This window comes from Saccharopolyspora hattusasensis (genome assembly GCF_050972075.1).
GTDB lineage: Bacteria > Actinomycetota > Actinomycetes > Mycobacteriales > Pseudonocardiaceae > Saccharopolyspora > Saccharopolyspora hattusasensis.
This window is the reverse complement of record NZ_JBPCDC010000002.1, coordinates 1-54265: the sequence shown is the minus strand read 5'-3', so window position 1 is coordinate 54265 and position 54265 is coordinate 1. Positions and strand designations below refer to the sequence as shown.

The window sequence follows — 54265 nt, the reverse complement described above, 5'->3', positions numbered from 1 at the left end:
GCCGAAGTGTTCGCCGAATCCGCGCACCGGCCCCGGTTGATCCGCCACGGCGTGCCGGACTGCTACGCCCCGGTCGGCCCGCCCACCCACCTGTACCGGCACTTCGACCTCGACGCCGTGGGCATCACCCGCCGGGCTCGGGCCGCCCTGGACGGAGGAGAGGCATGAACACCACCATTTCCCGGATCGAGGCCTGGGCCTGCCGGGTTCCGCTGGACAGCCCGATCACCTTCCGGTGGAAGACGATCACGCACCGGGACTACACCGTCGTCCGGGTGCACACGGTGGACGGCGCCCACGGCACCGCGATCGGTTTGAGCCGATCGCTGCCGGTCGACGTGGTGATCGCGGACCTGCTCGCGCCCAACCTGTTCGGCCTGGACGCGCTCGACGTCACCGATGTCGCAGACCAGTTGCAGCGGACCACGTCGACCGGCGACCAGTACGGCATCGTCGCCCCGGCCCGATCGCTGGTGGACATCTGCCTCTGGGACATCCGCGGCAAGGCGCTCGGGGTGCCGGTGTGGCGCCTGCTCGGGGGGAATGCGGCACCGGCCCCGGTCATGCTCGTCGAGGGCTACGAACTGCCGGGCGAGACCGACGAGGCCTTCGCGCGGCGGCTCGCGGACCGGGTCGAGCAGGGTTACCGCACGCTCAAACTGGAAGCCGCAGGTTACGAGGACGTCCGGGTGCTGGCGCGGCGGCTGGAGCTGACCAGGGAACTGGTCGGCGACGACATCGAGCTCGTCGTCGACGTCAACGGCGCTTGGCAGAACGTGCGCGAGGCGGCGGCCGCGATCAACACCTTCGCCCACACCGGACCGGCCTGGGTCGAGGACGCCTTTCCCAAGCATCTCATCGGGCTCACCGAAAGGCTGCGGGAAGCGGTGGACGTGCCGATCGGGGCCGGCGACGAGATCAGCAACCCGAGCACCCTGATCGGGTTGCTGGAGGCCGACGCGGTCGACTACCTGCGGGTGGACCTGACCACCTTAGGCGGGTTCGTTCCCACCAATGACGTGGTCGGGGCGGCACGGCAGCGCGGCGTCCCGATCTCCACGCATGCGCACCCGGTGTTCCACCAGCACCTCTCGGCGGCGTGGTCCACGGTCGCGCACGTCGAGGCGTTCCCGGACGACCGGCCTTTCGAACCATCGCACCGGCTCGCCCGGGAAAGCGTGTATTCCCGCATCGACAGCGGTTTCCTGCCGCCGTCGTCGGAACCCGGAATCGGCCTGGAACTCGACTTGGACTTGGTGACCGCCTGCGCCTACCGTAGCCACGACCTAAAGGGCGAGGTCTGATGAGCATCCCAGTCGTCGCGCGATACCGGGCCGCACCCGGACGCCTGCCGGAAGTGCTCGAACTGCTCGCGGCAGTGGCCCCGCTCAACCGAGCCGAAGACGGTTGCCAACGGTTCGACGTCTTCCACGACGAAACCGACCCGGACGTCATCGTCATCCTGGAGCAGTGGGCCACCGACGACCACATCGCCGCCCACCACGCCTCGCGGCACTTCCAGGACCTCGTGCTCGGCCGGCTCGTCCCGATCCTCGACAGCCGGGAGATCACCCGGCTCAAGGTGGTGTCGGAGTGAAAGCGGTCGTGCTGCACGGAAAACAGGACTTGCGTTGGGAAGAAGTCGAGGAGCCGAGGCCCGGTCCGGCAGAAGTCGTGGTGGCCGTCGACTACGGCGGCATCTGCGGATCGGACCTGCACTACTGGCGGGACGGTTCGGCCGGGACATCGATCCTGCGTGCGCCGCTCGTCCTGGGACATGAGGTGGCGGGCACGGTGGTCGAGCACGGCAGCGAGGCGATCGACGTCGCGATCGGCACGCCGGTCACGATCCACCCGGCGGCCACCTGCCAAGGGTGCGCCGAATGCGCGGCCGGACAGCCCAATTTGTGCTCGGACGCCACGTATTTCGGCAGCGCCGCCCGGCTTCCGCACACCGCGGGAGCGTTCGCGCGGTATCGGGCGGTGCCCCGCGACCAGCTCCGCCTCCTGCCGCCGGGACTGCCGATGCGGCACGGCGCCGTTGCGGAACCACTCGGGGTGGCAGTGCATGCGCTGCACCGAGCCGGTTCAATCCGAGGCCGGTCTGTGCTGGTCAACGGTGCCGGGCCGATCGGTTGCCTGCTCGTGGCGGCGGCTCGTGCGGCGGGCGCGGAGCAGGTCCACGCTGCCGACCTAGCAGCGGAATCGCTGGCCATCGCCCGCGCGATGGGTGCCGACCGCACTGTCCACATTGGTGCGGACGAGTTGCCCCGAGAGGTGGATGTCGTGTTCGAGGCCTCCGGTGCGCCGGCGGCGCTTGGCGGTTGTTTCGACGCGGTGCGTCGCGGCGGGACCGTCGTGCAGGTCGGCAATCTGCCACCCGGCGTGATCAGTGCCGAGCTCGCCTCGCTGGTCACCAAGGAGGTCACCTATGCCGGCAGCTACCGCTTCGTCGACGAGATCACCGACGCCGTTGCCTTGCTGGCCGGCACGATCGATGTGGAGCCGTTGCTGACCCACACCTTCACCCCCGACCGGCTCTCCGAGGCGTTCCACACCGCGCTGGACCGGCGGACCTCCAGCAAGGTGCTGCTCGACTTCACCGACCGAGCCGAGTGAAACGCCCAGCGTTCGTGCGTTGGTGTTCGGCCTCGAACATTCAAGCTCGTCTACCGGGGCGCGTTCGGATTCACCTGCGTCGCCAACCCAGTCACTCGCCCGGTGAGGGATCGAGCACATATGAGTGAACAACCAGCGCGCCGGTTCACGACTGACGAGGTCGAGGCGACCTTCAACCAGGACCCGGCCGAGGTCCGCCGGTGGCTGGAGGAGACTGCCGCGGCGAACCGCCGGCGGTCGAGCACGCCATCCAGAACCTGTACAGCCAAGCGCCCGGCGTCACCCCGCCGGGCGCCTGATCCCCGGCGGCTCAATCCCGACTTTCGTCACCGTGACAATTGAGCAGGGGTAAGCCCTGGCAGCGCACACTGGGCCCATGACCGGCCGATCCCGCCGCCGGCGGCACTGCGCGCAGTGCCGGGCCCCGCTGCCGCGCGGCAGCGGCCCGCAGCGCCGGTTCTGCTCGGCCCGCTGCACCGCCCGCGCCTACCGGGCCCGCCGGCGGCGCGAGCGGATGCTCGACGTCCTGGTGCCGGCTGGCCGCGCGCTGGTCCAGCGCCGCGGTCTGCCCGAGGAACTGCTGTGCCGCGGGTGCGGCGAGCCGATCTACCCCGGGGCTTCCGGGGCTGCGCGCCGATGCACGGCACTGCTCACCCGCCTGCCGGATCCGGGACTGGCGTGCGCGCACCGGCCGCGGGCGTGCGCACGATCATGACGTGCATGCGTTACGCCGCAACGGGTGTGCGTCATGATCACCTCGGGAAAGGGAAGTTCGACCGCTGGCACCGCAGCGACGCTGGGCGCAGGGTGGAACGGCGTCCGAGCGTGAAGTGTTGACGGCGTCGCGCAACAGCTCGTCGATGTAGGTCAGATGCCTGGCGCGCCGAGGTGGTCCAGGTACGGTCGGCGCCTATCTCGTCGAGGATGTCGCTGGTCACAGCGTGAGTGTCATGCCGCGCCGCGCGCTATGTGGTGGCGTGCACGCGCGCGGCGAGGTCGTGCAGGCCCGGCATCCCCGCCTGCCGTGGCGAGCCCAGGAGATCGCCGACGAGGCGGCGGGCGGCACCACGGGTGTGCACCTCCGAGGGAACGACTCGTTCAGCGGCCAGCAGGGCCTTGTACGCCTTGACCGGCTGGCCGTACATGCTCCAGGACTGCGCGATGTCCACCAGAACCCGTGCCTTGCGCTCCCTCGTCGGCAGCGCATCGACCCGGACCCCGCGCGCGTACTCCAGCGCGGTCGCCGCGTCGCCCAGCCTGTGAGCCGCAGAGATCTGGTGGGAGATCACGTGCGCCAGAACCCGCTCCCGGTCCTGGTCAACCGCGATCCGCCGGGCGATCCCGACGGCCTCACGGTAGGCGTCGACCGATCGTTGCCGGTCGCCGCGCACGGCCGCGGCATAGCCTGCGCCGCAGTACAGCATCCCCGCCTCACGCAGAGCCGCCGATGGCGCACTGGCGTGGTTGTCCAAGAGTGTCTGCGCCGCATCCAGGCTCACCCGCAGTGCGTGACCGGCACCGTGGTAGCCGGTCCGCCGGGCCGCAGTCGCTACTGCGCCGCGCGCCGCGGCAAGGATCACCGGGTCATCGCTGGTGGCCGCAGCATGGCTGGCGCGGTCGGCAGCGATCGGCTGCAACCCGCCCACCTCGAGTTTGCCCAGGACCCGTGCGGCCAGCTGATAGGTCTGCGACACCAGCGCGGCCACCGCCGGGGCAGGGTGCTCGCTGTGGGTGTTTTCCGCACTCGCGATCAGCGCGGGCAGCCGGTCGGCCAACGCCTCGTACTGGCAGCACTCGAAATCGGATGTCGCGGCCGTGAGCCCGGCCTGGAGCACGGAGCGTGTGACCGCGGGGCCGGTCGGGGTGCCGTCGATCAGGACGGTCGAGAGCCGTCGCTCCAGTACAGCAGCAGGATCAAGAGCAGAGTCGGCTGCCTGCGCGGAGTGGGGGAAGGCCAGGCCGGTGCCGACCGCGCCGGCCGCGGCGAGGAACGCACGTCGGTCCACCGGATCCTCCTCGGCGTCGGGGGCGACCCGCCACAGCCTAGTGCTGCTGCCGTTGGCAGAACCGGTTTTGCCACCCGCCGTGTCAGCGAGTCCGAACGCCGTCGGTGACATTCCCAGATGCCCGGCGAGGGCGCGCATCACGTCTACATCGCGCAGCGGCACATCGCCGGTTTCCCATCGGGAGATCTTGCTGGCTGAGTAGCCGCACAGCCGCCCGAGCCGGGCCTGCGTCCATCCGCGCGCGACGCGGGCGCGCCGCAGTACCTCGCCTGGATCACGCTGTGATCGCTGCACGACAGCGCCACCTCCACCAGGTGCACGCAAGGAGCCAGCCCACCCACGATCCCGCGATCAGCCGGAAGCACAAGGGATTTGCACGATCTGCACACGATTTTCCGTGTCTGCACGAGAACTTCCGGGCTCCCTGTGGCCTGCGGTTTCGTGGATCACGTACCGCACGCAACCCGTCTGAGGGAGGCTGGTCATGGCAACCGCAGTACTGCACTCGACCCAACAGCAGGTGCGCGATCCGCGGAGCTTCGTCGCTCCGGAAGTCTGGGATCGCGAGATCGCGCTGCTGGTGCGTGACAACCCGTTCGACGTGGTGATGGCCGAGCGCCTGTTCGGGCAGGCGATCGCTTATTTGGTCACGGCAATGGAGAAGTGGGGCCAGGGGCTGGAGATCGGCTGCGGCCAGCTCGTCGACACCGCCGTGCATGCCTTCATCCTCGACACCGTCAACTACCGGCAGTTCTGCTACCGCTACTTCGACGGCAAGTTCCTGGAGCACGTCCCGGAGATCGAGCGTAAGTGCGATGGCTCGGTGCAGCGCACTGCCGGGATCATCCAGGCCAACGGCTTCGCCGTGGACTGGCCGCTGTGGGAGGCCGACTTCACCAAGTGCACACCGTGCCACCCCGGAAGCAACTGCCACTGACTCCCATTTTCCTTCGAGGGGCCCGGAACCAACTGTTATCTGGTTCCGGGCCTCTTCGGCGCGCGGTGAGGATGTCCTCGGCGGGTCGCCCGTTGGTGGTGTGGGCCAAGCGGTAGCGTGACCCAGCCCCGCATCCGGATCCCCGTGAGGCCGCCCATGATGATCATCTCCGACCGCGTTGGCTACTGGGACCACTACGCCGCTGGAGTCGCCGGCCAGGACCAGCAGAAGGCGCTCAAGGAGGCATTCGGCTGGACCCAGTACGAAGGGCACGGACCCGGCGACGAGCTGCTGGGTGACCCGCTCACCGCGCTGGAGCTGGGCAGTGGCCGGGGCAATGCCGTCGCTGCCCTGGCGCTCAAAGGCATCGACACCACCGGCATCGACCTCTCGCCCGGGCAATGCGACGCGGCCGAGCGCTCCTGGGGCACGATCCCCGGAGTCCACTTCGTCCAGGCCGACGTCGTCGAGTTCCTGTCAGCCACCGGTCAGCAGTGGGACGCGATCTACTCGATCTGGGGCGGCGTCTGGTTCACCGACCCCGTAGTGCTGTTGCCGCTGATCCGCGCCCGCCTCACGCAGGGCGGCACGCTCGCGTTCTCGCACGCCCCGGCGGTGCCGGGCAGCTACGGCCTCCAGGGCATGTACGGTAACGGATTCACCGGCCGCCAGGTCTGGATCTACCGCTGGGCCTACGAACCAACCGGATGGGCTGACCTGCTGCGTGAGTACGGCTTCACCGACGTGCATGCCCGCGTCGAGCCCGCGCCCGAACCGGACAACGTCGGCACTCTCATCGTCGAAGCCCGGGCCTAGACCCGGCTCAGTTCCCGCCTGGTCATCAACCCGGCCGCCCAGCACACGAGGACTGCCCATCCCATCGGTGGAGCGCGTCCTGGATCCGTTGCGCTACCTCGGAATCGAGGCCGGGCCGCCGCACCGTGTAGCGCAGGTATTCCTCGGTCCCTTGCAGCAACCCGGACCACGGGTACGTGCACACCATCGCGACGTGCGTTCCCTGAGCCTCGATCGAAGTGCCGTCGGGCGACAGGACCGGACGTCTGGGAGATCGACTGGGAACGCATCGACGGCGGTCCGACCAAGGCCGACGTCGAGGCCGCGATCAACGCCCGCCCCGCGGTGCGCCGCTACCGCTCGGTCCTGCAGCTGCACTCCGCCGCCGGCTCCGCAATCCGGTTCGCCCGCGCCATGCAGGCCGACGTCGGCGCCGACGGCGAGCACGACCTGGGTGATGCCGGAGATGGTCAATCGGCCGCGCTGCCCGAGCCACAGCGGGCCGGGCTGATTGCCGTGGATCCTCCTGATCAGCGGCCGAGGTGGCGGCGCAGGAGCTCGTACACGTCGTCACGGGTGCTGACGGTGACGACGAGGACCACCAGCTGGCCGTCGTCGATCTGGTAGCAGACCCGGTAGTTGCCCACTCGGTACCGGAAGGTCCCGGGGTAGCCGATCAGCGGCCTGAAGCCAGGGCGACGTGGATTGGTGCTGAGCGACTCGATCGCATCCTCGATCGCTTCGGCATCCTTGGGTTGCTTTCGCGCGAGCTTGTCCAGAAACTTGTCGGCATCCCGGAGGATCTCGACTGCGTAGGCCACGCGGGCCTACCGGCGGGTGCGGCGAACGAACGGCACGCGCTCATTGGCGCCAGTGCGCATCCGGGCCAGCGCTTCGCGCACGGCCTCGCCGTCCACCAGTTCCTCGAGATCTTCAAGCAGCTCAGCTGCCGCGGCGGGCACCACGGCCGCGGCCCGGTGACCGTGTTTGGTCAAGTAAGTGGTCTCTCCGGCGAACTCGGCGCGCGAAGTGACAGGGCCCAGCTCGGCGCGGGCTTCGCTCACGGTCATCTCAGCAGCCATGCACAAAATGTACATCTAGTACTTCGGCTAGGGCCAGCGGCAGTATCGAAACGTGACCTGGTGCCCAGCCTTCCGTGGTGCCTCAGCCGGGTAGCGCCCGGCTACGAGCAGGCCCCAGCCCGACCAACACCCACCACCTACGCCCATCGCCCCATCGGATCGCAAGTCACCGAGGCACATCGGCGGCGCAGCTGATTCCCACGGCCTACACCTGATCAAGCGACGAACGCGACCTCGAAACGGCACGGCACTCACTTGGGGCCGTCGCGATGGCAGCCTCAGCGATCGGGGTCAAGATCTGCGTACCGACACCCCCACCTGCCTGTTTCCGCTGGTGGCGGCGGCGATGTGCCTGTCGGTGCACGACGGGTTGCCCGGCATGCTTGTGCTCGCCTACCGTGATTTGCGGCCACGGCCGACGTTGTTGAACGTCATCCACACCGATTTCCCGGCCCGCTTCTTCGGCTTCTTTGCCTGATCAGTCTTCGGTTTGGGCTTCGGCGGGTTCTTCCGGCGTTCCTCTTCCTCGGCTGCCTTCTTGGCTTTCTGGGCGCGGATGTACGCCTCGTCCTCTAACGGTCGTCGGCCCATCACGCCTCCTCTCGGCGCTCGCTGCCCCACGCAGCGACTCGGTAAGGCACAGTTTTACCGGAATCCGCTCACCGCCGAGCAGGCGAACATATCGACATCCTCCCCGGCGACGCCAGCGGCACCGACTACCTCACCACGCACCGCTGACCCCTGCTGAGCTGCGACGACTCATCTCATGGCGGCTTTTGGGCTTACCTTGGCTGCACCCCACCTCTGCCCGGAGTTCAGGCGAACTGAGGGATTCTCAGCGGGAACCCAAGGGTGTTCGGGCTGTGTGGGGCGGTTGGACCCTTGGGTTCGTGCTCAACCCACGGTGTCGTGGTGGGCGCTGTGCAGGAGATTACGGGCGGCGGCGCTGTATCGGATGGCGGTGGTCTCGTCGAGCCCGAACACGGCGGCCAGGTGGAGAGGGTCCGGCCCGTGGGTGAGGGCTTCGTCGAGTTGGCGATCGACGCGCAGGGCCTCCAGTGTGGCGGCTCGGCGACGGAACGGACCGGTGAGCGCGTTGTCGCTGACCGGCCGGGTCGTGTTCGCGGTCTGCTTGTTGATGATCAGGTGGGGGTTGGCGGTGTGGGGCCAACGGTCACGCCGGTAGGTGAGCCAGTCGAGCAAGAGACGGTAGGTCAGCTGGTCCATCGGTCGGGTCACCGTGGCGATGGTGAGCTGCCGGTTGCCGAGGTCGACGTCGTCGAGCCGGAGCTTGCGGATGGCGTCGGGGCGGGCGGCGTGCACTGCGGCCAGCGCCAGGGTGAGCCGGGCGGCGGGGGTGGTCGCGGCCTGCGTAGCGTCGTCGATTTCGTTGGGAGACAAGGGAAGGATCACTGGGTCGTCGCGGTTGCTGCGGTCCCGGAGTCGAGCGGCAGGGTTGGCGAAGATGGTGCCGGTCTTCTTGCAGTGCCGCATCAACGACCGCAGCCCGGTGACGGCTTGCCGACGGCGATGTCCTTGCAGGGCTTCGATCACGGCGGCGACGTCGGCGACGGTGACCTCGCGCAGGTGGGCATAGCGGGCGGACCAGTCCACGAGCACGGGGTGGACGGCGCGCACGTAGCGGCGGGTCGTGCCCATCTTGCGGGGCAGGCTGCGCGGCCCGCCGTGGTGCAGAGTGCGCACCCAGTCGTGGACGTCGGCGGCGATGCCGGGCGCGAGTTCGGCGAGCTTGCCGTCCAGCCAGTGCTGGAACGCCGGGACGCGGTCGTCAACGAACAGGTCCGCCCGATCCAGGACCTCGGCGACACGGTCGATGCTGACGCCGTAGCGATGCAGGATGTCAACCAGCTGCGAGTAGCGGAACGCTTCGCCCTCGGCATGTCCGGACAGCAGGATGACCAGTGCCCGGCCCAGCTCGGCGACCAGCTTGGGGTTCCAGCCGTGCGCCTGCCCCAGCTGGTCGGCGATCCGCCGCACCCGGACCAGGACCGGGTTGGCCAATTCGGCGTGCAACTCCCAGCCGAAGGCTCGCTGCGGGCCGGGCAGGTGCAGTTGCAGTTGCCCGCCATCGGCGGGCCGGGGCGCAGCCAGCACGAGGTCGGTGACTCGTGCACTGGTCTGGGCTCGCTGGCCAGCGCGCTGGCGCACTCCGGAGCGTGGGCCGCGCATCTTGGTCATGCCGGCGAAGGCCAGCTGGTGGCAGGTGACCGTGGCCAGGTCGGCGTCGGTGACGACGTGAGGATCGTCGGCCAGTACCCCGGCCTGCAACCAGCACAGCCTGCAATAGCCGTGCTTCAGCGGCACGTGCCGGCCGCAGACCGCGCAGCGGCCGGGGGCATGGCGGCGGCGGAAGTCGTAGCAGGCGCGGCAATATCCGCCATACAGCACGCCCCAGGCCAGGCAGGTGGGGCAGCTTTCCGCCGTCTTGTCGATCGCGTGTCGGCGTTGGGGCATGGTGACCACGCGGCTCACATGGGCGGCAGCGAGCGGCCGTCCCGGCGTTTCGGCGTGACCGTCACACCGGCGGCGCCGCTGGTACCGGTCGCAGCGGTCGACTCGCCTTGCGGGGCGGGCCGGTCGACCTTGTCGGGCTCTGGGATGAGCAACACCTCGACACCGCAACCAAGGACTGCGCAGATGATGTTCAGCTCGTCGAGTTTGACGCTGGCCGGGCTGCCCGACCACAGCCCGGACATCTTCCCAGCGCTGATCATCAGGCCGTGCTCGGCGAGCATCCGTTGCAGCTCGCTGGCCTTCCAGATACCACGGTTGGCGGCAGCCAGCCGCAGGTTCCACCTCATATGCTCAGTCCCTTCAGCCGTTGCGCGGCCCGCTGCTGCCCGGCCAGCCATGCGTCCTCGACATGCGTCCGATGAACATGAACATAATTCATAGTTGTGGCGATCCAGGCGTGCCCGAGCGTCGCTTGGATGGCGATCAAGTCCATGCCGCCCAGGTAGAGCTCGCTGGCGCAGAAGTGCCGCAGGACATGCGGTGTCAACCGGTCCGACCAGTCCGGCAGGTGCTCGGCGGCGGCCGTAGCCAACCCGGCCCTCAGCACCTCGTTGCCCACCCTGGCACCGGTCCCGTCGGCGTTCTTGCGTTCGGAGCAGAACAACGGAGCGCCCAGCCGGGCAGGGTCGTCACCGAGCTGGCACCACACGTCCTCGACGAACCACCGCAGGGTCCGGCCCGCGTCATTGATCAGCGGCACCATGCGTTCCCGGGGCCCGGAGCCGCGGGCGCCTTTGCCGTGTCGGACATGGAGTTTGCCGAACGGGCCCAGGTCCCACTTGATGTCGGCCAAATCCAAGTGACGCACCTCGTTGATCCGCAACCCCACCTCCGACATCAGCCGGGCGGCGGCGTAGTTACGCGCGGTGGGAGCGAACTTGCGGCAGGTCGCCAGCTCGCCGCGCCACCCGGCGAACAGCGTCCTGATCTGCTCAGCGGACGGCGGGATCCGCAGTTTCGCCTCGCGTCGGCCGCGGGGTCGGTTCACCTCGTCGATCGGGCATTCCACGACCCGGCCGGTCAGGTTGTGGATCTCCACCTTGTGCCGCAGCTCGACGAACTCGAAATACGTCCTGATCGCCTGCGCCCGCGCCATCCGCGTGTTGGGCGGCACCGCCCGCAGCACCGTGCCGAAATAGGAGTCCACGTTGGACGGTTGCAGGTCCCACAACGGTCGGCCGAACCACGCACGCACCTGCTCCAGATGGCAGACATCCGAACGGATCGTGTTATCGGCCAAGCCTGCCGCCGAGCGGGCCAACACGAACCCGGCGAACACATCGGTCTCGAACCGCGCGATCTCCTCCGGGCCCAACGGCTCGCGCATCTCGCGCAGATCCCGCACGACCGCAAGCCCCACCACGCCTCCCCGACTTCAGCTCGACCGCAAGAACATCAACAGACGTGACATCGGCTCACGGAACCTGAAGTTGAGTCAGAACACGAACCAACCACCCGAACGAGCAAGAACAGCCTGGTCCAGGCCGCCCGACGACGGAACATCCCTCCGGGAACTCAAGGGTTATCTATTACAGGGGATTCACTCGCGGTCGCCGACGCGCCGCGGCGGCCGGCGCGGGAGTTCGTCGGTGTCGCCGACCAGCCAGCGCAGGAAGCCGAGTACGTGGCCGTTCATCGTGCCGCCGACCTCGGTGACCGCGGCCTTGGCGCGCTCGTGCAGCTCGGGGTCGGGGCGGTAGACGGCCGCGGGGTGGCGGTGCTTGCTCGGCATGGAGCCATCCTCCCATCATGGTGGCTAGCCACCTGTCGATTGATCCGCTACAGTGGTGGCTAGCCACCGTGAAGTGGGCTAACGACTCTCGAGCTGGTCAGAGACAATGGAGGATGGTGAGCAAGATGGACAGGCGGTGCCATAACTGCGGGGGCGAAGGATGCGCGACGTGCGAGAACACGGGCGTGATCACTTACTGAACACGACGGAACTGGGCCGGACCTTCGGGTCCGGCCCAGTTTTTTGTACACAACCAGACTCGCAGGCTCTTGCCTTTGGCCGATCTCGCCGACCAGTTCGCGCGGCACGCGGAGGACTTGCAGTCCACCACGACAAGCAGGCCGACGTCGAGGCCGCGATCAACGCCCGCCCCGCGGTGCGCCGCTACCGCTCGGTCCTGCAGCTGCACTCCGCCGCCGGCGCCGCAATCCGGTTCGCCCGCGCGATGCTCGAACCCGGCCTCGCGGTCGCACCCCGACCGACTGGGGCGGCAACGCGAGCCGGAGATCCACCAGGACCGGCACAGGCGGATCACGCTCGTCCCTCGTCCCCCACCAGCCATCACCGCCGCTATCGCTCACCCGTTCGATTCTCGTCGATGCCGGAGTCGGGCACCAGGCGAAGGACGGGGCGATCATCGATGGGGTCGCCCCGCTCCAACCTGGCGATCATGGCCAGCACTGCAGCGGCCATCGTGCGGGCGCCGGCGACCTGGCCACCCTCGCGCGGCGTCAGCCCGGGATGTTCGCGCAGGTGGTCATGGGCCCACTGCACCTTGCGACGCAGCACTGCGAGCTCATCGTCCAAAGGGGGATACGCCTTCCAGCTCCGGTTGGTCGCGAGCGTAGGGGCCTCGGCCGGGATTACCCAGCCGAGGCCCCTACCGAGATATGTTCGTGTCGCCTACGCCAAGTGCTTGTGATCCCAGAAGATCTGCTTGGTGCGCTCGGCGACGTCCTTGTCGTGCGCAGCAGCCTCTTCTGCCAGCTGATCGACCCCCTCCCAATCACCCTTGATGATCTTGTTGATCAGATCGACCTCGTGGCGGTCGATACTCCAGCCCACTTAGGACACGCCCTCGGGCGCTGTCAGGTCGAATGCGATCCAGATGGCGTGATCCTCGGCCCACCCAGTGACGGTGTCCACCGACCATGCCAGGCCGTCGGCCCGCGGGTGCCCCGCCGCGATCGCCGCCCGGTAACGCGCCGCGATGCTCAGCAGCAGGGCGCGGGCGGCCTGCCTGGCGCCGGTCGTCCAGTCTGCGCCGACGCGCTCTTGCAACGCCTTGTACCGCTCGAAGAGCGCCTGGCCAACCTCGAAGTGCTCCTGCGCTGTCGTCATCGCCGGCCCGCCTTCGTCACGTCGCCGTCACGCAGCTCGGCGAGTGGGCCGTGTTCGCCTTCGACTTCCCACGCGGCGAAGTCCTCCTCGGTGATGCCCTGAGCGTCAAGAACGGCCACGCGCTCCGCCCAGTAGATCCGGTCTTCACGCTGGACATAGACCGGCCATTCAAGGTCGGCCGGGATCTCGGCAGCGACGCGTGAGTCTGTCCGGCGGTTGATCTCCTCGGTAACGGCCGCGAAGAACGCCTCGACGATGTCGCTGGGGTAGCCGGACAACACTGTGGTACGCATGTATTGCTCCTGTTCGAGGGAGTGGCGCCCGGCCAGGCAGGGGCTCCAATCCAGGCCTGGCCGGGCTCGTAGGTTCAGCGGATCAGGACTCGTCGGGCGGCGTGCGGGAGAACACGCCTTCCCAGCTCCGGTACCGGCACATCCCGGCAGGATCCACAGCGGCAGTTCTGAATGCGGTCCGCAGCGGCCCTGATCTCCGCCTGAGCCGGCAGCGGCAGCGGATTCTCACGCCACTCGGCACACTGAGCGCAGGTGCAGCCCATGACGTTCTCCTCAGATCAGCGGGAGCTGTCGCCGGGCTCCTCATCGACGATCGTGTCCGTCTGCTTCCGCTGCACCCACCACGGCGCGTTCTGGTCGACCTCCGCCTCGATCCGCTTGTCGACGCGCCGCTGAATTTCCTCGTTTCGCTCAGGCATTTCCCGTCCTTCCAAGGTTCGTTCTTGCCGGACACCTTTCATGTTACACAAAACGTCATGCATGACGATTAGGCATTCCGGGTGAATCGACATGCATGACAAGTTGGGTAGCCTGACCGCGTGAGTCGTCAACGCCCCGACACCGTCGACCAGCTGGAGAACCAAGGCCTCTCGTACGCGGAGGCTGGCCTGCTGGACGTTTTGTGCCGTACGCGCAAGGAATCCTGGCCGCACTTCAGGACCGAAGATCTGACCACGTCCGAAGCGGGAATCCGGCACGTCCGGCGTCTAGTCGACGGACTGGAGGAAAAGGGCTTCCTGCGCCGTTGGCAGATCGGCCTCGGCCCCGCCGGCGGTGTCGTCTGGGACTGGCAGCTCTACCCCAACGGCGACGCACCCGAAGCTGCCAGTTGAAATCCAGCGCTACGGCGCTGAGGTGAGTACCGGGTACTCACCTCACAGACAACTGCGGCCCCAGGCAACTTCGTTCTGTTGCCTGGGGCCGCAGCTCATGTTTCAGCTGATCAAGGCTTCGACAAGCTCTTCAACTTCCGAATAGGCGACCCACGTTCGGCAGCACTGGCCAACACCCTTGGAATCACAGGTTTTAGAAAGCTTGACCCCGCGTTCCCGATGCCATCGCCTGTTGGCAACCGCTGTGGTCAACTCGGAGCCCCAGGCGGAGAGTTGTCCACAGTGGGCGGCAGTCAGCGCCCCAACCCCGTACTCAAGTCCGGCAGGGCACGCGCTGAGTGGAACGGCAGCCAATGACTGCATCGCGCGCGTCCATGCGGTTCTTGACAATCTGGAGCATCACGGCGGCCGGGTCTGAAGTCATCGTGAAGAAGGTATGAACCCACGTTGGGCATGCTTCGTTCAGAAGGTATGGGAAGCCGAAGCCGATGCTTGGGAGTGCGGACATGATGGCAAACGATCACGGCACGGTGCTCGCCACCATGGTCTTCAACCTGGTAGCCCCGGCGGGAGTGATCGCGCCGGTTGGCGTGGAACTGCGGTACGACAGCCGCAACCCGTACGAGATCTGCATGAAGCTCAACGTGGGCAAGGCCGGTCAGGTGGATTGGGTGATCGCCCGCGACCTGCTGGCCGACGGGCTGGTCGCCGAGGCAGGCGAAGGCGACGTGCGAATCCGCCCTCGACTGGACGATCCGACGTTGGTCATGATCGAGTTGAGCTCGCCGTCAGGGCAGGCCACCTTCGAAGTGAATGCCGATCAGCTTGTGGACTTCTTGAACGACACCTACGACGTGGTCGCACCCGGTGACGAACACCGGTGGATGAACCTCGACGAGGCGCTGAGCCGGCTGCTCTCGCACAACCTGTAAGGGCCCGGTTCTCCCGAAGCGCCACACGCCAGGCGGCCAGCCGCGGCACCTGACGGCACCTCGTCCGGCAGCTAGCCGGTACAGCGTGATCGACTCCAACGGCGGCGAGTTCGAGCGTCGTAAGCCAGCTGACCAGCAGTGAACGCAACGAGGCCCCCGGTATTCACCGGAGGCCTCGTTCGTTTCTGCTGGTCAGCTCTCGCGGAGCTTGGCGCTTACCTCGACCCGGTGGATGTCCTGCGGCCACTGGAAGTGCTGCCAATCCTCGTGTCGAGGATCCTGTGCTGCTTCAACCCCCTGCTCGGGTTCCGGCTGCTCCGCCTGCGGCGTCGTCTGGGACTGGTAGCTCTACCCCGACGGGGACGCACCGGAGAAGGACTGACCGCCGTGATCACACGTCGAACTGCAGACGCGAAAGAGCCGCGGCCCCGGTCATCGCTTTGACCGGGGCCGCGGCTTCTTCAGGCAGTGCGTCGACGACGCCGCGTCAACGCTGCAGCAGCGCGAGGAGTTGTTTCTGCTGTTCGTCGGTGTACTCGCTGTGGATCTGCTCCACCAGGACTGCTGGATCCTGCGGCAGCCCCGCGCGGCCTTGTGGTGCCGCAGGGTTGGAAACCGCGTTTCCAAGCCCCGCGGTGGTTTCTGAGGCGACCGCGGGCTGATGGCCGTTGGAAACCGCGTTTCCAACGGTGTCGTCGGTGCCTGCCTTGGCCTTGAGTGCAGGCTCGCTGGAAACCGCGTTTCCACCCGCCAGGTCCGCACCGTCAGATCCGACCGGCGTCGGCGTGTTGGAAACCCCGTTTCCAGGTTCCACCTCCCGGCTCGCCGCGACAGGCTCCGCGCGGGATGTCTCCGCGATCTGGTGCGGCTTGGCCGGTTTGGCCGCGTATGGGGGCCCCGCCTCATAGGCAACGAGTTGGTGTTCTTGCTCCAGCCGAGCCAGCTCCCGCGCGTCAGCGATCTTGAGCCTGCCGCTGTCAACGACGGCCTGCAGCTCGGGAACAAGTTTGAGCAGGCTCACCCGCTGCGAGACGTAGACGTGAGACTTCCCGATCTTGGCGCCAACCGCACGGGTGGTGCCGTAGCGGTCCAGCAGCTGCTGCAGTTCCTGCGCTTCCCGCATGGGAGTGAGCGGCTCGCGCTGGATGTTCTCGATGATGCCGATCTCGACGACCTCGGCGACCTTATCGTCGATGACGTGCACCAGAAACGTCTCGACGTCGGCCTTCTGGCAGGCGGCGTGACGCCGGTTTCCGGCCAGCACGACCCATTCAGCGTCGCCGATCGCCTCGGCATGGTCGGGTCGGTGCCGCAGGTACGCCTCGCGGCTGGCGACCGCCGCGGGCTGCATCTGCCCGAATTCGGCGATCGTGCTTGCGAGTTCGTCGATCTTGAGGTCGGCGGGACGAGGGTTGTCTGGCCGGCGCACACACTTGGCGACCGGGACACGGGTCGGCGGCAGCGTGGCGACGTCGGCGACCTCCATCGGGCCTTCGTCGGCCAGGTCGACGAAGGAGACACGGCGGCCCATCAGATCCCCTTCCCCGTGGCCAACTCCAGCGCCAGCTCGTTGAAGTCTTGGCGGGCTTCCTTGCCGACTCGGTTCTTCGGGTACTGGGTCACCACCAGGCCTTCCAAGCTCGCGCGGGTGTGCAGCTTGTAGCGGCGGATCACTGTGCCGGCCACCGGCCAGCCCTTGGCCTGGATGTAGCGCAGGGTGTCGTCGAGATCAGCACGCCCGTCCCGGGGATCCCAGTTGTTGACCACCAAGCGGAACGGGATACCGCGGGGTTTGAGGATCGTCTCGATCAGGCGGTTGGTCGCGTCGAACGACAACGGCTCGGGCGGGATCGGCACCAGAACCTCACCGTCACCTTCGGAGAGGTTGTCCAGCACCGCCGCCAAGATGTGCCCTTGCTCGAGACTGCCTGGAGTGTCGACGAAAACGTCGCTGTATTGCTCCAGCGAACGCAGCTTGGCCAGCTGCTCGGGGTTGGTGTGCGCCTGAACGTAGTCGAACGGCAGGTTGTTCTCACCGATCCGCTCGGCCCACCAGGTACTAGAGCCCTGCGGGTCGGTGGAGACGACCAGCACCGGTGAATTCTCGATCGCCTCACCGGCTTCGACCGCCTGCCGTTGTGCGGCGGAAAGTTTGACGTGGACGCTCACGGCGGCGAGGTTGACGGTGATCGTCGTTTTGCCGACGCCGCCTTTTTGATTGGCGATGACACGCACTTTGGCCATGTTGAATGCTCCGCGATTCCCTCTCGGTACTTCGGATCACCGCGAAGCCTCTCACGACGATCAGTCGCCCCAGTGCATCGCCACAGCCAAAGTGGTGGAAACCGCGTTTCCAAACCACCTGCACGTCGTCCCGGAGCCCGGTGCCCAAGGCGGTCTGGTTGGAAACGCGGTTTTCAACCAGACCCGGGCCCCGACTCACCACAGCCCGCCGCGAGCGCGGCGGCGACCTCGGCCACTACGACGGCGGCATCACGTCCGTGATGGCAGGCATAGTCGGCGCTCACGCCGTGGACCTCGGTGTCCTCGGCGGGTCTCCACCCCCGGATCGGCCAACCACGTCCGGACATCCAGTCGGAATTGGTGTCGGAGCCAAGTCTCTGTCTTTTAGCGGCGGTGCCGGGCCTGGGCGAGGCTGGCGCGCAGCGCCTCGGCCAGCTCGAGTGGCTCTTCGGCACGCGGCGGCGGCACCGTGATCTGCTCACCGGCGGCCTTGGCTTCGATGAGCGCCCGAGGGTCTGGCGGTAGGTGTCCTGGTAGCCGTCGAGATCGAACGTGTCGGCAGACATCGAGGTCACCAGCTGGGTGGCCATGTCCCGTTCCTGCTCACGTACCGCGGGCGGCGGCTCGCCGAGCAGGTCGGCATCGAGTGGCCGCACCTCGTCCGGCCACAGCAGCGTGACCAAACACCCCTGCAGGTACAGCGCGAGCGCCCGACACCGGCGAGCTCGTGTTGTCCAGGCAGCGGCGGCCCGAGCCGATCCACCCTAGCCTGCGGGCCGATGCTCGCCGGCGTGCCGGGTGCGGGACTGGCGTGCGCGCACGGCCGCGCCGCATGCGCACGACCATGACGAGCAGTTTCGGTTGTCGGCAGATCCAGGCACGGACTGACCCCTGGTCAGGCGGGACCGCGCACGATGTCGGACTGGCGTTGGCCTTGCTGGTGCGCCGCAGTCTCCCCACCGATTGCTGTTGGTTTGCGTCAGAGGGTTGCCGGGGTTTGACGATCAACGCGGAGGGCGTCGAGGTGATCGTTCAGGCCGCCGCCGCGGCGGAATCCTGCGCCTGCACACGGGCTCGGCGGCTTTCGTGCGCAGCGGCCAGGCTGGCTCGGCAGGTCCGGATGATCTGCCGGGTCGCCGCGGTCTCGAGGGCCTGGCGGCACCGCGTGCAAACCACGGTCACCGATCCGGTCACCTCGTCGACCGCGACGGACGCCTCGGCCTCGCAGCGGCGGCACCAGCGGTGCCCGGTGACGGGGATGACGTGCATCGGCGAAGCGATGCATTCGTGTGCCCAGCGACGGTGAACGTGGCAGGTGATGCGCTCGTGAGCCGAAATCTCCTCGCGTTCCTCCACCGCATCCTCGAGGATCAAGGTGCGTGCGAGGCGCTGGTCCCGGACGTCCGCGTAGCGCTCGCCGTACCGCAGGACCTCTGTGGCGCTAGGCCGGGAGGGATGCGACGAACGTCGGGGGCGCGGCGAATCCGGTTCGATTCGGTCGGTATGGGACTGGGGGAGCATGGTTTGGCCTTGGACGGGTTTGCTTGTCGGGTTGACTGACTTCAGTGTCTTTAGTCCCCGATACGCAGACATCGGTGGCACTACGTAGCCAGCTGCGTACCCATCTGAAGGTACGAGGGCGCACCTCTGCGCCGAACGCCGACACTGCCGGCACCAACCTCCGATGGTGTCGGCTTTGCACTCCCGGCATGGCCGGGAGTGCAAAGCCCAGAAACGAGAAACCCCAGTCCGGCGAGGCGTGTTCCGTCCGGGGCCGGCTGGGGGAGTGGAGCGGCAATGCCAGGGAGGACTAGCGATGACCCGCCGCCACTACACCCCGCGACGAGATCAACGCTTCCTGAAGCACGTCTACGACCGTGGCGGTGCGACGGAGCTCCAGGTGGCAGCCGACGCGGTATCGCCCGCTCGGCACGCAAAGACCTGCCCGGGGACGGGTCATCGTCGGGTTCGTCGACTGCCGGGCCGTCGCAGGCTGCTTGAACAGCCAGCCAGCCCTTCCGCCCGGCCGGGCAGGCCCGGACAGTCGTTAGGTAGTCAGCCGTGGCGGAGGTGCATCCATGCCAGGTGAGCGTCCTCGGCGAACTCCTCTAGCGGCGCCCAGGCGTGGTGGGCGGGGTCGTCCAGCACTGCCAGGTCCGCGTGTCGGGGTGGCGGTTTCTGGGTGCCGCGGTGGGCCAGGAATTCGTCGGGGTCGTCGATGAGGCTCACGAGGAAAGCGATGTCGGAGAGGTGCCGGGACTGCAGGTGTTCGGACAACTTGCTGCCAGGGTGTTCGTTGAACAGTGCATGGATCTTGCCTCCAAGCGCGCGAGGAAGATCCGGGATGTAGATCGTGGCGGTGCGGCCGCCGTAGCTGGCGTGTAGCGCGTGACGGTATTGCAAAGCAGCGCCTCCTCCACGGACTTCGATCGTGCGACCGGGAGGGTCGGTGAGAAGCCTGTCTTCGGCCCGGGGGCCGAGGTTGTCCGGGGCGAGGATGTCGACTTCCATGCCGTCGGTGGGGCGGATGAAGCGGTGGCCCAAGCCTTCCGGGCTGATGCCGCCCATTGCGTAACCGAGCTGCTTGAGCACCTCCACGGCCTGGGGCATGGCTTGCACCTGGGCGCGCACGTCGAAGATGACGTCGACGTCGCGGGTTGTGCGTGGTGGTCGGCGACCCGCGACTAGGCCGTGCAGAAAGACCATCTGCCCGCCGACAAGGACCCAGGGTTCCGGGATCCGCTCGGAGAGCTCTAGCAGCGCCGGCCATAGCCAGGTGTCCACGTCGTCGTGCAGCATGGCGGGCAGCTCGACGCTGCCGAGCAGGGGAGGCTCTTTTGTCACCGGCGCCCTGCGCCCGATTGGTCCAGCAGTCGCTTGCCAGCTCGCGCTGAGCGTTCGTCGCCTGCTTCGAGCAGGTCAACGGCCACCGCCGCAGGGGGCGCGAGTCCATCCCGTGCGATGGAGATAGGTAGCTGGTCGGGCAAAACGCGCACCACGACGTTGGGCTCCGATGCCCCGAGCTTGATCCGGCCAGCCTCGCGCAGCTCTCGGAAGGACTCGGCGGGAACGTACAGTTCATGCTCGGCGCCGGAGGGCATCAGGTCCAGCCCGTACCGGGCTGCCGCGGAGATGCCTCCACTGGCCACGCCTGGCAGTTCACGGAGCTTGCGCAGTGGCCCCGCCAGTATCCGAATTCGGTGCAATTCGGCACGACTCTGCAGCAGTCGGGGCCACTGCTCGATGTTGCGGCTCAGGTACCGGCGCAATCGGCTGCGTTCGGCAGGGCTGACCCAGTCTGGTTCTTCGCCACTGGCCAGTACCAGCAGTGCCCAGGCCATCCGGGGCGACAAAGGTCTCCCAGGTTGGGGATGCATCACCTGCTGGCGGTGACGTATGGAACCCACATCGACCAGGTACTCCCGGCCAAGCTTGATCGTGCGCAGCTGTCCACCACGTGCCAGGTCCCGGGCTCGTTTCTGGGAGATCTGCAGCCGCGCGGCGGCTTCGGGTAGCGAGACCAGCTGTTGCAAACCCGCCATCTCCCTCACCTTCCTCGTTCCACAAGCCTTGGTAGTTGACGCGCCGAGCTAGTTCGGTGCACAAACCTTACCAACACTTACCCATTTGTGTATATTTATGCTGGTCAAAGGCTCGTATACGGCCAGTACCTGCGGCGCGCACGACGCCTGCGGCGGCCCGTGCGGGCCGCGCATGACCATCACGAGAGTGTCGTCGGCGCGAGCCACTCGCCGGATGCCAGCTCCTCCCGTGGTTGCGTCCTGACGCAACTGAACACGAGCGCGGATCAACCAGTCGCGCTCGGCGGCACCGTCCTCGGGCGGGTCGGTCCAGTCCGCGCTGCCGTACGTGGTGGGGGCGGCTTTGCGCGGGCCGGGGCGTCCCGCGACGGCGTCCGGGTACTTCTTGCGCACCGCGGATCGGGTCACGTTCAGGGCCTCGCCGATCGCCTGGCCGCCCGCACCGGTCGTGGCCGCCACGGTGACCGTTACGTCGATGAGCTGGTCAGCGAGTTCGCGTATCTCGCGCAGTGCAGCCAGTTGCGCGAGCACCGCGGCCTGCTGGCCGTCCGCGTCGAGAGCCTCGTCGAACGGGCTCCGTGGTGGGGCGCCGTCCTGCAAGTCGGACAGCTCGCGTGCGCCTGAAAGCGGATTGCCACCGGGGGCCTGAAGACATCGTGAAGAAGGCATGAACCCACCTTGGGCATGCTTCGTTACGAAGGTATGGGAAGCCGATGCTTGGGAGTGCGGACATGATGGCAAACGATCACGGCACGGTGCTCGCCACCATGGTCTTCAACCTGGTAGCCCCGGCGGGTGTGATCGCGCCGGTTGGCGTGGAACTGCGGTACGACAGCCGCAACCCGTACGAGATCTGCATGAAGCTCAACGTGGGCAAGGCCGGTCAGGTGGATTGGGTGATCGCCCGCGACCTGCTGGCCGACGGGCTGGTCGCCGAGGCAGGCGAAGGCGACGTGCGAATCCGCCCTCGACTGGACGATCCGACGTTGGTCATGATCGAGTTGAGCTCGCCGTCAGGGCAGGCCACCTTCGAAGTGAATGCCGATCAGCTTGTGGACTTCTTGAACGACACCTACGACGTGGTCGCACCCGGTGACGAACACCGGTGGATGAACCTCGACGAGGCGCTGAGCCGGCTGCTCTCGCACAACCTGTAGTGGCCTGGTTCTCCCGAAGTGCCGCATGCCAGGCGGTCGGCTGCGGGACTGGCGGCGCTGAACACCTGAAAACTCCGCCACGCTGCGTCTCCGGGCTGGGAATCCACCCAGCGGAGGCGCAGCGCTGCATGCGGGGGATTCGTCGCCGTCGAATACGTCGCTGTACCGCTACGCGAGTTCCCCGTGGTTGTAGCGATGAGTGATTGCCGGGGGTGTATCGGCTCCAGGTGGTGCCGCCTGGGCGGCGAACTTGGTTGTGGTGACGGGGTGGTAGCCGAGAGCGTCGGCAACGATCGGAGCTGGCATTTCCTGCAACGTGCTGCCGGATCGCGGCGCACCTGGGAATCCCGAGTAGATGGACGAGCTTTGCGAGGTATTCCGGTCCGGACTCATCTGCATGGATGACCGAAGTTGTCTGCACTTGCCCTGTCCCAGGTTGTGCCCGGCGTCGGTAACGTGTCGATCATGGCGTCCAACGTGTGAGGGTTCCAGTAGTAATGGCCGAGGAAAAGGCGAACATGCAGGTCACCGGCTACGCCAGGCAGTCTTGGACAGTAAGTCTGGTGAAGCGCTGACCAGGAAATCCGGTGGTTCTGCCGCCGTAACTACCGGCCCCCTGTGATTCGGAATGTCCGTCGAGATTAAGGCTCGCACGATCGGAGGCTCCGCAGCTGCACGGCAACACCGACGAAACGTGCCCGTGCCCGTCGATGACGGGCACGGGCACGCCGGTGCTTCAGTACTCAGATGACGCGCACGCCCTGGGCCTGCGGTCCCTTCTGTCCCTGGCCGATCTCGAACTCGACTCGCTGGCCCTCGTCGAGGGATTTGAAGCCGCTGCCCTGGATCTCCGAAAAGTGAACGAAGACGTCAGGTCCGCCGCCATCCTGGGCGATGAACCCGAAGCCCTTCTCGCCGTTGAACCACTTCACGCTGCCTTGCGCCATGCCGAACTCTCCTAGCGGCGCCGTTCCGCCTCACGGTGAGGTCAGCCGACAACCGACTGGACAGATTACATGGAGCACGACCGGTCTGACATCGTGTTGGGGCTTGAGGACAACCGCGCCGGATCGTGCGGCAGTGGGATACCGCAGATAACGGGGCCTGTTCACGTGCTCGCTGGTCCGTGTTTTGGCAGGTGGCGCTTGGCCTTTCCACAACATAACAGCGCATTATCTGAGGCAGATTGATCGCGGAGCTTACGAGGGCCTGAAGCGTGGCCTGGCGCCAGCGGAGTTCGTCCATCCAGATCTGCATCTGATCGAGTTCGCCTGTCACCATGATCTGAAAGGCAGGAGGAGAACTATGCGTAAGACTTGGATCGCCCGCCTCATCGTCGCTGGCACCTCAGCGCTGGCCCTGGTGGGTCTGACGGCGGCCCCCGCCGCCGCGGTCGAGAACAAGACCCTCGTCGACTCCCACGGGCAGTTCACGTTCATCGATGACGGTGACGTCTTCAAGATCTGCGACACCAATGCCGACGGCCACGGCGTCACCGGGCAGCTCCAGCTCCGCTCCGGGGTCGACGGCAGCATCTCGACGGTCATGACCATCAACGACGGTGGCGACGACGACTGCGACAAGCAGGGCTTCAACATCGGCAACTGGCACACCTACCGGATGATCTACTGGTGGAACGGCAACAAGAGCGGCACCATCCAGGCCACCGCCTGGTTCAACGAGTAGTCCCGACCGCGACGCGGTCGGGGCCATGCGGCATTCTCCGCGTCACCGATCTTTCGGCCAGCCGAAACTCGCCAGTAGATGATGCTGACGCCGAGGGTCGCCGCACCCTGGTGGACAAGGTGTGGACGGCGTGGTCGAAGCAGGTGCGGCAGATCAGGCCTTCCCAGTTCGCGGCCTTGGCCGCCCGGCGCCCGCAGCGGCCGCGCCCGCCGGCACCCTGCCGGCCACCCGCAGCGTCAGCGCCTTCTCCGCCTGGCTCAGCGCCGAGGAGATGATCCGCCCGACCCGCCCGGACGTGGGCGGCTCGATCCCCTCCGCGCGGCAATGCGCCAGCAACTCCTCGCGGACCCGCTCGACCTTCCGCTCCCGCTGGCAGACCTCGCCGGCCAGCCAGAACGCCAGCTTGTCCGCGTCGGCCACCGTGCACTCGCGGAACCCCAGGAACTTGCGGACCTGGGCGCGGTGGTACTCGAACGTCCGGCCGTCCCAGTCGTAGAAGCCCAGATCAGTGGCCGGCACCCCCACCTGCCGCGCGACGTAGCCGATGGCCTCGCCGGGTAGCTCGCCACGGCCACGGGGGAACCGGCCCCAGTGCGTGTAGAACTTCAGCAACAACGCGAACCCCAGGCGCGTCGCCCCCCGTTTCCCAGCGACCTGGCCTAACTCGTCACCAACGAGCGTCCAACGCTCGATCAGCTCGTCCTCGTCGACCTTCCGTCCCACCCGCTGTTCATCGGCTCACCCAGCCCCGTTCTGAACACTGAGGACGCGCCTCGCTTGCGGCTGGTGACAGCTTCCTTACCGGCACCCCGACCGGTGCAGCAGCAGCGGCGGCGGTGTTGCCGTGGTGTTCACGCTGTGCATCGCTGGATACCGCGACCGCGTTGCCGTGCACCGGACCCCCTACGCGGGGCGGTGATCACCGGGTCGCTCGATGGCGTCGGGGGGTTTGGGCATGTCCGTCGCGGCGGGCCCGCTGGAGTGCTCGGGCTCGCCGCTCTTCGGGGGTTTCGGCGGGCATGTGCGTGATCTCGTCGTCGACGGCCTGGTGCTCGGCGGCCTTCTTCTGGAGCGCGGCGAGCTGCTGGGCGCGGCTGAGCAGCTCGTGCCGGAGCTCGGCGGCGCGGGCGCGTTCGGCGGTGCGCTGCTGCAGGTTGGTGGCCAAAGTGGCGCGGGCTCGGTCGCGCGTGGCTTCGTGAGCGGCCTGGTCGCGCGGGGTCGGCGCGGTTTCGGCATCGCGCTGGCGGCACCGCTCCTGGTGGTCGAGCTCGGCTCGCAGCTTCTGGTGGTCGCGGCGGCCGCGCTGCTGGATCGCCTCGGGAGTGAGCCGGTCGAGCACGGTGGCCAGGGAGAGGCCGGGCACGATCACGAAACTGTCGGTGGCGAGGCGGCCGAGTGCGTGGAGCAGGCCGTCGTTCCCGACGATCTGAGTTAGCTGGTCGATGGTCGTGCGGTGCTGGCTGCGGCCGGGCAGGATCCGGCCGTGCTCGTCACGCCACGCGGCCAGCCGGGCGGCGATCCAGCGGGCGGGCACGACGACGCGTTCGGCGGGCATCGCGGGCAGCGCCGACCAGGACGTCGGCCGGTATTCCAGAGCGTGCTCGATGTCGCGGTTGGTCCACCCGGCCTGCCAGTACGGCCGGCACAGGTTGCGTACCCACTTCGCCGACAGCCGGGCCAGCACCAGGTGAGCCTGGCGCAGTTCGGTGGCCGCGGCGAGCATCTCGCCCCTGGTCACCGGCACCCGATCAGCAAAAACCGGGCCCGTCCCTTCGTCAAAGCGGGCGCGAAGCGCCTCTATAATTTCAGTACTAACTGAATCTTCAGTGATCGAGTTGTGGAAGACTTTCTCGCGCGCGTAGGAACCACCCTGATTCGTAACGGTCTCCCCAAAAGGGGAGACCGTTGGGGTCCAGGTTTTGTCCACAATGTTCACCGGCGCGACCGGGAGGATGGGGCCGAGGGTTTCAGTGAGCTGCTGCTTCGCGCGGCGTTGGGTGGTGGCTTGGAGCTCGGCCAGGCGTTGCAGAAGGTCGGGGCCACGTTCAGCGGCAAGGTCGCCGGGGCGCAGCGGAACTCTGAGGGCGTAGACGGCGGCACGGTTGCCTTCATCGGCGAGCAGGCCCATCGGCCGGAACTGTGGTGTGGAGCCGTGCTCGATCACCGAAATCCAGCCGGTGACGCGGAGCTGACGCAGCCAGCCAGCCATCGTAGACCGGGCCCACCCGGTGGCCTGGATCAGCCGATCCCAGGTCGGCCACGTCTCCCACGTCTCCCAGTCGGCGTGAGCGGCCAGGCAATGGACCATCTCGTAGAGGCGACGGCGGGTGCGCAGCTGCAGCAACTGCACCCATTCCTCGGCGCCGAGCTGCTCAACCCACTCGGCCTGAGACTGCGGGTCACGACTGCCAAGGGCCTGCGCCGGCACCGGGCCGATATCGGCAGCGGCAGGTGAACCGCCGTGCGCGGCCCAGCACGGTCCGCAATGGACCGTGCGAAGCGGCAACGGCCGCGGCACACCCGGCCGTTCACCGCAGGTGATGCAGATGTCGCGGTCGTTCTGCGCACGGTCTGTAGAAGCTTCGCGCACAGCGTGGGGCTCGGCGTCCTTCGGCGCACCCGCGCCGAGCACAGCAACGGCGGCACCGACGGCACCAGCCGACGGCGTGTCGTTGTCAGGATGGAGTGGATCTGAAACAGGGCGTGCGCTACCCTGAGAACGCCTGTCCAAGGCAGCGTCCTCCTGGCAGAGGGCACCAGGCGTGAGTGGATGGCAGTCCGCTCGGCCCACATACAACAGGTCGTGATCCTGGCAGGGATCTCCCGGCCTTGAAGACCGATCCGACGACACCGGCCCTGGCAGGGGCCGGTTTTTGCTGTCCTAGGTGGATTGCCCGGCGCGTTTTCAGTTGGCCTATTCGTTGCTACTGATCACGCTGTCTCGGACAGCACCTCCTGATCGTGGGCGTAACGAGCTTGAACCGATTCAGGCGCGTTCAGTCCATGCACCTCGGCAAGCTTGGCTGCGAGGTAGTCGGAATACCGCATCCCAAGACGCTTGGCCTCGCGCTTGTAAACCGCTGCGTGCTGGTCGGGCACACGGACGGTGAACGGTGTCCGATCTCCGTAGGACGGCTGAGGCATGATCAGAAACCTATCTGATGCTGCATCAGAAAATCTCGGCGACACGCCGTACGTCTGGATCACGCAGCAGTAACAAGGCGCTGCAGACGTCGGCGCGAAAAGCGCCACTGCCCGCCGAGGCAGACGCCCGGGATGTCGCCGCGGTATGCGTCGGCGAGCAGTTGCTCCACCGGGATGTGCAGCAGGTCGGCCGCCTCCTCGGGCAGCAGCGGCATGTCCTGCAACCGTGCATGCGGGTCGCTCATGGTCGTCTCCTTCGGCACGTGGCCGCCGAACGAGCTTCGCCTCTACCCCCAAACAGAGGCGTCGTCATTCGTTGGCACCGACTTTGCCAAAGTAAGCTACAGCTGACTCACCGTCAACTACGGACTACACAAGTCCCGGTCGTGTCAGCTAGAGTGGACGCGTTAGGAGGTGGGGGACGTGGCCGACGAGATAGCCGAAGGTGGCGAGAGCACGTTCGCCGCCAAGCTGGAGCGCCTGTTCGAGGTCGTGCGCCGGCCCGATGGCGGGCGCTATTCCGTGCCCGAGGTGGCCGCCGCGATCGACGTCAGCAAGCAGCACCTGTATGACCTGCTGAGTGGGAAACGGCAACGGCCGGCATGGGAGCTGGTGACCAAGCTCGCCGAGCACTTCGGTGTCAGCGTCGTTTACTTCGGCGACGGCGTCGACGCCGAGAGGTACTCACAGCAGCTCGACCTGCTGTCGTCGCTCAGCGACGCAGGAGTGCGCGACATCGCGCTGCGCTCGGGGCAGCTCTCTCCGGCTCACCGTGGCGTGTTGAAAGGTCTGCTGGATCACCTGCAGTCGCTGGAACGCGACCAGCCCGACGAGAAGCGCTGATCACTACCACGCGGCCAGCTCGCGCGCGAGCGCCAACAGGACATTGACGTCGGCGTCCATTCCCGACTCTGTTGGTGGTGCGATCACCGATGCCGCAGATACCGGCGCTGCATTGTTTTCCCTCCGCTTGATGGCTTCCCAGATCTGGGTGGCTTGGTGTGCAGGCGAGGCAGGGTCGTCGAGCGATTCCATGTACGGGCTCAGAAGTACCAGCCCGTCCCGGCACTCCACGATCCGCCGGTAGTAGCGGAGGCGCATCTGGCGCGGGTCCCATGCGTCGTGGAGCGGCGATCGGGGCGGAAAGAGGACGACGTGCGGGAACTGCGCCGCGAGCGTCGACCACAGCGGCCGCAGCTGTCGGTAGTGGCGCCGTTGCTCGAACCACAGCCGAGTTTTTGCCAAACCGGTGCGGATGCCGGGGTAGGCGAGTCCCGCGAAGAACACGCTAATTCCGGCCGCGAGCAACGGCGTGGTCCACACCTCCGTCCTGGGCAGCACGGGGTGGCCGGTGGTGAGCAGTCCAGCGGTCGCGATCACGCGAGGTAGGTGCGTGCCGCCGCAGCACACGACCAGCCCGCCGGCGGCGACCCGCAGGCTGAGGCGAGCGCGAGAGACGGTGTGGTCTGCGACTTTCCAGGCCGATCGAGCTCCTCGGGCTGTCGCGTACGCCATGTAGAGGTTGCCGATGAAGTAGAAGGCCAGCACGCCGGCCTCGCCGTTGGCCTCCTCGTAGGAGATTCCTCGGTCTGCAGGGTCCGTGAGCACAAACGCCGCGATCAGCCCGGCGCTGGCCAGCAACGCGAGCGAGATCTCGCGATACCCCACCGCAGATCGCGTCGCAGGTTGTCCTGCGGATTGCAGCAGGACCAGCAGCAGCGCGAAGAAAACGGCCAGGACGACGTTCTGAATCAGCTTCGGCGACTGCGGAGGGAAGATAGCGCCGAGAGCGGGGATGTTGGCGCCCAGCTGCGCGGTGAGTGCGGCGAAGACCAGGACAGTGCAGGTCGTGACGACGCGCAGGCCTCGGTCGTCGGGCACGCGCCACAACTGGGAGACCTTCCAGGCCGCGCCGATCGCCGCAGCCGTCCACATCAGAAGGTTCGGAATCAGCATCACAACCACCCCTGGTGGTCGTCGAACGCACCTTGGAGCGTGCGCGATGACGCGCTCGACCGGTCCGGCCTCGCTTGCAGGCGGTCGAGCAGTTCCGCCCACTCCTTGATCACGGTGGCGACCATCTCGGCCTCGTGCTCGTGCGCAGGCCCGTAGCCTTCGCGGCGCAGGGCCCGACGGACAAGATTGGGCGGCAGATCCGGGAACAGCTGATTCCACACGTCGCCGCCGGCCTCGTCCTGGCCGTGGTCGCTGATGATGTGCCCGACCTCGTGCAGGATGATGTGGTCCTGGTGGGCTGGGGTGGTTTCGGCCTGGTACAGGATGTAATCGACTGCGGCGGTACCGAACCACATCCCGAACGCACCCGGCACCGGGAGCGGGTACGGCACCAGCTGGATCGGCTTGCCCCGATGCTCTCCGAGTCGGCGGCACAGCTCCCGCACATCCAGTGGTGCCCCGATGTCAAGCTCGCGCAGGAGTCCCCTGACCGTTCGCCGCAGCTGCAGCTCGTTCTTCCATCGCCGAGCGGCGGCCATGTCAGGACTCCTTGAACACCGGCAGCGACAGCAGCACTGACGCCGTGGCCCAGGGATGGCTGACCAAGCTGACGTGTCCGCCCGGTAGCTCGACCAGCCCCTGCCCGAGCTTCTCGGCGAGACGCTGCGCACAGCGGTACTCCCAGCGTCCGCGCGACCGGCTGCCGCCGGTCAGGACGATCGGGATCTCGCCTGTCGACTGGATGAGGCGGGCGAGGTCGGGTTCGTAGGCGCGCACCGCCTCGAAGTCGTGGGCGAAGAACCGCCGCAGGTTGGCCTGGATGTCACCGACGGACGGCTCAGGACTGGCGCCGTCCTCCTGGTCTTCGTCGCGGGGCCCGCCCAACGTGGCGAAGTGCCGGCCCGCGGCGAAGACATCGTCGCGGGCAAGGGCCGCGACCTCGTCCAGCCCGCGAAGCTGCTCCGGGTCCGGCTCCACGGTCGGCAGCGGCGGCTCGTGGGCGACCAGGCCGCGCACCAACTCGGGGTACTGCATCGCCAGCTGCAGACCGATCACGGCTCCGATGCTGGTACCGACGACCAGGGCGGGGCGGTCGGTGACCGCTTTCAGCAGCTCCGCGGCATCGGTGGCGTGGCTTTCGATCGACACGTCCACTGAGGAACTGCTGCGAGACAGTCCGCGGTGATCGTAGGAGATCACCTGGTGGCCGGCCTCGGAGAGCGTGTCGGCTAGCTGAGCGGTTGCCCCGGCCTCGGCGAGGGCGCCCTGGATGATCAGCACCGGTTCGCCCTCGTTGCCTCGCGTCTCGTAGTACAACCCCGCCGCCTGCATCGGCTCCCCCTCGATCCCGTTTGTGCTTCTTCCGAGGTTAGCTGGCTCGACACACGACCTCAGGCAGCTCGATGCTCCCCGAACCCACGTTTCGCACTTGCCACGAACAGCGCCAGCGACCTTCGAACCTTCGCGGGCCATATGCGACCGAAATTCCCGGATACTACGGGCGCACAGGAGGCGGTTCCCGGACTTCGTTTGATGGTCGAGCTGAGGAACCCTCCACCCCGACCGAAGGAGAGAAACCGACCATGGGCGCCGACTTGATCGCGATCAACCGCGCCGACGCCCAGAGCCTGGCCACAGCCGCGTTCAAGGCGGGCTACCAAGGCTTCAACGACGACAACATCTCTTGACCTGATCGGCGAGGAAGATCCCTCCGTCATCGACCTGATCGATGCACACCCCGGCGCCGTGGAAAGTCCGCGACACCGCCAAGAACGGCGCCCGGTACATCACCACCGAGTCCGGTTTCAACCGCACCACTCCGGCACCTGGATGCACGATGCGCCTACCAGCAGCTTGTGAGAAGGCCCGGCAGAAGCATCCATCGTTGCGTTGCCGTATGCCGTCGGTCAGGGCAGGACCTTGTCGTCCGGCCACACCGGCAGCGGAACCACCCGATACAACTCGTTGGCCCGCTGCTTGGTGTCCGGGAAGGCATACATCACCTGCCCCTGGCCCTGATCCGGATCCTAGCGCACCGGGCCATGACCGCCCCGCGCAGCGAGCTCTTCAACATCAGCCTTGGCCTTGTCCGGGCTGAGGTAGACGTGCGCCCAATACCGGTTGTGCGTGGTCGGTTTCGGGTCCATGTGCTCTTCGACCAGATAGACCACCGTCGGTTCCTTGGAGAACAGGCCCATGAGAATCAGCGTAGCCAGACCCGCCGACGCTTCACTCCGCGGCGCGCGCCAACAGCTCCAGCCGCACGCCCGAACGGGCTGGCAGGGGGCCAAATTCTTCGGGCTGATCAGGGCGTGACGCCGGGATGGCCCGATGCTTCCGACATCCAGGCAGCCGGCAGTGGGGGCTGGCACACCTTGCAGCGCATGTCCTTGCGGGACCGGGCCATGCGCTCGGCGATCTGCTCCGGCGTCATCCGGTTGCGATCCTCGCCAGCCCGGAGGGCTGGCGCCACCCGTACTTGTCTGGAGGCACCACCACGGCCTCGGGGTTGCGATCCTCGCCAGCCCCGGAGAGCTGGCGCCACCCGCAGAAGCGGCAGATGAAGTGCGCGAGGTACGCCTTGTTGCGATCCTCGCCAGCCCCGGAGGGCTGGCGCCACACATGTTCCGGCACGCCTACGCCGTCGTTGCCGAGCAGTTGCGATCCTCGCCAGCCCCGGAGGGCTGGCGCCACACCAGTTCAAGACGTTGCCGACGTCGGTGATCTTGCGGTTGCGATCCTCGCCAGCCCCGGAGGGCTGGCGCCACACCAGTTCAAGACGTTGCCGACGTCGGTGATCTTGCGGTTGCGATCCTCGCCAGCCCCGGAGGGCTGGCGCCACCCGCCGATGGGTGGGACACCAGCGGCCTGCGGCCGAAGTTGCGATCCTCGCCAGCCCCGGAGGGCTGGCGCCACCGACTACGACGGACCTGGCGCGCCCATCATCAGCGAAGTTGCGATCCTCGCCAGCCCCGGAGGGCTGGCGCCACGCTGATCCCCCTTCTGGAAGGAACGCACCATGCTCAAGTTGCGATCCTCGCCAGCCCCGGAGGGCTGGCACCACGAGCTACCCGGGAACCCACCCGAGCCGACGGCAGGGGTTGCGATCCTCGCCAGCCCCGGAGGGCTGGCGCCACTCGTACTGAGCGAACACGCGCCCCGCCACGTAGGCGGGTTGCGATCCTCGCCAGCCCCGGAGGGCTGGCGCCACGACCGGCTCGGCGACGAGGCCGATGATCTGCGCAAGCAGTTGCGATCCTCGCCAGCCCCGGAGGGCTGGCGCCACACCGCTGCCCGGCGGATCACCCCGAGGAGAACGGCATGGTTGCGATCCTCGCCAGCCCCGGAGGGCTGGCGCCACCTATCCGCGCCGACGACCCGCAGCTTCCCGCTGACGTTGCGATCCTCGCCAGCCCCGGAGGGCTGGCGCCACGGATGTGCCGATCGCGGCGGCTCCGGCTTCGCCGGGGTTGCGATCCTCGCCAGCCCCGGAGGGCTGGCGCCACCGGATCACCAAGGCATGTTTTTCGAGGTGATCGAGGTCGTTGCGATCCTCGCCAGCCCCGGAGGGCTGGCGCCACGCTCTTCGTAGGCGTTGCGTTCGACCTGGGGCATGTGGTTGCGATCCTCGCCAGCCCCGGAGGGCTGGCGCCACACTGGTCAGTACGGGCGGCTTGCTCGCGCAGAGCGGGTTGCGATCCTCGCCAGCCCCGGAGGGCTGGCGCCACGTGCCCATGTGTCGGCGGCCACGAGAAACTGCCCAGTGACGGCCATTTAACTGCCCGCTGGCGGTCATGAAACCTGCTCGTTGGCGGTCACGAGATCTGCCCATGTCTTGTTGATTTACCCGCGCGCCTTCGGGGTGTGGGGTCCCTCCTCGGGTGTGCTCGCCCTCGTCTGTGTTGTTCGAGCACGTTCCCGAGGAGGGATGCGTGAAGTCTGACGAGGAGATCATGGAGATCTTGGAAGCGTATGACTTGACCGGCTCGTGTCGCGCTGCGGCGGAGTTGGCGGGGTGTTCGCATCACACGGTCGCGCAGTATGTGGCGGCGCGTGAGGAGGGCCGGTTGACGCCGGGTCGGGCGCAGCCGCGGCCGATGCTGATCGATGCGTTCCTGCCGAAGATCGAGGAGTGGGTCGAGCGGTCGAAGGGCAAAGTTCGCGCCGATGTGGTGCATGAGCGGTTGCTGCCGCTGGGCTATGCGGGCTCGGAGCGCACCACCCGTCGGGCGGTGGAGCGGGTGAAACGGTCCTGGCGGGCTGGTCACCGGCGGGTGCACCGGCCGTGGGTCCCGGAACCGGGTATGTGGTTTCAGTATGACTACGGCACCGGCCCACTCGTGGCTGGGACGGCGACGCAGCTGTTTTGCGCGTGGCTGGCGTGGTGCCGGTTCCGGGTGGTGCTGCCGCTGCTGGACAAGACGCTGCCGTCGGTGATGGCCGCGATCGACCAGGCCCTACGGGCGTTCGGTGGTTGTCCGACCTACGCCCTGACCGACAACGAGAAGACCGTCACCGTGGAGCATGTGGCCGGGATCGCGGTGCGCAACCAGCAGATACTGGAGTTCGGCAAGCATTACGGGCTGACCTTCGCGACGTGTGTGCCAGCTGACCCGGCCAGCAAGGGCGGCAGCGAGAACGCGGTCAAGATCGCCAAAGCCGATCTGGTGCCCACCGACGCGAACCTGCTGCCCGCCTACGGCAGCTTCGCCGAACTCGAAGAGGCCTGCCGGGTGTTTTGCGAGCAGGTCAACACCCGTCCGCACCGCATCACGCGGCGTGCGCCGGCCGAGATGCTGGCCGAGGAACAACAGCGGCTGCACCCGTTGCCGGAACACCCGTACACGGCGGCGTTCGGGGTGACCCGCACCGTGCCGACCAACACCCCGATGATCGCGTTCGACACCTGCCAGTACTCGGTGCCACACGAGTTGCTCGGCGAGACGGTGTGGGTGCGGCCCCATGGCGATCAGGTGGTGATCGTGCACGTCAGGGTGGACGGCCCGGTCGAGGTCGCCCGCCACGTCCGCACCACCCCCGGCAACCCACAAGTGGTGGACGAGCATTTCCCGCCGCAGCCGGAGGGTCCGCTACACCGTAGGCCACGCGCAAGGACGGTCGCGGAGGCGGAATTCCTCGCGCTGGGTGAGGGTGCCGGGTTGTGGCTGGTTGAGGCCGCCGCAGCGGGCGCGCATCGGATGCGGGTCAAGATGGCCGAGGCGGTCGATCTGGCCGCGCTGCACGGCCGGGCCGCCGTGGACTGGGCGCTGGGGCATGCGGCCACCGCGGGCCGGTTCGGGCACGGTGACTTGGCCGCCATCCTCACCCACGGCGTCACCGCGGCCGGTGACGCAGGCGTGCAGCGGGCCGGTGAGGGCAACAGCCTGGCCCAGGGCACCGCCGGGTGGGCCGGGCTCGGCGAGCAGGGGGTGAACTGACCATGCGCACCGTCAACTCCCCGTCGAAGATCGCCCAGATCATGCGCAGTCGCGACGGCGCCGCCGACCCTGACCAGCTCGTCGGCGTCGCCGCCGGGGAACTGTTCGAGTGGCACTGGCTGCTGGCTGAGCTGGCCGACTGGCTCGACCACTCCGACCCGGCGACCCGCGCGGACTTCGACCGGTTCTTCGGCGGGTTCCGTGCCCCGGAGAAGGTGACGCTGTTCCTGGCGATGATCAGCGAACGCATCGGCAACCTGCTCGACGGTGATCGGGGACAACCATGACCGCCCCCACCGCGCCGCCGCTGGATTCGGAGCTGGAACGGCTACTCAAGCGGATGCGGCTGCCCTACATCCGCAAAGCCGCGCCGGAGGTGCTGGCCACCGCCAAGGCACAACGCTGGGACCCGACCGAGGTGCTCAAAGCGCTGCTGGCCGAGGAGGTCGCTGGTCGGGACCGGTCCTCGCTGGCCACCCGCCGCGCTCGGGCCGGGTTCCCCACCGGCAAGACGTTCGACGCCTGGGATGAGAAGCTATCGTCGATCCCGGCACCCACCCAACAGGCGCTGCGCACCCTGGAATGGGTGCACCGGCGGGAGAACCTCGTGGTCTGCGGCCCCTCGGGCACCGGCAAGACTTTCCTGCTCGAAGCGCTCGGCCAGCAGGCCGTCGAGACAGGGCTGAACGTCGCCTGGTTCACCCTGGAATCGCTCGGGGTGCTGGTGCGGCGGCACCGCGCCGATGACACCGTCACCAAGGCCATCGGCCGCATCCTGCGCGCCGACATCGTCATGGTCGACGACATCGGGCTGCTCCCGGTCGGCGCGGACGCTGCCGAAGGGCTCTACCGGTTGGTGGATGCCGCCTACGAGAAGCGGGCCGTCGCGGTCTCATCAAATTTGCACCCGGCCGGCTTCGACGAGCTCATGCCCAAAACGCTGGCCACCGCCACCGTCGACCGGCTGCTCCACCACGCCCACGTCTGCCAGACCAACGGCGACAGCGTCCGGCTCTCCCAAGCCATGAACGGACAAGGGGTGATCGCGTTGAACTAGCCAGCCCGGGCACATCTGGTGGCCACGAGCGGGCAGATCTCGTGGCCACCACCGGGCAGCTTTCGTGACCGTCTATGGGCAGATCCTCATGTCCCTTGACACCCATGCGTGGTGGCTATTAGAAGACGAGTGAAGTTGCGATCCTCGCCAGCCCCGGAGGGCTGGCGCCACGAGACCGGAGTGACGTAGGTGTCTAGGTCGACCCGGTTGCGATCCTCGCCAGCCCCGGAGGGCTGGCGCCACCGTCGACGTAGGGGGATCGGGTGAGGACGTGTCCGCGTTGCGATCCTCGCCAGCCCCGGAAGGCTGGCGCCACACCTGATCCACTATCTTCCGGCAGGCGGCGACGTCGTTGCGATCCTCGCCAGCCCCGGAGGGCTGGCGCCACTTCTGCCCGGGGGGACCAGCCGTATCCGGGGGATACCTGTTGCGATCCTCGCCAGCCCCGGAGGGCTGGCGCCACTCGCGGCAATCTTGAGCGCAGTGCCTTTGCCTTCGGATGTTGCGATCCTCGCCAGCCCCGGAGGGCTGGCGCCACCTGCACCCAATGCGACGGCACGGGTCGTACTGCATGGGTTGCGATCCTCGCCAGCCCCGGAGGGCTGGCGCCACCCGCGGTGGATGAGCGCGGTTTCGGGGGCGACGATGTTGTTGCGATCCTCGCCAGCCCCGGAGGGCTGGCGCCACAGCTTCGTGCCCCGAAATCATCACAGCCCAGCACCGTTGCGATCCTCGCCAGCCCCGGAGGGCTGGCGCCACTGGAGGTGACTGATGGCTGGAATCGCACCGACCTCGTGTTGCGATCCTCGCCAGCCCCGGAGGGCTGGCGCCACTGGAGGTGACTGATGGCTGGAATCGCACCGACCTCGTGTTGCGATCCTCGCCAGCCCCGGAGGGCTGGCGCCACGTCTGCCTACGACCTCCGCAACGCCGTCAATGACGAATGGTTGCGATCCTCGCCAGCCCCGGAGGGCTGGCGCCACACGGGCAACAAGAGCATTGTGGGACAGATCGACAACGTTGCGATCCTCGCCAGCCCCGGAGGGCTGGCGCCACCTGTCATGCTGGGGTCCCTCTCGGTTCGATGTGGCCGGGGTTGCGATCCTCGCCAGCCCCGGAGGGCTGGCGCCACGCGCCACCGGCGTCGCGCTTGCTCAACCGCCGCGACACGACGGTGTTGCGATCCTCGCCAGCCCCGGAGGGCTGGCGCCACGCTCCACGACTGGACCGGCGTCCAGGACACCAAGGTTGCGATCCTCGCCAGCCCCGGAGGGCTGGCGCCACGGATCGGGTCGCCCAAGCCATAGACCAGGTCGGAGTTGCGATCCTCGCCAGCCCCGGAGGGCTGGCGCCACCCTGTTGGAGCAGGGTTTTTCGTTTGGGACAGCTTAGGGTGTGATCGGTTTGTGACCGACATGCCGGTGGTTTGGTTCGGGACGTCGTGGTGTGTCGGGTAACGCTTGGGGTTCTGAACCTCTGGTTTGACGGGTGACCGGTTACTCGTAGTGGTGTGTCGGTGGCGTTGGGTACGGTCCCGGCGACCGCAGCCACAACGTTGTTTCTGGGGTGTTCAGATTGTGGGCTCATAGCCGGAATGGTGATGATCAGCGTCATTTGTTGTCGGATCACGCTCGTTCGACTGCGGCTTTGGCACGGCGTTTCGCGGCTGAGTCCGGGGCAGCGGAGCTAGGGTTCGCTCTGGGGTTGTTCCATGACGCGGGCAAGGCGAGTTCGTGTTGGCAGGCAGGCTTGCTTCGGGCAGAGCGCACTGATGCTGCGGTGGGGGTTCCTCATAAGGAGTTCGGCGCTCAGTGGCTGGCGGACGTGGCGGGTGTGGCGTCGTTGGCGATCCTCGGGCATCACGGTGGGCTGACCTCGAGGTCAGCCTTGTGGCCGCTGATCGCGACAGGTGAAGGCCTGGAAGATGAGGTTCAGCAGGCCTTTCTGCGTGAGGTACCCGAAGCGGCAGACATCCTTGCCCAGCCTCGTGGTGGGCTGGTTCCTGAGGAGTGGATGCAGGAAAGGCTGACGGCTGAGCTGGGGGTACGGCTGGCTTTTTCGGCGTTGGTCGATGCGGATCACCTGGACACCGCTGCGCATTTCGACGGCCGGGATGGGCCGTGGGTTCGTGCGGATGCGGATATGGCGGGGTTGCTTGCGCGGTTTGAGCAGCGGCGGCGGCGCATGCTGGATGGCCGTTCGGACGGTGGTTGGATTGACGGTGTCCGCGAGCAGGTGTATCAGACGGCGATCGGGCATGCCTCGGGGAAAACGGGTGTGTACCGGATGCCGGCACCGACTGGGGTGGGTAAGACGCTGAGCGCGGCGGGTTTCGGGCTGCACCACGCCGCTGTGCACGGCAAGCGGCGCGTGATCGTCGCGGTGCCGTTCATCACGGTTACCGAGCAGAACGCCCAGGTATACCGGGACATGCTTGGGGCTGAGAATGTTCTGGAGCACCACTCGGCGGTCACCCCGCCTGCGTCGGGCGCGGAAGGGCGTCGGTGGAGGGCGGCGGCGGAGAACTGGGACAGCCCGTTCGTGGTCACGACGACGGTGCAGTTGTTCGATTCGTTGTTCGGGCGCAAGCCGTCGCAGATGCGCAAGGTACATCGCTTGGCCAACGCGGTGGTGATTCTGGATGAGGTGCAGGCATTGCCGCTGCGGGTGCTGGTGCCGATTCTGGACGCCTTGCGGGTGCTCTCGGAGCAGTTCGGGACGACGGTGCTGCTGACTTCGGCGACGCAGCCGTCGTTTGAGCACTTGCGGGTGTGGGAGGACCTCGACATGACCGAGGTCGTTGATGATCCGATCACGCTGTTTCAACGGATGCGGCGGGTTGAGTACGAGTGGTGGCTGGATCCGCAACCGACGTTGGGTGAGGTCGCGGCGGCTGCTGCCGAGCATGAGCAGGTTCTGGTCGTGGTGAACACGATCGCGGATGCGCGAGCCGTCTATCAGCAGTGGGAGGCGCAGACCCCGGAGATCACGTGGCATTTGTCGACGCGCATGTGTGCGGCGCACCGTCGCGCGGTGCTGGCCGAGGTCCGCGCTCGGTTGAAGGAGGGGCGTGCTGTTCGGCTGGTGTCGACCCAGCTCATCGAAGCGGGCGTGGATGTGGACTTCCCGGCGGTGTACCGGGCGTTGGCGCCGGCGGAGAGCCTGCAGCAGGCAGCCGGCCGGGCCAACCGGGAAGGCCGCCGTCCGGGAATGGGCAAGGTAGTGGTCTTCGACGCCTGTGATATGTCCACGCCGCCCGCCGGCTACCGCATCGGAATCGGGGCGACGCGTACCCATTTTGGGCCGCGTCGGGGTGGGGGTGTGGTGGATCCGGATGACTTGCCGACGTTGTCGGCGTACTACCGCACGCTCTACCAGCGCTCCAACACCGACAACGGTGAACGTGCGATGGAGATCCAGCGCAACCGGGAGAAGTTCGACTTCGAGGCCGTCACGGACGGCCCGGTGCGCTCCTACGACGGCGGTCTGGCCCGTCGGGAGCGGTCGTTGGCGTTCCGGATGCTGGATGACGACACTGTCCCCGTCGTGGCCACCGGCTACGACCCGTGGGCCGAGGAGATCCTCGAGCAGTTGCGGTCGCATCCTGAGGAAGCCGGGCGGCTGATCCGGGAATTGCAGCCGTTTGTGGTCTCGCTGCCACAACGTCTGTTTGACGACCCTGCTGTGGAGGACCTGTGTCCGCAGGTCGTCGGTGATCTCCGCGAGTGGCGAGGGGACTACCACCACGCGTACGGCATCGACACCTCCACGTTGGTCAAGGAGGAGGTGTGGTGAGCGGCGACTCCCGCTGGTCGCTCCGGGCCGCACCAAGCGAGCGGCTTGATCGCGCGGCGCGCCGTGGGGACGCCCAGCAAGGTGTGGCGCCCCGCGCGATTCACGTCCCAATCGACGACATGATTGCGATCCTCACCAGGGATTTCTGGTGCAGCGGCCACGGTAACCCACGACTCATAGCCAGCCATGCGGCACCACAAGACCACGCACACAAACAAAACTTTATGGAATGCGCCGGTTTCTCGTTGTGTGCGCGGTTGTCGGCACGGGATTGGTTGTCCGCGAACGTGATGGATCAGGAGGTGTGGTGACAAGCGATAGCGATCTGCCGGTTTCTGCCAGTGGAGCTCCACCGGTGAGTGTTCAGGTGTGGGGTGAGGGGGCGCTGTTCACGCGTCCGGAGTTGAAGGTGGAACGAGTTACGTATCCGGTGATGACTCCGACAGCGGCGATCGGGGTGTTAGAGGCGATCTTCTGGAAGCCGGAGTTTTCGTGGCGCCCGGTGGCCATCGACGTCCTCAAGCCGGTTCACCAGTTCACCCAGCGCCGTAACGAGACCACCGATCTTGCCTCGGTGGAGGACGCTGCGTTGCGCGGTCGGACGGTGGACACGGCCGCGGCGGGGAATCGGACGCAGCGGAATTCGGTGTGTCTGCGGGATGTCGCCTACCGGATCTATGCGCACGTCGAGCTGCGTGATCACGCGACGAAACCGGAAGCGGCCTATCGGGATCAGTTCCGCCGCCGGGTGGAGCGCGGTCAGTGCTTCCACCAGCCGTATCTGGGGACCCGTGAGTTCAGCGCGTTTTTCGGACCGGTGGACGAGGTGCCACGGCAGCCGCTGAATGATGATCTCGGCATCATGCTTCACGGCGTGCACCGCCGCGGCGGTTCGGTGTCGTATACGTGGTTCACCGCCCGCCTTGATAGTGGCCGGATGCACATCCCCCGTGCGGGTATCGCCGCCGAGAGCATGGGGGCCTGATGCTCCTGCAGCGTTTGGTCGAGTACGCGCGAACGCAGTGCGTCAGCAAGCCGTTCCATAAGGAACGCGAGTTCACCTGGCGTCTGGAGTTGTCCAGCACCGGCGCGGCGCCCGACCTGGTCGATCTCCGCGAGCCGAATGATCGCGGCAAGATCAGCGGCCAGCGATGGCTGACACCATCGGTCACCCGGACTGGTGGCGTTGCCCCGCACCTGGGCGCCGACGATGTCCAATATGTTCTCGGCTGGGGCGATGAGACGACGAAACCGGAGCGTGTCGACAAGTGCCACGCCGAGTTCGTGGCCCTGATCGACCTCTGGGCGCAATCCGGCCACGACCCCGCGGTGGGTGTCGTTCGGGACTTCTACACCGCCGGCGGCCCGCAGACCCTACGGTGGCCCGTGGACTTCGCGGCGAAGCAGGGCGTACTCATCGCCGTGGACGGCAAGCCGGTCATCGAGCACGAGTCACTGATCCGGTTCTGGACCGACGAGGTCGCGCGACGCAAAGGCAGCGGCACAACCGGGATATGCCTAGTGTGCGGGCAGGACGCGGTCCTGGTCGAGACCGTGCCAGGCAACATCTCGGAACGGCTGGTGCCAGGCGCGGCGAACAATGCGGCCTTGGTCAGCGTCAACAAGCGCGTGTTCGGCTACGGACTGAGCACCGGGCTGGCCAACACCCCGATCTGCTTCGGCTGCGGCGACGCCATGAACACCGCACTGACCGACCTGTTGTCCGGGCCGCACGTGATCGGCCTGCAGCAACAGGACAGCGCCATGACCTGGTGGGCCCTGGGCGCCCCCACCGATGACTTCTTCCTGGTCATGCCCGACCAGGCCGACCCAGACGCGGTAGCGCGCCTGCTCTCGCGACTGCACAGCGGAACACTCGCCGAAGCCTCCAGAATGGTGCCGGCGGTCTCCGGTGACCGGTTCTGCTCGGTGACCCTCGGCGGCAATTCCTCACGGATCATGATCCGGGACTGGGTCGACATGCCCCTGCAGCATGTCATGGTCAACCTCGCCCGTTGGTACGACGATCATCGCGTCCACACCTTGTGGGACGACGAACCGGTGTCCTACTCGTTGCGGGCCCTGGTGCTGGCCACTGGCCGTTGGGAGCCCGGTCGTAACCGCTACAGCGACCTCGGCTCGACCTCAGCTCGTCGCCCCGAGCACATCGCACGGGATTTGATCCGCACCAGCGTGCGCAAGGCACCGCTGCCACCGTCGGTTCTCCAGCACGTGCTGCATCGCATCAGCAACGACGGCCGTATCGACGGGCCCCGAGCCGCGTTGCTGCGGCTGGCCCTGCGCCGCCACCCCACCAAGGAGATCCCCATGCCCGCCGGACTGGATGAGACCAGCGAAGACCCCGCCTACGTGGCGGGGCGCGTGTTCGCCCAGTACGAGAAAATCCAATACGCAGCCAACAACGATAGAACCAACGATGGCGACAACCACACGATCAACGCCACCTTCACCGACCGGCACTTCTCCGGCGCGATCAGCAACCCCCACCCGGCGTTGATGGCAGGAAGCAAGCTGCTGAATGCCTGGCTGGCCAAGATCCGCCGCAGGCCCAGCGGTGGCGGACTCGCACATGTCCTCGCCGGGGAACTGGACCAGCTCCTCCACAAAACCCAGGTGATCCCGAACCGCCTGCGCCCGGACGAGCAAGCCCGGTTCGTGCTCGGCTACCACCACCAACGCGCCCACGACGCTGCACAGCGCCGCGCGCACCAAGCCGGCAAATAGCCATCACCCCCGCTGCATCACCACATCCGCTGACGAACGTGGAAGGAAAACCCGCATGACTACCGAGACACACCTCGACCCCGCCGTCCGGCACGACATGGTGTTCCTGTTCGACGTCGCCGACGGCAACCCCAACGGCGACCCCGACTTCAGCAACCGGCCCCGCATGGACGAGGAATCCGGCCACGGCCTGGTCACAGACGTCGCCATCAAACGCAAGATCCGCAACACCCTGCCCCTGGCAGCCAATGACCCCGACCGCTACAGCATCTTCGTCGAAGCCGGACACGCCCTCAACACCCGCCTGGCCGAGACGATGACCGTGAACAACATCGACACCAAGAAAAAGCGCTTGACCGACGAGGAGCTGCACACCGCACGCTCCTGGCTGACCCACCGCTACGCCGACATCCGCCTGTTCGGCGCGGTCCTCAACACCGGTGACACCAAAGCACTCGGCCAGATCTACGGTCCGCTACAGGTCACCAACGCCCGCAGCATCAGCCCCGTCGTGCCGCAGCACCACACCATCACCCGCATCACGCAAACCACCCAAGCCGACATCGACAAAGGTGAACGCACCGAAATGGGCGGCAAATGGACCGTGCCGTATGCCCTCTACAAAGCGGAGATCTACTACTCCGCCTCCCGCGGCACCCAAACCGGCGTCGACACCCGTGACTTCGAACTGCTCTACCGCAGCTTGGAGATGATGTTCGACCACGACCGCTCCGCCACCCGCGGCACCATGACCGCCCGCGGACTCTATGTCTTCAGCCACGACAACGCCTTCGGCAACGCCCCCGCGCACAAACTGACCGAGCGCGTCCGCGTCGCCCGCACCGGCGACACAGCCGAACCCCCGCGCAACTTCCCCGACTACACGGTATCGGTCGACGACGACGCGCTGCCCAACGGCGTGACGATCACGAAACTCATCGCCTAACCACCGTGATGATCGACGACCAGCCTGCCGAACGACCCTGGACCAGTGTGCCGATCTCGGCAATCGAACACTTCGGATACTGCCGGCGGCAGGCTGCTCTCATCCACCTAGACCGCTACTTCACCGACAACGCCGACACCCAGCGCGGCCACCTCGCCCACGAAGTCGTTGACCGCAGCGGCCCCAGCACCTCCCGTGACGGGACCCGCTGCTGGCACGCCCTGCCCATCGCCGACGCGGAACTCGGCGTGCACGGCGTCTGCGATGTCGTCGAATTCCACCCCAACGGGCCCGTTCCCATCGAGCACAAATCCGGCAGCTACCGCCCCGGCAGCGCCACGGACCTGCAAATCGCCGCACAAGTGTTGTGCCTGCGGACGATGTTCACCGCCGAAGTCCCCATCGGTGTCGTATTCGCGGGAAAACACCGCCGACGCTATGAAGTCGTGGTCGACGAGACACTCGCGGACCGCCTCCGCGCGGTGATCCAGGAACTGCGCGAGGTACTGCAAGCCGGGGTGCTACCGCCGCCGGTCCACGACTCCCGATGCGACCGCTGCTCACTGCAGGAGGGATGCATGCCCGACGCCCACGTGAACTCGGTGTTCACCCCACGACCGCTGGGACACTGGGATGACTGAACTGTTGCGCACACTGTTCATCACGACACCAGGCACGAGCCTGCACCTGGAAGGAGACACAGTCCGGATCTACCACCCGGACAAGCCAGGCCGCCATATCCTGCCACTGCTGCGGATCGAGCACATCGTGGTATGGAACGGCGTCGATGTCAGCGACGATCTGATCATGCGCTGCGCCGGCGACGCACGTGGCATCACCTGGATGACCCGAAATGGGCGCTTCCTCGCACGTGTTACCGGCGCTCAAACGGGAAACCCCTTGCTGCGGCTGGAACAAACCAGAGCCTACGACGCCACGGAACGCCGACTTGGCATCGCACGCTGCGTCGTCGCAGGGAAGCTTCAGAACTATCGGCAGCTCCTACTGCGTGCCGCCCGCGACACCGATCAAGCCCGCCGCGACGAGATCCGAAACGTCGCCGAGCAACACGCCGCAGCGCTCACGGCCGTGGCTGAGGCTTCTTCGATCACCGAACTCCTCGGCATCGAGGGCAATGCGGCACGCAGCTATTTCCAGGCCTTGCCGATGCTCACTCCCTATGCGGCGAAGGGCCGTACCCGGCGACCCCCTCGGGACGCCTTCAACTGCTTTCTCTCCTTCGGCTACGGCATGCTGCGCACCGCGGCGACCGGTGCTCTCGAACACGTCGGCCTCGACCCCTACATCGGTTACCTCCACGGCGTCCGCCCCGGCAAACCCTCACTCGCGCTGGACCTCATGGAAGAACTCCGGCCCCTGTTGGTTGACCGCCTCGTACTTACCCTGTTCAACCGCAAACAGATCACGCACGCTCACACAATCACCGACCCCGCCAGCGGCGTTAGCCTCACCGACGATGGACGAAAGTTTTTCCTCACCCAGTGGTCCGACGCACGAGAACGGACCTGGAAGCATCCCGAGCTCGGACGTGACATCCCCGCCGCACTACTGCCTCTTATCCAAGCCCGTCTGCTGGCCCGACACCTCCGCGGTGACCGGCCACTGTATACACCTTGGGTGGCTGGCTGACATGGAACTCCTCGTCACCTATGACGTCGACACCACAACCCCGATCGGACGTCGCCGCCTGCGTCGAGTCGCGAAAATCTGTGAAGCCTACGGAATCCGCGTGCAAAAATCAGTCTTCGAAATCGTCTGCACCGACGCCGATTGGCTCGTCATGCGACACCGACTGCTGGAGATCATCGCGCACGAACACGACAGCATTCGCGTCTACAGCCTGCAACGAGGCGACTTCGCCAAGGCAGAACACCTAGGACACTCACCACCGGCCGCGCACGACGAGCCCCTGATCTACTGACCACCCCACCGACCGCTTCGGAACCCGAAGCGTCCCCGAACACACAGAGATGGTACGCACCCTACCTTGGCCGCACCCCAATGATCACCTCGGCGTGTGTCTCGACCAAACCAAAACCGGTAGGGACCTCAGGCGATTGCGTTCAGCTGTGTGTGATCGGTGGCAAGAGCGACGGCGGCGCCGGTACGTGCGGCCTCTAGCGCCGCGTGGGTGGCCCGTACTGTGGCGAGGCCGTCGAAGAGCGACACGTCGGCCGGGCCTCGTCCTTGAACGACATCACGGAATCGCTCGTGTTCGGTGCGCAGCGGCTCCGTGTTCGGGAGCGGGTACCGGGCGATCTCATTGCCGCGCTGATACCGCAGTTCGCGGGTGAGGGTGTCGGCGATCAGGCTGCCGTGTTCGCCGGTGACGATGGTGGTGCGGTGCGGGACCGGGCACAGCCAGCTGGTGGCGTGGTAGGTGATGGTGCCGTCGTCGAGGACGCCGATCACGGCGGCAAGATCCTCCCGTGGGTGTCCCGGGCCGCGTCGGCCAGTTAGGGCTTTGAGGGATCGGTAGTGCTGTCTGGTGATCCAGGCCGTGGTGTCGAAGTCGTGGGTGGCTAGGTCGGTGAGGATTCCGGTGTCGGTGCCCTGCGCCGGATACGGCCCGCTGCGGCGGGTGTCGACGTGGGTGATGCGCCCGAGAAGCCCGTCTATGATCCGGGCGCGTAGCGCGATGAGCGCGGGATTGCACCGTTCCACGTAGCCGACCGCCGCGGCCACACCGGCGGATTCGAATGCGGCGACCAGTCGTCGGGCACCAGGAACGTCCGGGGCCAGCGGTTTTTCGACCAGGGTAGGGATCTTGGCAGCGGCGAGCGCGAGACCGAGCGGTTCGTGCAGCCTTGTGGGGACGGCCAGTACGGCGTAGTCGACCCCGTGCTTCACCAGCTGGTCAAGATCGGCCAGGACGGGGACATCGGGGGCGGCGCTGTGCTGGTCACCGGCGGGGTCGACGGCTGCGACCAGCCGCACACCGTCCAGCCGGCGAAGAACGTGCGCATGACGGCGGCCCATGTGGCCGAGCCCGACCACCGCCACCCGCAGAACCGAGGTCGTGGTCATAACGGGCTCCCGGCGGATATGGCATCCCTGACTGCATCGGCCACCCGATGCAGGTCCGTATCGGTCAGGGATGGGTGGACGGGAAGACACAGCACCTGATCAGCGGCGGTATCGGTGTGCGGCAGGTGCGGACGAGCCGAGTCCGCAGGTGAGAAGGCGGGCTGGCGGTGAATCGGCACCCGGTAGTGCACGGCGGCGCCGATGCCCCGGGACCGCAGGCTGGTGATGATGCCGGCACGGAGACCAGCGTCAACCCGGATCGTGTACTGGTGGTAGACGTGCCGCGCCCCTGGCGCGCTCCACGGAATGGTGGTGACCGCGCCGAGCGCGGCGTCCAGAAGGGCGGCGTTGTGGCGGCGTGCGTCGGTGACCGGCGCGAGTTTGCGTAACTGGGCCCGGCCGATGGCGGCCGAGAGATCGGTCATCCGCGCGTTGACACCCACCAGTTCGTGCAGGCCCTGCGCGTTCATGCCCTGGTTGCGCAGCATCCGGATCTTCTCGGCGAGCTGGGCGTCGGCGGTGACGGTCATGCCGCCCTCGACGGCGTGGATGTTTTTGGTGGTGTAGAAGGAGAACGCCGCTGCGGTCCCGAAGGTCCCGGCAGGGTGCCCGTCCAGAGCGGCGCCGTGGGCCTGGGCGGCGTCTTCGACGAGCGCGAGTCCATGGTGCTGGGCGAGGGCACGGAACTGGTCCAGCGCGGCGCACTGGCCGTAGAGGTGGACCGGGATGACTGCCGCGGTGCGTGGGGTGATGGCGGCGGCCACGGCGTGCGGATCGAGGCAGTAGGTCGCCGGGTCGATGTCGGCGAAGACCGGAGCGGCGCCGGTCAGCGCGACCGCGGCGGCGGTGGCGGGGAAGGAGAACGACGGCACGATCACCTCGTCGCCAGCGGTGATCCCCAGGGCGTGCAGGATCAGCCAGAGTGCGGAGGTTCCGGAGCTGACGGCGACGCACTGGCGGCCGTGAACGTGTGCGGAGAACTCGGTTTCCAGCGCGGCGACTTCGCGGCCCTGTGCGAGCTGTCCGGATCGCAGGACGCGGAGTGCCGCGTGGATCTCGGCGGTGCCGATCTCGGGGCGTGCCACGGGAATGAACGCGTCATCCACGGCGGCTTACCGCCGCATCATGCCAGGAGAAGCAGGTCGATCGAAGGAGTCGGAGATCGGGTGTCAGCTGGACTGGCTGTCGTGCTCCCAGCCGTAGTGCAGGTCCAAGGTGGTGCCGGTGTCCAGTGCCCGGGAGCAGGCGTGCACGCGGCGCGCCATGTGGGCGACCAGCAGTTCGTCCCACTCGTCGGGGCCGGTCAGGCGCCATTCGGCGAGTTCGGTGTCGTCGAGCCGGATCTGCCCTGCATCCTGAAGGAGACCGCCGTCGTAGAGAAAGTTCAGCAAGGCCGGTCGTGGCTGTTGTTCCGGGACAGAGTCGACTACGAGCAGACGCCCAAGCGGCTGATCCAGGCCCAGTTCTTCCTTGAGTTCCCGTCGCGCGGTCTGGAGTGGCTGTTCTCCATGATCCGCGCCGCCACCGGGGATCTCCCAGGTGTCGTCCCGGTAGGTGGGCCGGACTAGCACGATCCGGCCGGCGGCGTCGTGCAGGATCACTCCGGCGGCGACCAGCCATTTGGGCCGGGTGGCGAAGTATTCCTCGGGCGGCAACGGCGCGGACGCCGGTGATGTCCTCATGCGCCGGGACCGTACCGGGCAGCCAGGCGTGGTGCTCGACCGGTCGCTGGTTCATCGCGTGTCGCCTCCCGTGATCAGGGTGAGGTCCTCGCAGTCGCGGTGATACGTGTGGGGGCAGTGGGGGCAGTGCAGGTCGGTGTCGAGGGTGTGGCCGCAGACGCAGGTCCAGCCGCATTGCCGGGCCGGGTTTCCCGCGACCAGCGCGTGCGCGGCGACGTCGTGAAACACCACCGAGCCGACAGCGACCATGGCGTAGGAGCCGATGGTCACGCCGGGCGCGATCACCGCGCCGGTGCCGATCGTGGCGCCCCGCCCGATCCTCACCGGGTGCGGCGTCCAGTCCTCTGGCCCGGCGAGTCTGCCCTCCGGGGTGGTCGCGCGGGGCGCGCGGTCTTCCACCATGATCACGCTTGGGCAGATCATCGCCTCGTCGGCGATGACGGCGCCGAAAAGGTTGCTGTAGTTGCCGATCTTGACCCGGTTCCCGATCTGGGTGCCGCGACCGAGGTAGACGCCTTTGCCGAGGACGCAGTCCTCGCCGACGACCGCGCCGGCGGCGACCTGGGCCTGGTGCCAGATCCGGGTGCCCGTGCCTACGCGGCCGCCGGAGTCGATCCATCCGTGCATCACGGTCATTGGGGTGCTCCGTTCGTGACGGTGTCGATCACGTCGGCGATGCTGCGCAGGCCAGGAAGTACCGGGCCGGTGAGGACTACACCGATGGTCTGTTCGATGCGGATCGCGAGTGCGAGCCGGTCCAGGGAATCCAGGCCCAGCTCGGCGAGTGGGGTGGCCTCGGTGATGCCGTCGTGGTGTGGCCGCAGGGTGGTGATGATCTCCAGGACGGTCTGCCGCACGGAGATGCCGTTCGCGGGCGGTGTGGCGGTCATCGCGGTTGCATCCGATCGGCCAGGGCGAGCAGCGACGGGATGACTTCCACGACCGGCGCCGTGTCCCACAAGCAGCGCTGCGCGGTCACGCTGGGGTGCTCGACGTCGCCGTGGATCGCCCGCAATGCGACGGTGATCCACGCGGTCAGTTCCCGGGTGGCCTGCGGGCTCAGCGACCCGCCACGCAGCAGGTGTTCGACCGCGCAAGCGGCGGCGTTGGCCTCCAGCAGGTGCTCGATGCCGGGCTGCGGCATGTCGCGTTGTGCCCGGTAGGGGTGCTCGTCGAGGCTGCCGGGCTCGGTGATCTCCTGGGCAAGCAACGCCGCTAGGTGGGGTGCGAGCAGCACACCGCAGCGGTAGGTCGCGGTGGCCAGCAGCAGATGCGGATGCCCGGTCCGGCCGACCAGAGGCCGGTGGTCGGCGCAGTAGGGGCGCATGCCCACCCGGCTGGAGATCACCTCAGCGGATCCCACCCGCTGGTCCAGGGTTTCGACCGCGTCCCTGGTCAGTGAGGCCAGTTCGTCGACCGTGGCGCGTCGATTCGGGTCGGGGCTCGTGTCCAGCCGGTTGGTGCCGCCGAGGTAAACCTGCCCGCTTGCGCGGGGAACCAGATGAACGCCGCAGGCGAACCCGTCGTTGGGAGTGCGTACAGCTGTCGGGACGCGCACCGCCGGTGCGTCGAGTAGCAGGCTGACACCGCGGCCGGCCAGGATCGCCGGAATCCCCCACGGGCGTCCCTGATCCCACACCAGGCCGGGAATGGCGGTGCCTGCGGCCAGCACGATCTCACCGCCGGTCAGCGACGTGCCATCGGCGCACCGCACGCGCCGCTGATCCGGATCGACCGAGATCACATCCGTCTCATACCAGCATGCGCAGGGATGCCGGGCCACCGTGTCGGACAGCGCCGTCATCAGCAGCGCACTGTCGATACTGGCCTCGGTCGGCAGCCACAACGCCTCGGAGGCCACGGGCGGATCAAGCCCGGGAACCTCACCGCCGGAATACCGCTCGGCCACGTGCCCCGCAGCGTCCGCGGCGGCAGTGATCGCCTCCAGCGACTCGGTGCGGCCTGCCTCCGTAACGACCCAGATACCCGGATTCAGGGTGACGGCGGCGCCATCGGCTGTGGTCAGGCGTTCCAGCCAGGCCGGGTAAGCATCGTGGGCCGCTAGCCGTTCTCTGGTGTCGATAGTGCTGCGTTCGGTGGCGTGATGGGCGTCGATCTCCGAGAACACCGGGAGCATCGCGCCGGCCGCGCGGCTAGCCTGACCGGCGTGCTCGCCCAGACGAGGACCCACGACCGCGACAGTCAGACCGCGATCCAGCAGTGCCCACGCGACCGACAATCCGATCACGCCGGTTCCCGCCACGATCACATCGCAGCAATCGCCGGCCAGGGATGGCGTTGAGAACTGGTGGCTGGTAGCAAGAATCGTCACCGCACGGCCTCCTCGGACTCGGTGCTACCGGGTTCCGGTTTCGGTAGTCCTTGAGACCGTGCACCAGCGGGCCCGCCGGACAAGAGAGGCGGATCCAGCCTGCTTCGCCCGCCTGCGCGCTGACAGGTCCGGCCGGTCGGTTTGACCTGCCAGGGCTCGGCAAGCGGCCCGCATGGCCGCTACTGTGATCACGCAGCAGCGACTGTGGAGGACACGATGAACGTCCTGCCCATCGACCCCCTGCCCGACCCCAGCCTGTGGGAACACCCCGAGATGCGCGCCGTGCTCGCCGAACGCGACATCGGCGCGCTCTACCACCGGTTACGGAAAGTCGGCATCTCGCAACGCCGGATCGCGCAACTCACCGGACAACACCACGCCGATATCACCGAAGTCGCCCGGGGCCGGCAGGTCCAAAGCTACGACGTGCTCGCCCGTATCGCCGACGGGCTCGGCATCCCGCGCGGCTACATGGGCCTGGCCTACACCGACCGCGCGACGAGCGACGTCACCATCCCGCCGTGCTCTCCGACGTTCGAGGGAAACGCCATGCAACGCCGCGATTTTCTTGGTCTCATCTCCAAAATCCTCATGGGCGCCGCACTCACCCCGGCCGAAGTCGCCCTGCTCTCCGGAGACCCCACACCCACCCCGGTTCCCCAGCACGTCGGCGACAGTGACGTCGCCCGGCTGCGCGCGCTGACCAGCGGCCTGCGCGCCTACGACGTCGAGCACGGCGGCGGAGCCTGCCGCGACGCGGTCCTCGCGCAACTGAGCTGGGCCGAATCACTGAAATCCGCCACCTGCTCCGATGCGGTCCGGCCCCGGCTGCTGTCGGCGATCGCGGAACTGAAGACCCTCGCCGGATGGACCTCCCACGACCTGGGGCGAGCCGCCGAGGCCCACCGCTACCTCGGGCAAGCCGTGCAAGACACCCGCGACGCCGACGACCCCGCGCACACCGCGATCGTGCTGCACCACCTCGGCCGCGTACCACTGGACAACGGCCTGCCCGGCGAGGCGATCAAATACTTCCAGCTCGGCCAGATCGCCGCACAAGACTCCGATTCGCTGACCGCGGTGGCGTTCCTGCACGCCAACGAAGCCGTCGCCTACGCCCACCTCGGCGACGCCACGAAGGCGGTCACCGCGCTGCGCCGCGCCGAAGACGAATACGCCCACGCCGATGCCAGCGCCGAGTCTCCGCAATTTCTCCGGTTCTTCGACCGCGCCGCGCTGGAAACCGCCACCTCCCGCGTCTACAGCAAACTCGCCCTCACCGACGACACCACCCGCACCGAAGCCGCCGAACGCCTGCGCAACACCCTGGAATTCCTGCCCCACACCCATGCCCGGCAGCGTGCGTTCAACCTCGCGTGGCTGGCCACCCTGCACCTCGCCGATGGAGACAGCGACACCGGCGCACGGATCGGACACGACGCCCTGACCACCGCACGCGCACTGAACTCCCGCCGCATCCTCGACCACCTCGCACCACTGCATGATCAAACCCGCCGCTACCAGGACACCGGCATCACCCAACTCGGCCACGACATCCGCGCCCTCCGCAGCGGAGCCTGAAGGTTTCCGGGCCGAAGGCGGTCACTTCGGCCGTGCTTCGCGACTGCCCGCGCGCTGACCAGCCGATTTTGGCTGAAAAGCATGACGAACTCCGCGAAGGACTGCGCACCGGCGGGATCGTCGTGATCACCACCGCCGGCGAGTTCGTGCCGTTGCAGGACGGCGCCACTGGCGTCGATTTCGGGGTGCCGGTAAGGATCCTGTCACCAGGTGCAGAGGAGCAGGTGGTTGACTTAGCGCTGGCGGCTCGCTGGGCTCCGATCGTCGACCAGGGAGTTACGGTCGTTCACCGCGCGCGAGCACGTTGCCGATCGACGTCTCGTTTGCTCATGGCGAAGTTGACGTTCGGCCCGTGGGGCTGGCTCATGGGGTATCCGGCCATGATCGCCGCAGCGATCAGCTCACCGTTGGATACGTAGTCGCCGAGCACATTCTCGGCCACGTGCTTGAGCCCGTAGCTGCCCTGTGCGGGAGTCTTGATCGGCGCAACGTGCTGGCGAAGCCACAGGTACACCCGGACCACGTTCGGCAAGGAAGCGGTCAGCTCCGCGCGCCGCTGGGCGAACGCCTGCGCCCGCTCTTCCGCGCTCTGTCCCCGTTTCTGGAAGACCCCGAACCCGAAGTACGTCAGGCGGGGCTGAGCCTCCAGGACAGCGGCGAAAGCCGCTTTGAGCCGAACGGCCTCGGCGTAAGCAACGCCCGTGGCCTCTTGCAGTTCACGCACAGCGCGCTTGTCAACACGTTCCCTGGTCATCGCAACATCCCAGCCGCGAAACGCCACCACGCCCGTCCCGCGCGTCGTCTCGATGACACACCCTGCGGACCATGCTGCGCGATTCAGCGAACCTTGTCCTCGACGTGATCATCGGCGTGGGCGGGGATCACTCGGATCAGGCAGGCGCTTCTGCCCGACCCGAATCGTACCCGCGCTCGCCCGTCTCCTCACCGACGACGGCTGGCTGGAGTACGCCCGCGCCAAAGACGAGCTGAGCCAGAAGCAACGCGACCAGCACCAGCGCGAATGGCACCTGGTCAAGATGCAGATCGAGCGCCGACTCGGGCTCGATCACACCGGCAACGTGATCAATGCCCGCCGCTACGGCGCGTCCTGGCAGGCCATCGGGGACGCCTCGGCATCAGCAAGCAAGCCGCCTACGACCGGTGGGCCGCCTACGACGTCGGCGACCTCGCCGCCAGCAACAAGGGGTGCCGGTAAATCGGGCGGATATGCCACAACTGGCCCCGTATCGTTCCGCCTATGGCCAGCTGGTGGCAGTACGTGCAACGGCACCTCGACAAGCACGGATGGAACCAATCCGACTTGTCTCGACACGCCAAGATCAACCGCTCCATCATCTCCCGATGGAGTGAGGGTTCCGACCCTGAAGTAAAAACCGTTCGCAAGGTCGCTAAGGCGTTCGGGCGTCCGATGCCAGAGGTACTGATCGCCTCAGGGCTCGTTAGCAGGGACGAGTTGAACGTTGGCGATATCGCGGTTTCCCCGCTTGACGAGCTCACCGACGGCGAACTGCTCGCCGGACTCGGCCGCCGAATGAAGGCCTACAGGGGAGATTGAGTACGCCGACACGAAAACGGGCCCCGCACTGTGTTGCGCGGGGCCCGTTTTCGTGTCGAAGCCCAGCTAAACACAGCTAATCGTTGCTTTCTGCGCGCCTGCTACCTGAACGCCGTCAAGGCTTACCGCATACGACAAGATCAAGACATGCCCGAACCCGCACCCGAACCTGTTGCACCGCGCGCTCGCCGACCTACGACGTGCCATGGGCGGACGTCCGCCAGCAACTGCGCCGCTTCAGCGGCCATCACGGCCGCCGGTCGGCATGGTGATCGACCCGTCCCAGACAGGCGAGATCGCCCGCCAGGCACCCGAGGACACGATCCTTACCGGCACCCCGTTACGGTCGCGCGGTGACCACCTCAGCTGACCACATCGGCACGTCAGGAGATCCGCTATGCGCGCTGTTGGCCGCGATTTCGCCGGATGACAGCCTGGCGTTGCTGCCCTCCGCGGTTCGCCGCGCCGCCGAGCTCGCCGAGCACCTGCGTGACGCTGTCCGGCTGCGTTCCGGGTCGACAGATCCGTTCCTGGTCGATCTGGTCGCGGCGATGGACACCGCGGCGGACGTGCATGAGCGTTTCGTCTCGACCTGGTCGGACACCACGGCGCTCAGCGACATCACCCAGGAGATGTTGGAGGCCGACGTGTGCACCCTGACGGGGTGCTGGGCCTCTGTGATCAACGTTGTTGTCGACTACAGAGTGCTTGATCAGGACCAGAGCGGGGCTTGAACCGCTGGCCGTGAACGTGAAGCGGGCCCCCGCACCAACCTTCGGTGCGGGGCCCGCTCGTGTCACCTGCTCCTCTGCACCTGGTGACACGATCCTTACCGGCACCCCATTTCGCCGTGGAGCCAGGTAAAACCCGTACGGCACATACGAGCACACGGCAACCAGCCTGCACCTGCGCTTCGAAGAGCGCGGCGAGGAGCTCGATGCCGCTCGGGCGGCCAACCGCGAACTGATGGCCCAGCTCAACCGGCACTCCGATTCCGCCCACCGGTTCAAGACCGACGTGACGGCCGTCCGCAGGCGGCGTTGACTGGAGGTATGGGTTACGGCGCTAGCTCCGTAAAACGCCCTCGACGCACAAAAGAGCAGGTCGAGGCGTTACGGGCGGAGCTGTTCGCGCTGGTAGAAGCGGCCCAGCCGTGCAGCGTCCGCCACGCGTACTACCTCGGCATTGGACGGTTGTGGGGTAAGGACAGCGGCACTTCGCGCCGGAACTA

General features: G+C 67.2%; 65 protein-coding genes and 2 CRISPR repeat arrays (1 of these 67 cut by a window edge). Of the genes, 27 read left to right on the top strand and 38 right to left on the bottom strand.

The window, feature by feature from the left end; genetic code table 11:
* The 5 genes from ACRXBZ_RS41900 to ACRXBZ_RS41880 all read left to right on the top strand — a co-directional run.
* Nucleotides 1-168, top strand: partial view of a transketolase family protein gene (locus ACRXBZ_RS41900; protein ID WP_433884240.1) — the end only. It extends 870 nt beyond the left edge of the window; the window shows 168 of its 1038 coding nt (coding positions 871-1038); the start codon falls outside the window, past its left edge; its stop codon occupies nt 166-168.
* Nucleotides 165-1304, top strand: a complete 1140-nt coding sequence (locus tag ACRXBZ_RS41895; protein ID WP_433884239.1) for a mandelate racemase/muconate lactonizing enzyme family protein — start codon at nt 165-167, stop codon at nt 1302-1304. Before ACRXBZ_RS41900 ends, ACRXBZ_RS41895 begins: the two co-directional genes overlap by 4 nt.
* On the top strand, nt 1304-1597 hold the full coding sequence (locus tag ACRXBZ_RS41890) for a putative quinol monooxygenase (RefSeq protein WP_433884238.1): 294 nt from the start codon (nt 1304-1306) through the stop codon (nt 1595-1597). The genes ACRXBZ_RS41895 and ACRXBZ_RS41890 overlap by 1 nt, the downstream gene beginning before the upstream one ends.
* The gene (locus ACRXBZ_RS41885) at nt 1594-2619 is read left to right on the top strand and encodes an L-idonate 5-dehydrogenase (RefSeq protein ID WP_433884237.1); all 1026 of its coding nucleotides are present in this window, start codon (nt 1594-1596) and stop codon (nt 2617-2619) included. Before ACRXBZ_RS41890 ends, ACRXBZ_RS41885 begins: the two co-directional genes overlap by 4 nt.
* 376 nt (nt 2620-2995) lie before the next feature.
* Nucleotides 2996-3334: a hypothetical protein gene (locus tag ACRXBZ_RS41880; protein ID WP_433884236.1), complete on the top strand. Its 339-nt coding sequence runs from the start codon at nt 2996-2998 to the stop codon at nt 3332-3334.
* A 250-nt stretch (nt 3335-3584) separates the two neighbouring features.
* Here the strand turns inward: ACRXBZ_RS41880 and ACRXBZ_RS41875 are convergent, their stop codons facing one another.
* A complete protein-coding gene (locus tag ACRXBZ_RS41875; protein ID WP_433884235.1) occupies nt 3585-4919 on the bottom strand; it encodes a helix-turn-helix domain-containing protein in 1335 nt (444 codons plus the stop codon).
* A 190-nt stretch (nt 4920-5109) separates the two neighbouring features.
* Between ACRXBZ_RS41875 and ACRXBZ_RS41870 the strand changes: the two genes are divergently transcribed.
* Both ACRXBZ_RS41870 and ACRXBZ_RS41865 read left to right on the top strand, forming a co-directional pair.
* Nucleotides 5110-5562: a glycine-rich domain-containing protein gene (locus ACRXBZ_RS41870; RefSeq protein ID WP_433884234.1), complete on the top strand. Its 453-nt coding sequence runs from the start codon at nt 5110-5112 to the stop codon at nt 5560-5562.
* Between the two features lie 159 nt (nt 5563-5721).
* Nucleotides 5722-6378 carry a class I SAM-dependent methyltransferase gene (locus ACRXBZ_RS41865; RefSeq protein ID WP_433884233.1) on the top strand — a complete coding sequence of 219 codons (657 nt, stop codon included), beginning with the start codon at nt 5722-5724 and terminating at the stop codon, nt 6376-6378.
* Nucleotides 6379-6887: 509 nt separating this feature from the next.
* On the opposite strand, the gene ACRXBZ_RS41860 is transcribed toward ACRXBZ_RS41865, so the two are convergent.
* The 12 genes from ACRXBZ_RS41860 to ACRXBZ_RS41805 form a co-directional block, all read right to left on the bottom strand.
* Complete coding sequence (locus tag ACRXBZ_RS41860) at nt 6888-7178, bottom strand: type II toxin-antitoxin system RelE family toxin (protein WP_433884232.1); 291 nt, start codon at nt 7176-7178, stop codon at nt 6888-6890.
* 6 nt (nt 7179-7184) lie between these two features.
* Complete coding sequence (locus tag ACRXBZ_RS41855; protein ID WP_433884280.1) at nt 7185-7427, bottom strand: hypothetical protein; 243 nt, start codon at nt 7425-7427, stop codon at nt 7185-7187.
* Nucleotides 7428-7832: 405 nt separating this feature from the next.
* Nucleotides 7833-8030 carry a hypothetical protein gene (locus tag ACRXBZ_RS41850; RefSeq protein WP_433884231.1) on the bottom strand — a complete coding sequence of 66 codons (198 nt, stop codon included), beginning with the start codon at nt 8028-8030 and terminating at the stop codon, nt 7833-7835.
* 303 nt (nt 8031-8333) lie between these two features.
* Entirely contained in the window at nt 8334-9923 is a 1590-nt protein-coding gene (locus tag ACRXBZ_RS41845) for an integrase (protein WP_433877504.1), read from the bottom strand.
* A 5-nt stretch (nt 9924-9928) separates the two neighbouring features.
* Nucleotides 9929-10261 (bottom strand): helix-turn-helix domain-containing protein, encoded by a 333-nt coding sequence (locus ACRXBZ_RS41840; RefSeq protein WP_190818330.1) that lies wholly within the window; start codon nt 10259-10261, stop codon nt 9929-9931.
* Nucleotides 10258-11334: a tyrosine-type recombinase/integrase gene (locus ACRXBZ_RS41835; RefSeq protein WP_433877503.1), complete on the bottom strand. Its 1077-nt coding sequence runs from the start codon at nt 11332-11334 to the stop codon at nt 10258-10260. Before ACRXBZ_RS41835 ends, ACRXBZ_RS41840 begins: the two co-directional genes overlap by 4 nt.
* Before the next feature lie 180 nt (nt 11335-11514).
* Nucleotides 11515-11706, bottom strand: a complete 192-nt coding sequence (locus ACRXBZ_RS41830; protein ID WP_433884230.1) for a hypothetical protein — start codon at nt 11704-11706, stop codon at nt 11515-11517.
* Between the two features lie 570 nt (nt 11707-12276).
* Nucleotides 12277-12495 carry a hypothetical protein gene (locus tag ACRXBZ_RS41825; RefSeq protein ID WP_433884229.1) on the bottom strand — a complete coding sequence of 73 codons (219 nt, stop codon included), beginning with the start codon at nt 12493-12495 and terminating at the stop codon, nt 12277-12279.
* Between the two features lie 114 nt (nt 12496-12609).
* On the bottom strand, nt 12610-12771 hold the full coding sequence (locus ACRXBZ_RS41820; RefSeq protein ID WP_433884228.1) for a hypothetical protein: 162 nt from the start codon (nt 12769-12771) through the stop codon (nt 12610-12612).
* Entirely contained in the window at nt 12772-13047 is a 276-nt protein-coding gene (locus tag ACRXBZ_RS41815; protein ID WP_433884227.1) for a hypothetical protein, read from the bottom strand.
* Nucleotides 13044-13340, bottom strand: coding sequence for a hypothetical protein (locus tag ACRXBZ_RS41810; protein WP_433884226.1), 297 nt, complete (start codon nt 13338-13340; stop codon nt 13044-13046). The genes ACRXBZ_RS41815 and ACRXBZ_RS41810 overlap by 4 nt, the downstream gene beginning before the upstream one ends.
* Nucleotides 13341-13618: 278 nt before the next feature.
* Complete coding sequence (locus tag ACRXBZ_RS41805; protein WP_433884225.1) at nt 13619-13759, bottom strand: hypothetical protein; 141 nt, start codon at nt 13757-13759, stop codon at nt 13619-13621.
* Between the two features lie 120 nt (nt 13760-13879).
* Between ACRXBZ_RS41805 and ACRXBZ_RS41800 the strand changes: the two genes are divergently transcribed.
* Together ACRXBZ_RS41800 and ACRXBZ_RS41795 are read left to right on the top strand one after the other, a co-directional pair.
* Complete coding sequence (locus ACRXBZ_RS41800; protein WP_433884224.1) at nt 13880-14173, top strand: hypothetical protein; 294 nt, start codon at nt 13880-13882, stop codon at nt 14171-14173.
* Between the two features lie 506 nt (nt 14174-14679).
* Nucleotides 14680-15105: an SsgA family sporulation/cell division regulator gene (locus ACRXBZ_RS41795; RefSeq protein WP_433884216.1), complete on the top strand. Its 426-nt coding sequence runs from the start codon at nt 14680-14682 to the stop codon at nt 15103-15105.
* A 487-nt stretch (nt 15106-15592) separates the two neighbouring features.
* Here ACRXBZ_RS41795 and ACRXBZ_RS41790 read toward each other — a convergent pair whose 3' ends face one another.
* The 7 genes from ACRXBZ_RS41790 to ACRXBZ_RS41760 form a co-directional block, all read right to left on the bottom strand.
* Complete coding sequence (locus tag ACRXBZ_RS41790; protein WP_433884223.1) at nt 15593-16636, bottom strand: ParB/RepB/Spo0J family partition protein; 1044 nt, start codon at nt 16634-16636, stop codon at nt 15593-15595.
* The gene (locus ACRXBZ_RS41785) at nt 16636-17349 is read right to left on the bottom strand and encodes a ParA family protein (RefSeq protein WP_433884222.1); all 714 of its coding nucleotides are present in this window, start codon (nt 17347-17349) and stop codon (nt 16636-16638) included. The genes ACRXBZ_RS41790 and ACRXBZ_RS41785 overlap by 1 nt, the downstream gene beginning before the upstream one ends.
* Nucleotides 17350-17522: 173 nt before the next feature.
* Entirely contained in the window at nt 17523-18032 is a 510-nt protein-coding gene (locus ACRXBZ_RS41780) for a Ku family protein (protein WP_433884221.1), read from the bottom strand.
* Between the two features lie 349 nt (nt 18033-18381).
* Nucleotides 18382-18870: a hypothetical protein gene (locus tag ACRXBZ_RS41775; protein ID WP_433884220.1), complete on the bottom strand. Its 489-nt coding sequence runs from the start codon at nt 18868-18870 to the stop codon at nt 18382-18384.
* 534 nt (nt 18871-19404) lie between these two features.
* Nucleotides 19405-20193: a nucleotidyl transferase AbiEii/AbiGii toxin family protein gene (locus ACRXBZ_RS41770; protein WP_433884219.1), complete on the bottom strand. Its 789-nt coding sequence runs from the start codon at nt 20191-20193 to the stop codon at nt 19405-19407.
* On the bottom strand, nt 20190-20891 hold the full coding sequence (locus ACRXBZ_RS41765; protein ID WP_433884218.1) for a hypothetical protein: 702 nt from the start codon (nt 20889-20891) through the stop codon (nt 20190-20192). Before ACRXBZ_RS41765 ends, ACRXBZ_RS41770 begins: the two co-directional genes overlap by 4 nt.
* Nucleotides 20892-20939: 48 nt before the next feature.
* Nucleotides 20940-21560 carry a hypothetical protein gene (locus ACRXBZ_RS41760; RefSeq protein ID WP_433884217.1) on the bottom strand — a complete coding sequence of 207 codons (621 nt, stop codon included), beginning with the start codon at nt 21558-21560 and terminating at the stop codon, nt 20940-20942.
* Nucleotides 21561-21622: 62 nt separating this feature from the next.
* On the opposite strand from ACRXBZ_RS41760, the gene ACRXBZ_RS41755 reads away from it, so the two are divergent.
* Nucleotides 21623-22048, top strand: coding sequence for an SsgA family sporulation/cell division regulator (locus ACRXBZ_RS41755; protein WP_433884216.1), 426 nt, complete (start codon nt 21623-21625; stop codon nt 22046-22048).
* A gap of 743 nt (nt 22049-22791) precedes the next feature.
* On the opposite strand, the gene ACRXBZ_RS41750 is transcribed toward ACRXBZ_RS41755, so the two are convergent.
* Complete coding sequence (locus ACRXBZ_RS41750) at nt 22792-22995, bottom strand: cold-shock protein (protein ID WP_010310090.1); 204 nt, start codon at nt 22993-22995, stop codon at nt 22792-22794.
* A 358-nt stretch (nt 22996-23353) separates the two neighbouring features.
* Between ACRXBZ_RS41750 and ACRXBZ_RS41745 the strand changes: the two genes are divergently transcribed.
* Nucleotides 23354-23734 (top strand): hypothetical protein, encoded by a 381-nt coding sequence (locus ACRXBZ_RS41745; protein ID WP_433884215.1) that lies wholly within the window; start codon nt 23354-23356, stop codon nt 23732-23734.
* A 153-nt stretch (nt 23735-23887) separates the two neighbouring features.
* Here the strand turns inward: ACRXBZ_RS41745 and ACRXBZ_RS41740 are convergent, their stop codons facing one another.
* Both ACRXBZ_RS41740 and ACRXBZ_RS41735 read right to left on the bottom strand, forming a co-directional pair.
* Nucleotides 23888-24457, bottom strand: a complete 570-nt coding sequence (locus tag ACRXBZ_RS41740; RefSeq protein ID WP_433884214.1) for a DUF4158 domain-containing protein — start codon at nt 24455-24457, stop codon at nt 23888-23890.
* 196 nt (nt 24458-24653) lie between these two features.
* Nucleotides 24654-26162: a hypothetical protein gene (locus ACRXBZ_RS41735; RefSeq protein WP_433884213.1), complete on the bottom strand. Its 1509-nt coding sequence runs from the start codon at nt 26160-26162 to the stop codon at nt 24654-24656.
* 57 nt (nt 26163-26219) lie between these two features.
* On the opposite strand from ACRXBZ_RS41735, the gene ACRXBZ_RS41730 reads away from it, so the two are divergent.
* Nucleotides 26220-26429 carry a hypothetical protein gene (locus ACRXBZ_RS41730; RefSeq protein ID WP_433884212.1) on the top strand — a complete coding sequence of 70 codons (210 nt, stop codon included), beginning with the start codon at nt 26220-26222 and terminating at the stop codon, nt 26427-26429.
* A 236-nt stretch (nt 26430-26665) separates the two neighbouring features.
* On the opposite strand, the gene ACRXBZ_RS41725 is transcribed toward ACRXBZ_RS41730, so the two are convergent.
* On the bottom strand, nt 26666-26878 hold the full coding sequence (locus ACRXBZ_RS41725; RefSeq protein ID WP_433884211.1) for a hypothetical protein: 213 nt from the start codon (nt 26876-26878) through the stop codon (nt 26666-26668).
* 59 nt (nt 26879-26937) lie between these two features.
* Complete coding sequence (locus ACRXBZ_RS41720) at nt 26938-27123, bottom strand: helix-turn-helix domain-containing protein (RefSeq protein WP_433884210.1); 186 nt, start codon at nt 27121-27123, stop codon at nt 26938-26940.
* Between the two features lie 178 nt (nt 27124-27301).
* Here ACRXBZ_RS41720 and ACRXBZ_RS41715 point away from each other — a divergent pair, with 178 nt between their 5' ends.
* Nucleotides 27302-27721 carry a helix-turn-helix domain-containing protein gene (locus tag ACRXBZ_RS41715; protein WP_433884209.1) on the top strand — a complete coding sequence of 140 codons (420 nt, stop codon included), beginning with the start codon at nt 27302-27304 and terminating at the stop codon, nt 27719-27721.
* A 3-nt stretch (nt 27722-27724) separates the two neighbouring features.
* Here the strand turns inward: ACRXBZ_RS41715 and ACRXBZ_RS41710 are convergent, their stop codons facing one another.
* The 5 genes from ACRXBZ_RS41710 to ACRXBZ_RS41690 form a co-directional block, all read right to left on the bottom strand.
* A complete protein-coding gene (locus ACRXBZ_RS41710) occupies nt 27725-28834 on the bottom strand; it encodes an MAB_1171c family putative transporter (protein ID WP_433884208.1) in 1110 nt (369 codons plus the stop codon).
* Entirely contained in the window at nt 28834-29373 is a 540-nt protein-coding gene (locus ACRXBZ_RS41705) for a hypothetical protein (protein WP_433884207.1), read from the bottom strand. The genes ACRXBZ_RS41710 and ACRXBZ_RS41705 overlap by 1 nt, the downstream gene beginning before the upstream one ends.
* Nucleotide 29374: 1 nt before the next feature.
* On the bottom strand, nt 29375-30166 hold the full coding sequence (locus tag ACRXBZ_RS41700) for an alpha/beta fold hydrolase (RefSeq protein ID WP_433884206.1): 792 nt from the start codon (nt 30164-30166) through the stop codon (nt 29375-29377).
* 695 nt (nt 30167-30861) lie between these two features.
* A complete protein-coding gene (locus ACRXBZ_RS41695; RefSeq protein WP_433884205.1) occupies nt 30862-31005 on the bottom strand; it encodes a hypothetical protein in 144 nt (47 codons plus the stop codon).
* Nucleotides 31006-31139: 134 nt separating this feature from the next.
* Nucleotides 31140-31268, bottom strand: coding sequence for a hypothetical protein (locus tag ACRXBZ_RS41690; RefSeq protein ID WP_433884204.1), 129 nt, complete (start codon nt 31266-31268; stop codon nt 31140-31142).
* A 74-nt stretch (nt 31269-31342) separates the two neighbouring features.
* Nucleotides 31343-32562: a CRISPR direct-repeat array (repeat unit 37 nt; unit sequence GTTGCGATCCTCGCCAGCCCCGGAGGGCTGGCGCCAC).
* Between the two features lie 204 nt (nt 32563-32766).
* On the opposite strand from ACRXBZ_RS41690, the gene istA reads away from it, so the two are divergent.
* The 11 genes from istA to cas2 all read left to right on the top strand — a co-directional run bounded on the left by istA (nt 32767) and on the right by cas2 (nt 44757).
* Nucleotides 32767-34272 (top strand): IS21 family transposase, encoded by a 1506-nt coding sequence (gene istA / locus ACRXBZ_RS41685; RefSeq protein WP_433878883.1) that lies wholly within the window; start codon nt 32767-32769, stop codon nt 34270-34272.
* A 2-nt stretch (nt 34273-34274) separates the two neighbouring features.
* Nucleotides 34275-34559, top strand: a complete 285-nt coding sequence (locus ACRXBZ_RS41680; protein WP_433878884.1) for a hypothetical protein — start codon at nt 34275-34277, stop codon at nt 34557-34559.
* Nucleotides 34556-35329, top strand: a complete 774-nt coding sequence (gene istB, locus ACRXBZ_RS41675; RefSeq protein WP_433878885.1) for an IS21-like element helper ATPase IstB — start codon at nt 34556-34558, stop codon at nt 35327-35329. The genes ACRXBZ_RS41680 and istB overlap by 4 nt, the downstream gene beginning before the upstream one ends.
* A 134-nt stretch (nt 35330-35463) precedes the next feature.
* Nucleotides 35464-36684: a CRISPR direct-repeat array (repeat unit 37 nt; unit sequence GTTGCGATCCTCGCCAGCCCCGGAGGGCTGGCGCCAC).
* A gap of 211 nt (nt 36685-36895) precedes the next feature.
* Entirely contained in the window at nt 36896-39124 is a 2229-nt protein-coding gene (cas3, locus tag ACRXBZ_RS41670) for a CRISPR-associated helicase Cas3' (protein ID WP_433884203.1), read from the top strand.
* A complete protein-coding gene (locus tag ACRXBZ_RS41665; protein ID WP_433884202.1) occupies nt 39121-39435 on the top strand; it encodes a hypothetical protein in 315 nt (104 codons plus the stop codon). Before cas3 ends, ACRXBZ_RS41665 begins: the two co-directional genes overlap by 4 nt.
* A gap of 44 nt (nt 39436-39479) precedes the next feature.
* Nucleotides 39480-40109: a type I-C CRISPR-associated protein Cas5c gene (cas5c, locus tag ACRXBZ_RS41660; RefSeq protein WP_433884201.1), complete on the top strand. Its 630-nt coding sequence runs from the start codon at nt 39480-39482 to the stop codon at nt 40107-40109.
* On the top strand, nt 40109-41869 hold the full coding sequence (cas8c, locus tag ACRXBZ_RS41655; protein ID WP_433884200.1) for a type I-C CRISPR-associated protein Cas8c/Csd1: 1761 nt from the start codon (nt 40109-40111) through the stop codon (nt 41867-41869). The genes cas5c and cas8c overlap by 1 nt, the downstream gene beginning before the upstream one ends.
* Before the next feature lie 55 nt (nt 41870-41924).
* Entirely contained in the window at nt 41925-42815 is an 891-nt protein-coding gene (cas7c, locus tag ACRXBZ_RS41650; RefSeq protein ID WP_433884199.1) for a type I-C CRISPR-associated protein Cas7/Csd2, read from the top strand.
* A gap of 8 nt (nt 42816-42823) precedes the next feature.
* The gene (gene cas4, locus ACRXBZ_RS41645) at nt 42824-43456 is read left to right on the top strand and encodes a CRISPR-associated protein Cas4 (protein WP_433884198.1); all 633 of its coding nucleotides are present in this window, start codon (nt 42824-42826) and stop codon (nt 43454-43456) included.
* Nucleotides 43449-44465 carry a type I-C CRISPR-associated endonuclease Cas1c gene (gene cas1c, locus ACRXBZ_RS41640; RefSeq protein WP_433884197.1) on the top strand — a complete coding sequence of 339 codons (1017 nt, stop codon included), beginning with the start codon at nt 43449-43451 and terminating at the stop codon, nt 44463-44465. Before cas4 ends, cas1c begins: the two co-directional genes overlap by 8 nt.
* A 1-nt stretch (nt 44466) precedes the next feature.
* A complete protein-coding gene (cas2, locus tag ACRXBZ_RS41635; protein ID WP_433884196.1) occupies nt 44467-44757 on the top strand; it encodes a CRISPR-associated endonuclease Cas2 in 291 nt (96 codons plus the stop codon).
* A gap of 128 nt (nt 44758-44885) precedes the next feature.
* Here the strand turns inward: cas2 and ACRXBZ_RS41630 are convergent, their stop codons facing one another.
* The 6 genes from ACRXBZ_RS41630 to ACRXBZ_RS41605 all read right to left on the bottom strand — a co-directional run bounded on the left by ACRXBZ_RS41630 (nt 44886) and on the right by ACRXBZ_RS41605 (nt 49877).
* Nucleotides 44886-45863: a Gfo/Idh/MocA family protein gene (locus tag ACRXBZ_RS41630; RefSeq protein ID WP_433884195.1), complete on the bottom strand. Its 978-nt coding sequence runs from the start codon at nt 45861-45863 to the stop codon at nt 44886-44888.
* Nucleotides 45860-46969: a DegT/DnrJ/EryC1/StrS family aminotransferase gene (locus ACRXBZ_RS41625; RefSeq protein WP_433884194.1), complete on the bottom strand. Its 1110-nt coding sequence runs from the start codon at nt 46967-46969 to the stop codon at nt 45860-45862. The genes ACRXBZ_RS41630 and ACRXBZ_RS41625 overlap by 4 nt, the downstream gene beginning before the upstream one ends.
* A gap of 63 nt (nt 46970-47032) precedes the next feature.
* A complete protein-coding gene (locus ACRXBZ_RS41620; RefSeq protein ID WP_433884193.1) occupies nt 47033-47545 on the bottom strand; it encodes an NUDIX domain-containing protein in 513 nt (170 codons plus the stop codon).
* 51 nt (nt 47546-47596) lie between these two features.
* Nucleotides 47597-48181, bottom strand: a complete 585-nt coding sequence (locus tag ACRXBZ_RS41615; protein WP_433884192.1) for an acyltransferase — start codon at nt 48179-48181, stop codon at nt 47597-47599.
* Complete coding sequence (locus ACRXBZ_RS41610) at nt 48178-48435, bottom strand: acyl carrier protein (RefSeq protein ID WP_433884191.1); 258 nt, start codon at nt 48433-48435, stop codon at nt 48178-48180. The genes ACRXBZ_RS41615 and ACRXBZ_RS41610 overlap by 4 nt, the downstream gene beginning before the upstream one ends.
* Entirely contained in the window at nt 48432-49877 is a 1446-nt protein-coding gene (locus ACRXBZ_RS41605; RefSeq protein WP_433884190.1) for an NAD(P)/FAD-dependent oxidoreductase, read from the bottom strand. The genes ACRXBZ_RS41610 and ACRXBZ_RS41605 overlap by 4 nt, the downstream gene beginning before the upstream one ends.
* Nucleotides 49878-50093: 216 nt before the next feature.
* Between ACRXBZ_RS41605 and ACRXBZ_RS41600 the strand changes: the two genes are divergently transcribed.
* A complete protein-coding gene (locus ACRXBZ_RS41600; protein ID WP_433884189.1) occupies nt 50094-51458 on the top strand; it encodes an NsdA family TPR-like regulatory protein in 1365 nt (454 codons plus the stop codon).
* Nucleotides 51459-51744: 286 nt separating this feature from the next.
* Here ACRXBZ_RS41600 and ACRXBZ_RS41595 read toward each other — a convergent pair whose 3' ends face one another.
* Both ACRXBZ_RS41595 and ACRXBZ_RS41590 read right to left on the bottom strand, forming a co-directional pair.
* Complete coding sequence (locus tag ACRXBZ_RS41595; RefSeq protein ID WP_433884188.1) at nt 51745-52212, bottom strand: hypothetical protein; 468 nt, start codon at nt 52210-52212, stop codon at nt 51745-51747.
* A 136-nt stretch (nt 52213-52348) separates the two neighbouring features.
* Nucleotides 52349-52528, bottom strand: coding sequence for a hypothetical protein (locus ACRXBZ_RS41590; RefSeq protein WP_433884187.1), 180 nt, complete (start codon nt 52526-52528; stop codon nt 52349-52351).
* 188 nt (nt 52529-52716) lie between these two features.
* Between ACRXBZ_RS41590 and ACRXBZ_RS41585 the strand changes: the two genes are divergently transcribed.
* The gene (locus tag ACRXBZ_RS41585) at nt 52717-53034 is read left to right on the top strand and encodes a helix-turn-helix domain-containing protein (protein WP_433884186.1); all 318 of its coding nucleotides are present in this window, start codon (nt 52717-52719) and stop codon (nt 53032-53034) included.
* Nucleotides 53035-53387: 353 nt separating this feature from the next.
* Nucleotides 53388-53768: a hypothetical protein gene (locus tag ACRXBZ_RS41580; protein ID WP_433884185.1), complete on the top strand. Its 381-nt coding sequence runs from the start codon at nt 53388-53390 to the stop codon at nt 53766-53768.
* The last annotated feature ends 497 nt before the right edge of the window (nt 53769-54265 follow it).

Excerpts from the sequence above, each read along its gene's own strand:
- ACRXBZ_RS41785 (WP_433884222.1), bottom strand. The coding sequence starts at position 17,349 with ATGGCCAAAGTGCGTGTCATCGCCAATCAAAAAGGCGGCGTCGGCAAA.
- ACRXBZ_RS41830 (WP_433884230.1), bottom strand. The coding sequence starts at position 11,706 with ATGCCGAGCAAGCACCGCCACCCCGCGGCCGTCTACCGCCCCGACCCC.
- ACRXBZ_RS41750 (WP_010310090.1), bottom strand. The coding sequence starts at position 22,995 with ATGGCGCAAGGCAGCGTGAAGTGGTTCAACGGCGAGAAGGGCTTCGGG.
- ACRXBZ_RS41810 (WP_433884226.1), bottom strand. The coding sequence starts at position 13,340 with ATGCGTACCACAGTGTTGTCCGGCTACCCCAGCGACATCGTCGAGGCG.
- ACRXBZ_RS41690 (WP_433884204.1), bottom strand. The coding sequence starts at position 31,268 with ATGACGCCGGAGCAGATCGCCGAGCGCATGGCCCGGTCCCGCAAGGAC.
- ACRXBZ_RS41815 (WP_433884227.1), bottom strand. The coding sequence starts at position 13,047 with ATGACGACAGCGCAGGAGCACTTCGAGGTTGGCCAGGCGCTCTTCGAG.
- ACRXBZ_RS41840 (WP_190818330.1), bottom strand. The coding sequence starts at position 10,261 with ATGAGGTGGAACCTGCGGCTGGCTGCCGCCAACCGTGGTATCTGGAAG.
- ACRXBZ_RS41620 (WP_433884193.1), bottom strand. The coding sequence starts at position 47,545 with ATGAGGACATCACCGGCGTCCGCGCCGTTGCCGCCCGAGGAATACTTC.
- ACRXBZ_RS41725 (WP_433884211.1), bottom strand. The coding sequence starts at position 26,878 with ATGCCTCAGCCGTCCTACGGAGATCGGACACCGTTCACCGTCCGTGTG.
- ACRXBZ_RS41790 (WP_433884223.1), bottom strand. The coding sequence starts at position 16,636 with ATGGGCCGCCGTGTCTCCTTCGTCGACCTGGCCGACGAAGGCCCGATG.
- ACRXBZ_RS41760 (WP_433884217.1), bottom strand. The coding sequence starts at position 21,560 with ATGCCTTCTTCACGATGTCTTCAGGCCCCCGGTGGCAATCCGCTTTCA.
- ACRXBZ_RS41865 (WP_433884233.1), top strand. The coding sequence starts at position 5,722 with ATGATCATCTCCGACCGCGTTGGCTACTGGGACCACTACGCCGCTGGA.
- ACRXBZ_RS41775 (WP_433884220.1), bottom strand. The coding sequence starts at position 18,870 with ATGCTCCCCCAGTCCCATACCGACCGAATCGAACCGGATTCGCCGCGC.
- ACRXBZ_RS41890 (WP_433884238.1), top strand. The coding sequence starts at position 1,304 with ATGAGCATCCCAGTCGTCGCGCGATACCGGGCCGCACCCGGACGCCTG.
- cas8c (WP_433884200.1), top strand. The coding sequence starts at position 40,109 with ATGCTCCTGCAGCGTTTGGTCGAGTACGCGCGAACGCAGTGCGTCAGC.
- istB (WP_433878885.1), top strand. The coding sequence starts at position 34,556 with ATGACCGCCCCCACCGCGCCGCCGCTGGATTCGGAGCTGGAACGGCTA.
- ACRXBZ_RS41600 (WP_433884189.1), top strand. The coding sequence starts at position 50,094 with ATGAACGTCCTGCCCATCGACCCCCTGCCCGACCCCAGCCTGTGGGAA.
- ACRXBZ_RS41680 (WP_433878884.1), top strand. The coding sequence starts at position 34,275 with ATGCGCACCGTCAACTCCCCGTCGAAGATCGCCCAGATCATGCGCAGT.
- ACRXBZ_RS41765 (WP_433884218.1), bottom strand. The coding sequence starts at position 20,891 with ATGGCGGGTTTGCAACAGCTGGTCTCGCTACCCGAAGCCGCCGCGCGG.
- ACRXBZ_RS41610 (WP_433884191.1), bottom strand. The coding sequence starts at position 48,435 with ATGACCGCCACACCGCCCGCGAACGGCATCTCCGTGCGGCAGACCGTC.
- ACRXBZ_RS41705 (WP_433884207.1), bottom strand. The coding sequence starts at position 29,373 with ATGGCCGCCGCTCGGCGATGGAAGAACGAGCTGCAGCTGCGGCGAACG.
- ACRXBZ_RS41700 (WP_433884206.1), bottom strand. The coding sequence starts at position 30,166 with ATGCAGGCGGCGGGGTTGTACTACGAGACGCGAGGCAACGAGGGCGAA.
- cas2 (WP_433884196.1), top strand. The coding sequence starts at position 44,467 with ATGGAACTCCTCGTCACCTATGACGTCGACACCACAACCCCGATCGGA.
- ACRXBZ_RS41855 (WP_433884280.1), bottom strand. The coding sequence starts at position 7,427 with ATGACCGTGAGCGAAGCCCGCGCCGAGCTGGGCCCTGTCACTTCGCGC.
- ACRXBZ_RS41720 (WP_433884210.1), bottom strand. The coding sequence starts at position 27,123 with ATGAGCGACCCGCATGCACGGTTGCAGGACATGCCGCTGCTGCCCGAG.
- ACRXBZ_RS41870 (WP_433884234.1), top strand. The coding sequence starts at position 5,110 with ATGGCAACCGCAGTACTGCACTCGACCCAACAGCAGGTGCGCGATCCG.
- ACRXBZ_RS41850 (WP_433884231.1), bottom strand. The coding sequence starts at position 8,030 with ATGGGCCGACGACCGTTAGAGGACGAGGCGTACATCCGCGCCCAGAAA.
- ACRXBZ_RS41805 (WP_433884225.1), bottom strand. The coding sequence starts at position 13,759 with ATGCCTGAGCGAAACGAGGAAATTCAGCGGCGCGTCGACAAGCGGATC.
- cas7c (WP_433884199.1), top strand. The coding sequence starts at position 41,925 with ATGACTACCGAGACACACCTCGACCCCGCCGTCCGGCACGACATGGTG.
- cas1c (WP_433884197.1), top strand. The coding sequence starts at position 43,449 with ATGACTGAACTGTTGCGCACACTGTTCATCACGACACCAGGCACGAGC.
- ACRXBZ_RS41595 (WP_433884188.1), bottom strand. The coding sequence starts at position 52,212 with ATGACCAGGGAACGTGTTGACAAGCGCGCTGTGCGTGAACTGCAAGAG.
- ACRXBZ_RS41615 (WP_433884192.1), bottom strand. The coding sequence starts at position 48,181 with ATGACCGTGATGCACGGATGGATCGACTCCGGCGGCCGCGTAGGCACG.
- ACRXBZ_RS41880 (WP_433884236.1), top strand. The coding sequence starts at position 2,996 with ATGACCGGCCGATCCCGCCGCCGGCGGCACTGCGCGCAGTGCCGGGCC.
- ACRXBZ_RS41630 (WP_433884195.1), bottom strand. The coding sequence starts at position 45,863 with ATGACCACGACCTCGGTTCTGCGGGTGGCGGTGGTCGGGCTCGGCCAC.
- ACRXBZ_RS41795 (WP_433884216.1), top strand. The coding sequence starts at position 14,680 with ATGATGGCAAACGATCACGGCACGGTGCTCGCCACCATGGTCTTCAAC.
- ACRXBZ_RS41730 (WP_433884212.1), top strand. The coding sequence starts at position 26,220 with ATGGACCGTGCGAAGCGGCAACGGCCGCGGCACACCCGGCCGTTCACC.
- ACRXBZ_RS41755 (WP_433884216.1), top strand. The coding sequence starts at position 21,623 with ATGATGGCAAACGATCACGGCACGGTGCTCGCCACCATGGTCTTCAAC.
- ACRXBZ_RS41585 (WP_433884186.1), top strand. The coding sequence starts at position 52,717 with ATGGCCAGCTGGTGGCAGTACGTGCAACGGCACCTCGACAAGCACGGA.
- cas4 (WP_433884198.1), top strand. The coding sequence starts at position 42,824 with ATGATCGACGACCAGCCTGCCGAACGACCCTGGACCAGTGTGCCGATC.
- ACRXBZ_RS41895 (WP_433884239.1), top strand. The coding sequence starts at position 165 with ATGAACACCACCATTTCCCGGATCGAGGCCTGGGCCTGCCGGGTTCCG.
- ACRXBZ_RS41745 (WP_433884215.1), top strand. The coding sequence starts at position 23,354 with ATGCGTAAGACTTGGATCGCCCGCCTCATCGTCGCTGGCACCTCAGCG.
- ACRXBZ_RS41710 (WP_433884208.1), bottom strand. The coding sequence starts at position 28,834 with ATGCTGATTCCGAACCTTCTGATGTGGACGGCTGCGGCGATCGGCGCG.